We start from the raw sequence: 57,671 nt of genomic DNA, 5'->3' as shown, positions 1-57,671 counted from the left end.
GCAGCTGATCAGTGCGAATCTCGGGTGTGCGCTGCGCAGGAGCCCAGGGTCCTGGTGGCCGGAGCCGTGGTGCGCGACCTTCAGCACGTCCACCCGGGGCAGTGCCGGATGGCTGCGCAGCACCCCCTGTTGTGCCGGGGGTTCGAGGTCGCCGAGGAGCAGCAGGGTGAGACCGCCGGACCGGACGAGGAGCGTGACGCTGGAGTCGTTGGGCTCCTCGGTCATATAGGCCGGTGTTGTTGCCCCCGGCGGGCCCGCGGCGGGCCAGAGCACCTGCCATTCGAGGGGCCCCGTCCGGCGTCGCTCCCCCGGAACGGCCCGGACCATGGGGACATGCGCCGACGCGGCGGTTCTCTTCACGAAGGCCGCCTGGTCCGGCGGTTGGTCGAGACTCGTCGTCTGGATCGTGCCGACCTCGCGGCCGCTCAGCACACCGGGCAGACCACGCACGTGGTCGGCGTGGAAGTGGGTCAGCAGCAGAAGAGGCACACGGGTGATGCCGAGATCGCGCAGGCACCGGTCCACCAGGCGGGGTTCAGGGCCGGTGTCCACGACCACTCCCGTGCCTTCCCCGGCGGCGAGCACCATGGCATCCCCTTGTCCCACGTCGCAGAGCGCGAACGCCCAGCCCGGCGGCGGCCATCCCGTCATGAGCCGGGTGAGCGGCACCGGTCTCAGCACCGCGAGCACCAACAGGAGCGCGGCGGCGGAGCAGACCCAGGGGTGGCGGGCCAGGCGCCGGGCCGACAGCACCAGCAGGGCCGTGAGGACGGCCAGCAGGGCCGCACCGCGCCAGCCGCCCGGCCAGTCGGCCTCCGCCCCGGGAAGCGCGGCCCCGGTGCGGGCCACGGAGGCGATCCACCCCACCGGCCAGCCGGCGGTCTCGGCCAGTACGTGCGCCGCCGGCATGGAGGCGGGTGCCACGGCGAGCGCGGCGAAACCCAGGACCGTGGCGGGTGCCACCGCGAACTCGGCCAGCAGGTTGCAGGGGATCGCCACCAGGCTGACCCGCGACGCCAGGACCACGACCACGGGCGCGCAGACCGCCTGGGCGGCGCCCGCGGCGGCCAGTACCTCGGCAAGCCGTGCCGGGACCCGGCGCTGCTGGAGCGCATCGCTCCATCTCGGCGCGAGGGTGAGAAGCGCCCCGGTGGCGAGCACGGACAGCAGGAACCCATAACTGCGGGCCAGCCACGGGTCGTACAGCACGAGCAGCAGAACGGCGGCGGCCAGTGCGGGAATCAGTGATCTGCGCCGGCCCGTCCCGATGGCGAGCAGGGTGATCAGGCCGCAGGCGGCAGCGCGCAGGACGCTCGGCTCGGGACGGCAGACGATCACGAAGGCGAGCGCCACCGAGCCGCCTGTCAGCGCGGTCATGCGGAGGGAGATGCCCAGCCGGGGCGCCAGACCACGGCGTTCGCTGCGCGACGCCGTTCCGGGCGGGCCGATGAGGAGGAACAGCAGGATCGACAGGTTGGCACCTGAGACGGCGAGCAGGTGGGTGAGGTCGGTGGCTTTGAAGGCGTCGTGCAGGTCGGGCGGTACCCGCGAGGTGTCGCCGACGACCAGCCCCGGCAGGAGGGCCCGCGCATCGGCGTCGAGCCCGTCGGTGGCCTCCCGCAGCCCGGACCGCAGCCGCCCCGCGGCACGTTGGAGGAGGGAGGGCTCCGTCGTGACCCGCGGTGGGTCGTCCGCGTCGGTGCCGAGCACCGCTGCGATGCGCTCCCCCTCGTGACGCGGTGGCGTGAGCCGGCCACTGATGCGGAGCCCTGTCGAGGGCAGCAGCCCCTGCCATCGCGCCGCCGCTTCTCCTGGGGCGACCATGACGAGAATCGGGGTGCGGAGCTCGGTGACCGTGCCGTCGGGGGCGGTCAGCCGGTCGACCTCGGCGTCCAGAAGCAGGGAGACGGGTGTGCTGTGGTCGCCCTGTACCCGCGGCCGGGTCCGCCGGGGATCGGAGGTGACTGTCACCTCCGCCACGACCCGTGCGTACGACTCCGCGAGGCCGGGTACCGGGCCGCTGCGGGAATCCGCGCTGTGGAGCCCGGACGCCGCGGCACCGGCGGCCGCGCAGAGCAGCACGGCGGCCACGGCAATGGTACGTGTCCCCGTACGCCGGGGCGGCCTGGCCGGCTCCGGGGCCCCGGCCTGCGGATCCACCGGGCCTGCCTGCCCCTGCGGACCCGCCTGCGCCGCCGGACCTGCCCGACCCGAACGTCCCGCCGCCCCTCGGCGCCCCGCTCGCGCAACGATTCCGGGTACGGCGATGAGGCAGCCCAGACCCGCGCCCGCGCAGAGAACCGCCCCGGCTGCCACCCACCGGCCCGGCGCCCCCAGGGCCAGGGCGGAGGCCGCCCACGCCGCCAGCGCGGGAGGGACCAGCCGCAGATCGGCCGGAGCCTCCTGCTGCGGGTCGGCAACGCCCGGTCGGCGGCCCGGGTCCGTAGGGGTGTCGGGGACGTTCACGGCGTGACCAGCGGCCGGAGGTCGGCGAACCTGCGGTCCCCGATCCCGTTGACCTCACGGAGCTCGTCGACGGAGCGGTAACCCCCGTGCTCGGTGCGGTAGTCGATGATGTGCTGGGCGAGCACCGGCCCGACACCGGGCAGGGTTTCGAGCTGCTCGGCGGTGGCCGTCCCGAGACTCACCGGCGCCCCCGGCCCCGGCTGTCCCGCCACGGCGCCACCCGCCCCTGTTCCACCCGCAGGTGGCGGCGCGCCGGGCAGGCCCACCGCCACCTGCTCACCGTCCGTCAGGACACGCGCCCGGTTGAGCGCGGTGGTGTCGGCGCCCTCACGGACACCTCCCGCAGCCCGCAGGGCGTCCTCGACGCGGGAGCCTGCCGGCAGGTGCTGGATCCCCGGCCGGCGCACCTTGCCGCTCACATCGACGACGATCTTCCCGCCGGGGGCGGCGCCGGTCGGCGCTCCCCCTTCCGGTCCCGGTGTGAGGCCCGGCAGCCGGGCGTCCGGGGACGCCGGCCCGCCCGCCTGGACCGCGGCTGCCTCCGTGACCCGGTCGGGAGCGCGTACGGGCTCGGGGCGCGCCGACCAGAAGTGTGTCGCCGCGAACACTGCGGCCCCGACGAGGACAACGGCGAGGGCGGCGAGGGCGCGTGGTTCCAGGCCGCATCGGAGCTGCACCCACAGAGGTAACCGGTCCCGCAGAGCGGGTCCGGCCTCTCGCCACCACGGTGTCCGCGCGGCGGCGCCGTCAAGCGTTCCGTGGCGCGGCGGTGCGGGGTCCACAGGCGGCGCTGCCGCGGCACTCGCATCGGGCGCCGGGCCCGGCGGCGCGGCAACCGCCCAGGAAGGTGCCGCGCGGGTGCTCCCCGGCGGCCCGCCGGGCAGCGCCGTAGCCGAGCCCACCGCCGTGGCTGCGGCACGCGCCGGGCCGGTCGCACGAGTCGTCGCCGTCCGGTCGGCGGCCAGGAGCGCGTCCGCGCGGAGCCGCGAGGCCGCCGCGATCTCGGTGTCCGTCCCTCGCGCGGTCCGCCGTCGACGCCCACGACGCGCGCCGGACGCGGTGCCGGGCGAGGTGCCGGCCGCGCCACCGGGTCGGACACCGGGGCTGCTCCGGTCCCGACCGGCCGGGCGGGACCTGTGGGACACGCGACGTGCGGCGCGGTGCGTGCCCCGATGCGTCGGTGCGGGCGTGGGCGGGTCCATGGCTGCGTGCGCGGGCAGATCGGTGGGACTGGCTGGGGACGCGGGCGGACCCGCCGGCCCGGGAGCGTGTGCGGGCGGACCCTCCGGTCCGGCCGCGTGTGCGGGCAGACCCGCAGGCGGGTGCGCGGGCGGGTTCGTGGAGCCGTCGACGGGGCCCAGCGGGTCAGAGGCACGGCCGGCTACGAGGAGCGATCGGAAGGTCATGCCTCAGGACGCTAGACACTTCCGAGGAAATCCGCCGAGCTGCCCCAATTACGGTGGATAACTCGCCAGTTGTGGATAACCGCATCACCCGCAGGAGTGAGCCTCAGCGCGGCGCGACCACCGCGGCCAGCAGCCCCGGCCCGGTGTGCGCCCCGATCACCGCGCCCACCTCGCTCACGTGCAGGTCCACAAGCCCCGGCACTCTCCCCCGCAGCCGCTCCGCCAGCCGCTCGGCCCCGTCCGGAGCGGCCAGGTGGTGGACGGCAATGTCCACGGCGCCCGTACCGGCCCGCTCGGCGACGATCTCCTCCAGCCGCGCGATCGCCTTGGACGCCGTCCGTACCTTCTCCAGCATCTCGATGCGCCCGCCGTCGAGTTGAAGAAGCGGTTTGACGGCCAGGGCCGACCCCAGCAGCGCCTGGGCGGCGCCGATGCGCCCACCCCTGCGCAGGTAGTCCAGCGTGTCGACGTAAAAGAACGCCGAGGTGCCCGCCGCCCGCTTCTCGGCCGCTGCGACCACCTCGTCCAGGCCGCCCCCCGCGTCGGCGGCCTCGGCCGCGGCGAGCGCACTGAATCCCAGGGCCATGGCGACCATGCCGGTGTCGACCACGCGCACCGGCACGGGAGCGTCCTTCGCCGCGATCACCGCGGCGTCGTACGTCCCGGAGAACTCGGCCGACAGATGGAGGGAGACGATGCCGGTGGCCCCCGTCTCGGCGACGGCGCGGTACGCGGCGGCGAAGACTTCCGGGCCGGGGCGGGACGTGGTCACGGAGCGGCGCTTCTGCAGGGCCAGCGCCAGCGACCGGGCCGAGATCTCCGTGCCCTCCTCCAGTGCCTGATCACCCAGGACGACGGTCAGCGGCACCGCGGTGATGCCGTGCCGTTCCATCGTCTGGCGCGGCAGGTAGGCCGTTGAATCGGTGACGATCGCGACATGGCGGGACATGAGCCGGAGGTTACCTTCCGGGGCGGGGGCACGGCAGCCCGGGACCGGTCTGCTGATCATTTCCGGCCCGTCCGGCATCCATCCCTGACTCACCTCGGACCTTTCGGAGCCGTTCAGGACTCGCCCGAACACATCTCCCGGTCACGACGCCCGGGGGCCGCGCCGCCGCGACCGTGCCTGTCAGTTGGTGGTCTCCGGCCTGGCGGACTTCTGCCACGGGTAGCCCGTGCGAAGCCGCGGGTCCGGAGGGGTGAGCGATGGCGGCGTCGCCTCGTCGGCGGACCCGCTCCAGCTGTGCCCCGCCGCCCCGCCCGGGTCCGCCGGCTCCTCGGTCGTCCAGTGCCGCAGCGCCCCGGCCTCCAGGTCGATCTGCGCGTTGAGCGCGGCCAGATCGTCGTCGGCGAACTGCCTGGCCCGGTCACGGGCCGCCCAGCGCAGCGATTCGGCCGAGTGCGTGATGCGCTCCGTGCGCTCCCTCAGCCCCGGCAGAAGTGTGGCCACCGTCGCCCGGTCAGGCTCGCGTTCCAGGCGCTTGAGGTCGTTGTCGAGCTCGCGCCCGTGGGCGCTCAGCCGCTGGAAGAGCCCCAGCGACTCCGAGAGGGAGGCGTCCTCCGCCGCTGCGGCGTTCAGCGCGTCCTGGGTGGCCCGCATCGACGTACGCAGCGTGAGCCGCAGCTGCGCAAGCTCCCCCGGCACTCCCGGCTGGCCGTAGCTCTTGGCCCGCAGGGCGGTGTCCTCGACGGAGCGGCGCGCTTGCGTGATCGTCCGGTCCACACCGCGCTTGGCCGCGCGCACCGTCTTCACGCCGGCGTACACCCCGAGCGCCATGAAGGCCACGAACAGCAGCGTCAGGATCAGGATCACGGCTTCCATGAACGCCCCTCGGGTTGTCGGACCGGCGCCGGAGTGCGGCCGCCCCTTCTACCGTAAACGGAACGGGCAGGCCGAGGGTTCCACCGGAACCCCCAACCTGCCCGTAGGGGAAAGCCCTGGCCGCAGGGAAGGCCCGGGCGTCGTTACGCCGGAACGATGTTGACCAGCTTCGGTGCCCGGACGATCACCTTGCGGATCCCTGCCCCGCCCAGCGCGGCGACGACGTTCTCGTCGGCCAGGGCCAGCACCTCCAGGTCCTCGTCCGAGATCGAGGGGGAGATCTCCAGGCGCGCCTTGACCTTGCCCTTGATCTGCACCACACAGGTCACGGTCTCGTCCACGACGTACGCCGGGTCGGCGACCGGGAAGTCCTGGTGCACGACGGACCCGGTGTGGCCCAGCCGGCGCCACAGCTCCTCCGCCACGTGCGGAGCCAGCGGTGCGATCAGCAGCACCAGCCGCTCGGCGACCGACCGCGACAGCGGCCCGCCCGCCTTCGTCAGGTGGTTGTTCAGCTCCGTGACCTTGGCGATCGCGGTGTTGAACCGCATCCCCGCCATGTCCTGGCCGACACCGTCGATGGCCTTGTGCAGCGCCCTCAGCGTGTCCTCGGCGGGCTCCGTGTCCACGACGGTGACCTCACCGGTCTCCTCGTCGACGACGTTGCGCCACAGCCGCTGCAGCAGCCGGAACTGACCGACCACGGCCCGGGTGTCCCAGGGACGCGAGACGTCCAGCGGGCCCATGGCCATCTCGTACAGCCGCAGGGTGTCCGCCCCGTACTCACCACAGATCTCGTCGGGCGTCACGGCGTTCTTCAGGGACTTGCCCATCTTGCCCAGGACGCGGCTGACCTTCTCGCCGGCGTAGTAGTACGCGCCGTCGCGCTCCTCGACCTCGGCGGCCGGGACCGCGATACCGCGGCTGTCCCGGTAGACGAAGGCCTGGATCATGCCCTGGTTGTACAGCTTGTGGAACGGCTCGGCGGACGAGATGTGTCCCAGGTCGTGCAGCACCTTCGACCAGAAGCGGGCGTACAGCAGGTGCAGCACGGCGTGCTCGGCGCCGCCGACGTACAGGTCGACGCCGCCGGTCGGCTGACCCTCGCGCGGACCCATCCAGTACTGCTCGACCGCCGGGTCGACCAGCCGCTGGTCGTTGTGCGGGTCCAGGTAGCGCAGCTCGTACCAGCAGGAACCCGCCCAGTTCGGCATGGTGTTGGTCTCGCGGCGGTAGTTGCGCGGACCAGCACCGTCACCCAGGTCCAGGGTGACGTTGACCCAGTCGGCGTTCCGGGACAGCGGGGTCTCGGGCTGGGTGTCGGCGTCCTCCGGGTCGAAGGTGCGCGGCGAGTAGTCCTCGACCTCGGGCAGCTCCAGCGGCAGCATCGACTCGGGCAGCGGGTGGGCGATGCCCTCCTCGTCGTACACGATCGGGAAGGGCTCGCCCCAGTAGCGCTGGCGGCTGAACAGCCAGTCACGCAGCCGGAAGTTGACGGTGCCCTCGCCGACGCCGTGCGCCTGCAGCCACTCGGTGATCTTCGCCTTGGCGTCGACGACGCCCAGGCCGTCCAGCGAGATCTCGTCGTTGGCGGAGTTGACCAGCTTCGCCTCGTACGAGCCGAAGGCGTCGTCCCACGTGGAGGGATCGGTCCCGCGGTCGTCCGACGGCTGGACGACACAGCGCATCGGCAGCTCGAAGGCGCGCGCGAAAGCGAAGTCGCGCGCGTCGTGCGCCGGTACGGCCATGATCGCGCCGGTGCCGTACCCCATCAGGACGTAGTCGGCGATGAAGACGGGCACCTTCTCGCCGCTGACCGGGTTGGTCGCGTAGGCGCCGGTGAAGACACCGGTCTTGTCCTTGGCCTCCGCCTGCCTCTCCACGTCGGACTTGGCCGCGGCCTGCTTGCGGTACGCGGTGACGGCCTCGGCCGGGTTCGCGTGGCCGCCGGTCCACACGGGGTGGGTGCCTTCGGGCCAGGCGGCGGGGATGATCCGCTCGACCAGCTCGTGCTCGGGCGCCAGCACCATGTACGTCGCGCCGAACAGGGTGTCCTGACGGGTGGTGAAGACGGTGATGTCACCGGCCCCGTCCACCGGGAAGCCGACGCGCGCACCTTCGGAGCGGCCGATCCAGTTGCGCTGCTGCAGCTTGATGGCCTCGGGCCAGTCCAGGCCGTCCAGGTCGTCCAGCAGCCGGTCCGCGTAGGCGGTGATGCGCATGTTCCACTGACGCAGCTTGGCCTTGAAGACCGGGAAGTTGCCGCGCTCGGAGCGGCCGTCGGCCGTGACCTCCTCGTTGGCCAGCACGGTGCCCAGCCCGGGCGACCAGTTGACCGGCGCGTCCGAGGCGTACGCCAGGCGGTACTGCCCCAGGATGTCGGCGCGCTCGGCGGCGCTCAGCGCGCCCCACTCGCCGCCGCCGGGGACCGGCCGCTCACCGCTCTCGAACTGCGCGACCAGTTCGGCGATCGGGCGGGCCCGGTCGGCCTCGGTGTCGTACCAGGAGTTGAAGATCTGCAGGAAGATCCACTGGGTCCACCTGTAGTAGTCCGCGTCGATCGTCGCGAACGAGCGGCGCTTGTCGTGGCCCAGGCCCAGCCGGCGCAGCTGGACCTTCATGTTCTCCATGTTGGCCTCGGTGGAGGCCCGCGGGTGTGTGCCCGTCTGCACGGCGTACTGCTCGGCGGGCAGGCCGAAGGCGTCGAAGCCCAGGGTGTGCAGGACGTTGTGCCCGGTCATCCGCTGGTGGCGGGCGTAGACGTCGGTGGCGATGTAGCCCAGCGGGTGACCGACGTGCAGACCGGACCCCGAGGGGTACGGGAACATGTCCATGATGAACTTCTTCGGCTTGGCGGCCAGCTCCGGGTCGCCCGCCAGGTCACCGGTCGGGTTCGGCGCCTCGTACGTCCCCTCGGCGTCCCAGAAGTCCTGCCAGCGTGCCTCGATGTCGGCGGCCATCGCTGCCGTATAGCGGTGCGGCGCGGCCACCTCGGCCGCGGTGTTCGTCTCGCTCATGATTCTCAAAGCTCCATCGATCGTCATCTGCCGGCGCCCACGTCTACGGACACACGTCTACGGAAACGAAAAATCCCCTCGCACAGGAGGGGACGCCGCGCCGAGTCCGACCAGGCATTCTCACCGGTCGGGAATGATCAGCGCGGCTCGCTAAGCAGAAGGCGTACGGCACGCATGGCGTCAGGGTACCGCACGGGCCCGGCGCCCGGCCCGGCAGATATGCGGCCGAGGGGTCACCCTGGTCCGGCCACCCCCGCATCCGGAGGGCACGCGACCCGTGCGAATCTTCCACACGACCCACACACTCCGGGGGTTACTCCGCGTACTGCCCCCTATCGGGGCAACAGTCCAAACCTCGTACCGGCCGGTAAACGGCGACCTAGCATGCGGCAACGGGACCGCTTTGCCGAGCCATTCGGAGTCGCCCCCCATGAAGCCTCATCGCAGGATCCGTTCGTCCCCCTCCATGAGCACCGGCCCAGGGATCAGCCGCCCGGTACAGGGCGGACTGACCGTCGCGGCCCTGGTTCTCATCCCGCTGCTCGCCGTCGCCGGGAGCGACGGGATGCGTGCCACGTTCGACTTCACCACCGGCGTCCTGACGCTGGTCTCCCTCACCGCGGCGGTCGCCTGGGGTCTGCTGGCCACCGACCGGGTGTTCCTCTCGACCCGTCAGCGGCTCATCTGTCAGGGCATCCACCGGGCCGCCGCCGTCACCTCACTCGGCTTTCTCCTGCTGCACGGCACCGTGAAGGTCGCCCTCGGGCACGTCGGGCTGCTCGGCGCCCTCATACCGTTCGGCACGGGCATGAGCGGTACGGCCGGGCTCATCGGCTTCGGTTCGCTCGCCGGGCTGCTGATGATCACCGCCGCGGCGACCGGCGCCATGCGCAGCGCCTTCGCCACTCCGGGCAGGATCGCCGGCCGCTGGCGCGCGCTGCACGCGCTCGCCTACCCGGCCTGGTGCTCCGCACTGGTGCACGGCCTGTACGCCGGCCGGCAGCCCGCGACCTGGGTCGTCGTGATGTACATGCTCTGCCTGACGGCGGTGGCGGCAGCCCTGGCCCTGCGCCTGCTCCCGGGTCCGGCCAAACGCCGGCTCACCGATCTGGTCACCCAGCTGATCGGCCCGGGCGCCTCTCCTCCCGCAGCGGATCCGGTCATACGCTCTTCCCCGCCGCCCGGCCCGGAACACGCTCCTCCGCCGGCCGGCCGGGGACTGCCCCCCGACGCGCCCGGCTGGGGCGACGACCGCGGCGCACTCGGCACCCCGGTCCGGCCCAGGACCCTCTCCGCGCCACCGCCGGGAGCGCCCGCCCACGACGACCCGCAGGAGACCCAGCCGTACACCCGGCCGCTGTACGGACAGCAGCAGTACGAACCACCCCCGTACGAGCCGTCCCCGTACGAGCCCCCGCCGCGCAGTTCCGACCGGCTCACCCCGGGCACGGTTCCGGCCCCGGCCCCGGCGGGTCCCCGGCCCGGCATCTCCGCGGCGTACCGGGCCGTCTCCCGGCCTTCAGGCCGACCGCCGGAGCGGACGGACAGCCGCTGGCCCGCCCCGTCCCCCGCGCCTCCCGCGCAGGCGCTCAGGCCCTCGTACGCCCCACCCCCCAGCCCCGTCTCCGACCAGGAGACCGAGCAGCTGCCGGGGCCGCTCTACCCGCCCCCGGCAGGAGAGCCCTGGCACGCACCGGCAGGAGACCGACCGTGAACGTCCCCCTCCCCGATGTGCCCGAGGTGCGCGTCGTCGGACTTCCCCAGCTGACCACCGGCTTCGACCTGGTGGAACGGCTCGACCTCGCCATGCACCTGAAGGTGCACGGCCCGCTCGAACCGATGACCGGGGAGCGGCTCGCCGAACTGGCCGAGTCCGTCTCGCTGCGCGGCCGTGGCGGCGCGGGCTTCCCCTTCGGGAAGAAACTGCGCGCGGTGGCGAAGGCCTCCATACGGCGCGGGGTACGGCCGGTCGTCGTGATCAACGGCAGTGAGGGCGAGCCCGCCTGCCGCAAGGACACCGTGCTGCTCAACCGCACCCCGCACCTCATCCTCGACGGCGCCCTGCTCGCCGCGGAGGCGCTCGGGGCACGCACGCTGGTCGTGGCGGTCACCCGCAACTCCACGGAGATCTCCGTGCGGGCCGCCCTCGCCGAACGCGGTCTGTCCGACCGGCGGGGACAGCATCTCCGCGCCCGGGTGGTGCGTACCCCGGAGCGCATGGTCTCCGGGGAGGCCTCGGCGGTCATCCGGGCCGTGAACGGCGGCCCCGCCCTGCCGCCGGGCCGCCGCGAGCGCGCCGCCGAGTCCGGCGTGGCCGGCGCCCCGACCCTCCTGTCCAACGCGGAGACGTACGCACAGCTCGCCGTCGCCGCACGGCTCGGCTCCCGTCGCTACGGGCACACCGGCCTGCCGGACGAGCCCGGCACGGTCCTGCTCACGGTCTCCGGGGCCGTGGCACGCCCGATGGTGATCGAGGTGCCCACCGGAGTGCCCCTGCGTTACGTCCTGCAGCTGGCCGGCGCCCCGCCGCTGCCCCAGGGCGTGCTCACCGGTGGCTATCACGGCAACTGGATCGACGCGGCCGCCACGCACGACGCCATGGTCTCCAGAGCCTCCCTGGCCGCGGCGGGCGGCGCGCTCGGCGCCGGCGCCATCCTGCCGATCGGGCCGGAGACCTGCCCGATCGGTGAGTCGCTGCGGATCGCGAACTGGCTGGCCGCCGAGACCGCCGGCCAGTGCGGTCCGTGCAAGCTGGGGCTGCCCGCCGCGGCGGGCGGCCTCTCCGACGTACTGAACGGTGGTGGCCCCGCCGCCCTGGAGGCGCTCCGTGAGGTGACCCAGGCGGTGAAGGGCCGCGGGGCGTGCAAACACCCGGACGGGTCCGCCCGCTTCCTGGCATCCACCCTGTCTGCGTTCACGGACGACCTGGCCGCGCACGTGCTGGACGGCGGTTGCGGACGGGAGACGCTCGGGGTGCTGCCGCTGCCCTCCCCCGGTTACGAGGACGTCGAGGAGTCCATCCCGAGCGGCGAGAAGCTGGCGGTGGACTGGACGCTCTGCCAGGGACACGGCCTGTGCGCGGACATCGTCCCCGAGCTGATCAGGCTGGGCCCCGACGGCTATCCGGCGCTCGCGGACGCCGCCGTTCCGATGCACCTGCGGGGCAGGGCCCAGCGTGCCGTACGGCGATGCCCCGCGCTGGCCCTCCGCATCGAACAGGCGCCGGCCGAACGCCCCGCGCTCCCGAGCGCCCAGCGCAGGGCCCTGGGCAGCGGGCGCGGCTGACCCGCGCGCCGCCCGGTTGACGCCCGGGCGGCGGGCAGGGGCGCCGGACAGGTGACGGACACAACAAGAAGCGGGTCATCCGATTCGGATGACCCGCTTCTTTACTGTGGAGCTAAGGAGAATTGAACTCCTGACCTCCTGCATGCCATGCAGGCGCTCTACCAACTGAGCTATAGCCCCGTGCCGTGCTGTTCGCCGCCCGGTTTCCCTGGCGACATCGAGAACATTACACGGTCCCACCGGCCCATCAAAAATCGTTTCCACTCCGGCCGCTCACGGCCGTTGCGCACGGCCCTGACCAGCGGTCGCTCCGGGTATGTGTCAGGCCGTGGCGAAGGAGTAGAACCGCTTGAGGGTGCAGTGCTCCTCGAGGAGACGGCCGTAGATGGGCTCCCCCTCGAGCTCCCTGTACGTCTCGATGGGGTCCCCTTTTATGATCAGCGCCCGCGCGCACTCCTCGCACCAGTACTGGAACTCCGCGTTGACGGGGTCCATGTCCCGGACGATCGGCGTACCGCTGCCGCACCAGTCGCACTTCCGCCTGTGTGCACCCATCCGGTCAGCTCCGGGGGTGGCCGCAGGCCGTGCACGCGAAGGAGCCCTCTTGCGAGGCGTCAGGAGAGCCGGTCGCGGTGGAGCCGTGAGTGGTGGAACGGTGACTGCCGGAGCGGTGGGTCGCGGTGGGGACAAGGGGCAGGCCCGGGGCCCGTACGCGGCTCGCAGGCATCGCGCTCCCTCCCGATCGGTCCGTCGCCCCCTTCGGCGCTCCGATTCTGCCATGGCCCCGCAAGAGGGTCAGCCCGACGACCGCCCCGCTGCGCGCCTTTGTCCTGAAGAAAGGGCACCGGACCGGCCGGTGTACCTGCGAAGAAGACGCCGGAGCGCCGTGCCGGCCCTTGTCCCAGGCGGGCAAGGGCAGTTGAGGCGTGGCCGGCGCAGGCCGACGCACCGGATCCCGACAACCGGCAAAAAAAGATCCCGTCCCCTGCCGGGGACGGGATCTTGACTGTGGAGCTAAGGAGAATTGAACTCCTGACCTCCTGCATGCCATGCAGGCGCTCTACCAACTGAGCTATAGCCCCGCTGTCCGCTGTGTTTCCCTGCGTTTCCGCGCTGCGAACAAGAAGAACTTTAGCCTGCGACCAGCCGGAAAGTGAAATCCGGCCCCCGCCGCCCGGAGAGTGCTTCCGGGCACTCGCTAATCGTCGTCGCCGAGCACGGGTTCGGGGAGCGTCCCGGCGTTGTGCTCGAGCAGGCGCCAGCCGCGCGCGCCCTCACCCAGCACGGACCAGCAGCAGTTGGAAAGCCCGCCGAGCCCCTCCCAGTGGTGGGCCTCGAGACCGAGCAGCCGGCCGATGGTCGTCCTGATGGTGCCGCCGTGGCTCACGACGACGAGCGTGCCCGCGTCGGGCAGCTTGCCGGCGTGCTCCAGGACCACGGGTGCGGCGCGGTCGGCGACCTCGGTCTCCAGCTCACCGCCGCCCCTGCGGACCGGCTCGCCGCGCTTCCACGCGGCGTACTGCTCGCCGTACTGCCCGACGATCTCCTCGTGCGTGAGCCCCTGCCAGGCGCCCGCGTACGTCTCGCGCAGGGCGGAATCGTGTGCGACGTCGAGGCCGGTGACCGAGGCGAGCTCGGCGGCCGTGGCCGCCGCCCGCCGCAGGTCGGACGCCACGATCGCGTCCGGCTGCAGCGAGGCGAGCAGCCTGGCGGCGCGGCGGGCCTGGCCCACCCCGGTCTCGGTCAGCTCGATGTCCGTGGAGCCCTGGAAACGGCGCTCCAGGTTCCACGCCGTCTGGCCGTGCCGCCAGAGGACGATCTTGCGGCCCCTGCCGCTGCTGCTGCCGTTCAGCTCTGGTCACCTTCCGTGCCGCCGTTGAGCTGGGCGTGCTCCTCGGCCTTGCCCCGGGTCTTGAGCGCGTCCTCGGGGAGGGCGATCTCGGGGCAGTCCTTCCACAAGCGCTCGAGCGCGTAGAACACGCGCTCCTCGCTGTGCTGGACGTGGATCACGATGTCGACGTAGTCGAGGAGGATCCAGCGGGCGTCGCGGTCGCCCTCGCGGCGCACCGGCTTGGCGCCGAGCTCCTTCTGCAGCCGCTCCTCGATCTCGTCGACGATCGACTTGACCTGGCGGTCGTTGGGAGCCGAGGCCAGCAGGAAGGCGTCGGTGATCGACAGCACGTCGCTGACGTCGTAGGCGATGATGTCGTGCGCGAGCCGGTCGGCCGCCGCCTGGGCGGCGGCGTTGATGAGCTCGATGGAGCGGTCCGTGGCGGTCACATGCAGGCTTTCGTCGGCGGTCAGATCGACCTCTAGGGTCTCACGGACCGCCGACAGCCCTTACGACGTCTGCTCGGGGATCTTGTAGTCCTGTCCGAGGGCGACGGACACATCGGCGTTCGCGGCGGGCTTGCCCTTCTTCACCGCGCTGTCCGGCAGGCCCAGGGTCTTGGCGACCTCGACCGCCTTCGCCTTGTCCTCCGCGGCTCCGTAGAGCACCTCGGACGACACGAGGGTGTCCGCCTTGCCGCTGTCGACGAAGGCGTAGCCGCCGTTGACGAGCTGAACCCTGGCGTACTCCGTGCCCTTCGTGTTCCCCGTGGCGTTCTTGATGCCCACGCGTACCGCCGCACCCTGGTCCGGGGCCTTCACCTTGCCGCCCAGGACGTCCTTCACGACGTCCTCGGTCGCCTTCTCGGTGAGAGTTCCGTCGCTCTGGACCGGGAGCAGCTCCGTCTTGTAGTCGCCCACCTTGGCGTGCCCGGCGAGCTTCGCCAGCGAGGCGCCCAGGTCCTGCTCCGGCAGGGACGGGTCGAGGATCTGCGCGAGGGTCTCGATGGTGACGGTCGCGGCCTTGGGGTCCTCCGAAAGCTTGCGCAGCACGCTCCGCATGACCTCACCGAAGCGCGTCAGCTGCTTGGCCTCCGGCTCGCCCTCACCCTGGTAGGTGGCGTACGCGACGGCCATCGGGCCGCTCAGCGTCTGCGCCTCCCCCTTGTTCACCAGGGGCGCCGCGCCCTTCTTCGAGTCGGGCACAGCGGTGTCGGTGTCGACCTCGATGTTGCCCACGAGCTCGACGAGGTTCTCGAGGTACGGGGTGTCCAGGCGCCAGGTGCCGCTGATGCTGGTGCCGAGCAGGGTGTCGATCGCCTCACGGGTGCCGGTGGACCCGTCGTCGTCGACGGACTTGCCGAGCGTGGTGGTGGACCCGTCCTCCGCGGCCACGGCCAGCGAGTTGGGGAGCAGGACGGTGGTGCCCTGCCCGGTGGTGACGTTGTCGACGAGCAGCGCCGTCGAGGTGCCGCCCTTCTTGGTGTTGTGCAGGTGGACGACGATGACGTCGCGCTTCTGCGGGCCCGTCGCCGTGGTGCTCTGCTCGTCCTCGCCGGACAGTCCCGGGATCTTTCCGGCGGACCAGAGGTAGCCGGCCCCGCCGACGACCATGAGGGCCACCACGACTATGAGCGCGACCATCCGGTTGCGCCCGCGCCGGCGTGCCTCCTCGCGCCGCTCGCTGCGGCTCTCGGTGAATTTCAGCCAGTCGATGACATCTTCGGAGTCCTCGTCGGGCTCCTCGATGAAGGAGAACTGCTCGGTGCGGTAGTCGCGGTCGGCACGGCGCTGCCCGGGAACGGCGGGGTCCGCCACCGGTTCGGGTTCCCGCCGCTGCTCGGGGAACGGGGGCGGGGCAGCCGGCGCGGCGGGGGCCTGGGGCGCGTTCCACTGCTGGGTGGAGTCGTCCACGGCGGGCTGTTGGCCCGTGTCGTAGCCGTATGCGCCGTAGCCGCCGCCGTCGTCGTAGCCGTAGCCCTGCTGCGTCGGCTGAGCCTGCTGCTGGGTGGGCTGGGCGGCGTACGGGTCGTACTGCTGCTGCGCGCCGGCATACGGGTCGTAGCCGTAGCCCTGCTGCGCCTGCCCGTCCTGCTGGGACTGCTGAGGCTGCTGGGGCTGCTGGGCGTACGGGTCGTACTGCTGCTGCCCCTGCTGCTGATAGACCGGCTGCCCGTACTCGTCGTAGCCGATGATCTGCGGCTGCTGGTACGGGTCGTACGGGTTGTGTCGGTCGTTCACAGGTGCCCCTCTCCGTGGCTCATTCGCCGCGGTACAGCTGGCGCTTGTCGATGTAGCGGACGACGCCGTCCGGCACCAGGTACCAGACCGGCTCCCCCTGCGCGACCCTGTCACGGCAGTCCGTGGACGAGATCGCCAGCGCGGGCACCTCCACCAGCGAGACCCCGCCCTTGGGCAGCCCGTCGTCCGTCAGCAGATGACCCGGCCGGGTCACACCGATGAAGTGGGAGAGCGAGAACAGCTCCTCCGCGTCGCGCCAGGTCAGGATCTGGGACAGGGCGTCGGCGCCGGTGATGAAGAAGAGGTCCGCGTCGCCGTGGACCGCGCGCAGGTCCCGCAGCGTATCGATCGTGTACGTCGGCCCGCCGCGGTCGATGTCACTGCGGCTGACCGAGAACTGCGGGTTGGAAGCCGTCGCGATGACCGTCATCAGATAGCGGTCCTCGGCCGGCGAGACCTGTTTGTGGCTCTTCTGCCAGGGCTGTCCGGTCGGGACGAAGACGACCTCGTCGAGGTGGAAGTGGGCGGCCACTTCGCTGGCCGCCACCAGGTGTCCGTGGTGGATCGGGTCGAATGTTCCGCCCATCACGCCGATTCGGCGCTTGCCGCGGCCGGTAGGCACTTCCTGCTCTCCCATGCGTGCAGACCCTACTGGCACAGCTGTTCGCCTCTGCCTCAGCGGTCTCGGTTGAAGCGGGTGGTGATCCACAGCAGGAGCAGCAGCACGAAGAGCGCGCCGCCACCGGTGAGGTACGGGCTGAGGCTTTCGTGGTTACCACCCTGCTCGCCTTCGGCGGCGAGGGTGACCAGCTGGTGCGCGGTGCTCGAGAGGCTCATCTTCTGCAGGACCTATCCATCGGGAATCAGGAGGGAGACGTCGCGCACATCGTATGCGGGCGCCACGGGCACGCTCACGCCGACTCAGTCGTTGTTGTCGTCGTTGCGGTATCCACGAAGCAGGAACCAGGCGAGCAGGGCGGCTCCGACGAGCGAGACGAGCAGCACGACGCGGAGTGTGTTGCCCGGCCCCTGGTCCTCGGACACGGCGGCGAGCATGAAGGCGGTATGCGGCATTCCGGGCGCTCCTCAAAGTTATCCACAGCCCCCCGCACACCGTAGCGCCAGCGCATACGCTGGCTTTTGCCAGGGGGACGAGCAACGTCTCGTACGAACAGGGGGCCATCCATGACCGACAGCAGTCACGAGAGCGTGCCGAGCAGGCACCGCAAGCGATTCCCGGACATCTCCTCGCGCGCCTACGAGCATCCGGCGGACCGCTCGGCCCTGGTGGCCCTGCGCAAGCTGAGCGGTTTCGACACCGTGTTCAAGGCGCTGAGCGGTCTGCTGCCCGAGCGCAGTCTGCGGCTGCTCTTCCTGTCGGACTCCGTCCGGGTGAGCGACGCCCAGTTCGCGCATCTCAACGACATGCTGCGGGACGCCTGTTACATCCTGGACCTCAAGAAGGTCCCGCCGATGTACGTGAACCAGGACCCGCAGCCGAACGCCATGTGTATCGGCCTCGACGAGCCGATCATCGTGGTGACGACGGGGCTGGTGGAGCTGCTCGACGAGGAGGAGATGCGGGCCGTGGTCGGCCACGAGGTGGGCCATGCCCTCTCCGGTCACGCGGTGTACCGCACGATATTGCTCTTCCTCACCAATCTCGCGCTCAAGGTCGCGTGGATCCCGCTCGGCAACGTCGCGATCATGGCGATCGTGACGGCGCTGCGCGAGTGGTTCCGCAAGTCGGAGCTGTCCGCGGACCGCGCGGGGCTGCTGGTGGGACAGGACCTGCGGGCCTCGATGCGCGGGCTGATGAAGATCGCCGGTGGCAATCATCTCCACGAGATGAATGTGGACGCCTTCCTCGCCCAGGCCGACGAGTACGAGAAGGGCGGCGACCTCCGCGACTCCGTGCTCAAGATCCTCAATGTGCTGCCCCGCACGCATCCGTTCACCACGGTCCGGGCGGCCGAGTTGAAGAAGTGGTCGGAGACGCGGGACTTCCAGCGCATCATGGACGGCCACTACCCCAAGCGGGACGAGGACAAGGACACCTCGGTGACGGACTCCTTCCGTGAGTCCGCGTCGCACTACGCCGACACGGTGCGCACCAGCAAGGACCCCCTGATGAAGCTCGTCGGTGACATCGCGGGCGGCGCGGGCGACCTGGGGGGCAGGCTCCGGGACAAGTTCACGGGCGCGGCCGGCGGGAACGCGGGCGGGGGTGCGGGCAAGGGCGGCGCCCCGGACCCGGACGCTACGGACGGCTCCGAGGGGACCTGGCGGCGTCCGGACCCTGAGGAGGGTCCTGGGGCGGGGAGCTGACGGCCAGCGTGCCGCAGAGCGTCGCGGCGGGCACCCCGGTGGCGTAGGGGTCGGTGCCGGCCGGGCCCCGGGTGTCCGCCCGCTCGCCCGCGAGCAGCGGGCGGAGGGTCCCCGTCGTATCGGCCGAGCACGACTGCGGACCGGCCTGGACGTAGGCGCTGCGGACCTCCAGCCGGTGCAGCCGGATGTCCTCCCGGTCGAGCAGGAAATGCAGGACACGGCGCACGGTGAACAGCGAGGCTCCGTCGGCCCGGTGGGGGCCGGACACGGCGGGCCTCAGCGCATACGTGAAGGTGTGGTCGGACACCACCTCCAGGGTGTCCGCCCCCGCCTCCGTGTAGGAGAGGGTGCCGTGGACCCGGACGTCGGTGTCGGCCAGTTCCACCTCGGCCGGGTCGAAGCGCACCAGCCAGCCGGTCGCGCTGTGCTCGCCGTCGTCCGCCGGTGAGTCCATGCTCCGGTCGAACTGCGCCGTCTGGTCCGGGTCGAGCAGCCGCCCGACCGGCCGGACGACCCCGGCGGTGAGCACGTCGGGATCGAGGGAGGAGCCCACCAGGTAGTCCTTGGCCGTGGTCAGGGCGATGGTCACCTGGCTGTCCGAGAAGTTCTGCGTCCGCCGGACCGGGGGGAGGTTGATGCCGGAGGCGCCCGTGCGGTGCTCAGCGGCCGGGCCGTCGGCGAGGAGCGACTCGGCGGTCCCTCCGGGTACGGGGCTGCGGGGAGCGAGGGGGATCACCGTGGTCCGGAGCGGTTCGGCACGTCTGCCGACGGGCGTCGGGTAGGGGTTGCGGAAGCCCATGTAGACGGCGGTGGCGAAGGCCAGTGCGATCAGCACGACGAGAGCGATGCCCGCCCGGGAGCGGTGCCGGCGGGTGGGACGGCCGGGGAGGGAGCGTACGGCCCGCGCGTGGTCGCCCATGCGCTCCTGGGCAGAGAACTCCTGCAGCCGGGCAGCGCGGACGAACGATTCGTCGAAGACGAGTGAGCGGTACTCGTCCTCCCCTCCCGAGGGGTTCTCGGGCGGCCCTTCCGGCGGTTCTCCACGGCCTGTCATGACTTCTCCCGATCTCCGCGCCACCGGCGGGGGCTGGCGCTGGGATCCGCCTCAGCCGCTGGGCATCGGGCGGACCTGTCCGTCACGGGTTCGACACATGGGCATTTCGACACATGGACAAGTGGCTGGCCCTCTTCCCGGGGACGGGGACGGGAGGAGGGGGCGCAAAGTCATACCTTCAGATTGGGTCGATCCCCATCAAGGTAAACGCCGCGCAGGTGGGAGCGCAGGTGGAGCGCCGCCGGGAGGGCGGCCCACGGGAGGACGGGGGGACGGGAGGGCGGGGGCGGGGAGGGGGAGGGCGGGACGGGAGGGGCCCCCGGAGCGCCCGGAGGTCACGCGGCCCGGCTCAAGGGGTACGGGGAACGGCTGACACCGCGGGGCGGGTGTAGTCGGCCGAGGCGGAGGGAGCCACGCCCGGCTTGTCGACACCGCTGGTCGCCGGAGGCGGCACCTGGTCCTGCCGGCCGGCCGCGGCGCCGCGGTACACGGCGCTGAAGGCCAGCGCGACCATCCCGATCCCCATCAGCAGGGCGAGCAGCCAGGCCACGGGCCGGTGCCAGCGAGCCGTGCCCCGGTAAGGACGCAGGGAGCCGCCGTGACGCCCGTATGGGCCGTCCTCGTCGTCGTAGAGGCCATCCGGGTCATCGGGGTCGTAGGAGTCGCCGAAGGCCCTCTGGCGGCCGTACACGCCGTCCGGGCCGTAACCGTCGTCGTAGAGGTCGTCGTCCAGGGTTCCGCCGCCCGAACGCGCCCTGCTCGCCTCGGCCTCGGCGCGGGCCTGCGCGGCGGCCAGCAGACGCTCCACCGCGGTGGGTTCGTGGATCTCGGCGGACCGGACGAAGTCCTCGTCGAACACCACGGAGGCGAAGTCCTCGTCCGCGCCCCCGCGGTCGTCGTCGGGCTCCCAGCCGTCCGGGAACGGCCTGCCCCCCACGTCGTCCGGCACAGCTTCAGCGTAGCCGCGGCGGGGCGATTTGGGCAGGGAGCCCGCATATTGACCCGCCCCGCCGGGCGCCGCCGGGCTAACGGATGTGGCCGTCGCCGGTGACGATGTACTTCGTCGACGTCAGCTCCGGCAGCCCCATCGGCCCACGGGCGTGCAGCTTCTGCGTGGAGATGCCGATCTCGGCGCCGAATCCGAACTGGCCGCCGTCCGTGAAGCGCGTGGACGCGTTCACGGCGACCGTCGTGGAATCCACCAACTGGGTGAACCGGCGGGCCGCCGCCTGCGAAGTGGTGACGATCGCCTCGGTGTGGCCGGAGGACCAGAGCCGGATGTGCGCCACGGCGGATTCCAGCGACTCCACGACCGCAGCCGCGATGTCGTACGAGAGGTATTCGGTCTCCCAGTCCTCGGGGGTCGCCGCCACGACGGTCGCCTTGGACCCCTCGGCGTATGCGAGCACCCGCTCGTCGCCGTGCACCGTGACCCCGGCCTCCGCGAGAGCGTCCAGGGCGAGGGGCAGGAAGTCCGCGGCGATGTCCTTGTGGACCAGGAGGGTCTCGGCGGCGTTGCAGACGCTCGGCCGCTGCGCCTTGGAGTTGACCAGGATCTCGACGGCCATGGCGAGGTCGGTCTGCGCGTCGACGTACACATGGCAGTTGCCTGTGCCCGTCTCGATGACGGGGACCGTCGACTCCTCCACGACCGTGCGGATCAGGGAGGCCCCGCCGCGCGGGATGAGTACGTCGACGAGGCCGCGGGCCCGCATCAGCTCGCGCACCGAGTCGCGGTTCTCGCCGGGGACGAGCTGCACCGCGTCAGCCGGGAGCCCGGACCCGCCCACCGCGTCACGGAGCACCCGCACGAGAGCGGTGTTCGAGGCGTACGCCGACGAGGAACCACGCAGCAGCACCGCGTTCCCCGACTTCAGGCAGAGCGCGGCGGCGTCGACCGTCACGTTGGGCCGGGCCTCGTAGATGATGCCGACCACCCCGAGGGGCACCCGCACCTGGCGCAGGTCGATGCCGTTGGGGAGGGTGGAGCCCCGGACCACTTCGCCGACCGGGTCGGGCAGTGCCGCCACGTCACGCGCGTCCGCGGCGATGGCGCGGATGCGTTCCGGGGTGAGGGTGAGCCGGTCGACGACCGACTCGCTCGTCCCGGCTTCCCTGGCCTTCGCGACGTCCTCGGCGTTGGCCTCGACGATCTCGCCGGTGCGCACCTCGAGCGCGTCCGCGATCGCCAGCAGGGCGTCGTCCTTCGCCGCGCGCGGGAGTGGCGCGATGTCGTCGGCGGCGGCGCGTGCCCGGTAGGCGGCCTGGGCGACCGGGGACATGTTGTCGTACGGCGAAAGCGTGGTCATGCCCGCAGGGTAATGCGCACGCTGCGGGCATCCGTCACGTATCCCGTGATGCGAGACAGGCGTATCGGTGCCGGTGCACCCGGTCCGGAACGCCCCGTCAGTACGGGTGCACCCCGACGGGGGCGGCCGGCGGCGGTCCGTAGCCCTCGGCGATACGCAGGTGGTACGTCTCCCGGTCGATGACCTCCAGGCCGACGATCTCCCAGGGCGGGAGCCTCGCGCTCGACCGGTGTTCGCCCCACAGCCGCAGCGCGACCGCCGCGGCGTCGTGGAGGTCCCGGGCCTCTTCCCAGTAGCGGATCTCCGCGTGGTCGTTGGCATACCGGCTGGTCAGCAGGAACGGGTGGTCGTGCGCCAGCTGCTCAAGCCCGCGTCTGACCTCCTTCAGCGGTGTCTCGCTGCCGGAGACGCTGAGCGTGATGTGCCACAGCTTGGAGCGGGTCAGTTCCTCGTCCTTCACCACCGGTTCCTGATCGGTGGTCTGGTCGGCGGGCGTGCCGACGAAGTCGGCTCCCGCCCCGACGCTGCTCAGGGCACGGCTGCCCGTTCCGCGGGGCAGCGCCCCCGGGCGCGCTCGTCTCACCGGCGGCCTCCTGTGAATGTGTAGCTGTGCTGACCCCTCTGTGCCCCCGTGACAAAGTTGACCAGCCCGGGGCCGGGTGTGGGGCGGTTTTCGTGAAGGTCTCCGCCCGAAGGCTGGACTTTCAGCCGTTTCAGGGGGCCGGGCGGGGCGTGAGGACGACGAGATCGTCCCTGTGTACGACTTCCCGCTCGTAGGCGGGGCCCAGCTCGCGCGCGAGATCGCGGGTGGACCGGCCGAGCAGCTGGGGGATCTCCTTGGCGTCGAAGTTGACGAGCCCGCGGGCGACGGCGCGGCCCGCGGGGTCGCGCAGTTCGACCGGGTCCCCCGCGGAGAACTCGCCCTCGACCGCGGAGATCCCGGCGGGCAGCAGGGACGTACGGCGCTCGACGACGGCACGCACGGCTCCGTCGTCGAGCGTGAGGGCGCCCTGCGGGGTGGAGGCATGGGCCAGCCAGAGCAGCCGGTCGGCCGAGCGCCGCCCGGTGCGGTGGAAGTACGTGCCGGTGTCGCGCCCCGCGAGGGCGTCGGCGACGTGGCTCGCCGAGGTGAGGACGACCGGGATCCCGGCGGCGGTGGCGATCCGGGCGGCCTCGACCTTGGTCACCATGCCCCCGGTGCCGACACCGGCCTTCCCGGCGCTGCCGATGGTGACGCCTTCGAGGTCGGCGGGTCCGCTGACCTCCGCGATCCGGGAGGTGCCCGGCGTGCTCGGGTCGCCGTCGTAGAGGCCGTCGACGTCGGAGAGGAGCACGAGGAGGTCGGCGTGGACCAGATGGGCGACGAGCGCGGCAAGCCGGTCGTTGTCCCCGAACCGGATCTCGTCCGTGGCCACGGTGTCGTTCTCGTTGACGACGGGGAACGCGCCCATCTCCAGGAGCTGGTCGAGCGTGCTGTAGGCGTTGCGGTAGTGGGCGCGCCTGCTGGTGTCGTCGGAGGTCAGGAGCACCTGTCCGACCCGGACGCCGTAACGGGCGAAGGACGCGGTGTAGCGGGCGACGAGCAGCCCCTGGCCGACGCTGGCCGCGGCCTGCTGGCGGGCCAGGTCCTTGGGCCTGCGGACGAGTCCGAGGGGGGCGAGACCCGCCGCGATGGCTCCGCTGGAGACGAGGACGATCTCGCGCTCCCCGCCGCTCCTGACCTTGGCGAGGACGTCGACGAGCGCGTCGACCCGGTCGGCGTCGAGCCCTCCTGCGGCGGTGGTGAGCGAGGAGGAGCCGACCTTGACGACGATCCTCCGGGCATCGGTCACGCCCGGCCTGCGCTCACCCCCGGAGGGTGTGCGGAGCGCGCCTTCGGGCACCGCGGCGGCCGCTCGTTCGGATTCCCTTGCCCCTGACACGTACGCCCGTCCCCATCACGTCGTCCTGCTCGGTTCTCCTCAATCTACGCGAGGGGGCGGGACCGGCACCGTGCCGTCTCAGCTGCTGTCGCGGCACAGACGTCCCTGCGGAGACAGACCGCTCGGGGTCACGCATCGGCATGCCCCTGAATGGAGCCATTTACGTAATCTCCACCCGCCATTCATAGGGCTACCCTCTATTGCGTGACAGATGAACTCTCCCGCCAGAGGCGCATTCTCCTCAGATCGGGCAAAAGCCCCTTCGATGTAGCTTCGCTCGAACAGTCCCTCGACAGAGATGTCTTCGCGACCAACGCGGGCAACCTGATCTTCAGCGATGCGTCGCACAAGATTCTGACGACTCCACGGGCAGAGGTCTTCTCCAACGGCATCCGCACGGATCCATCGGCGGCCGACCGCATAAACGAGGAGTTCGACGTCTTCGTCGTCCCTCTGGCGAACGCCTTCCGCCCGACGTTCGAGCGGCCCCTGAAGCGGATGACGCAGCTGATCAAGAAGCTGCGCATCCCCGTCGTCGTCCTGGGCGTCGGCGCGCAGGCCGACCTCAAGTACGACGCGACCCGGCTGAAGGCGATGGAGCCGACCGTCAGGGAGTTCGTCACCGAGGTGCTCAACCGCAGCGCCTCCATCGGCGTGCGGGGCGAGTTCACCGAGCAGTACCTCAAGAACATGGGCTTCCGGGACGTCGAGGTCATCGGCTGTCCCTCCATGTTCATGAACGGCGAGACGTTCACGATCGACAAGAAGTCCGAGTCGCTCACCGCGGAATCCCGCATCTCGGTGAACGGATCGCACAGCGCCGTACGCTCGCACGGCCTCGACGCCATCATCCGGCAGGCCCACCAGCGCTATCCGCACCTGCGGTTCGTCGGGCAGAACCTCCTCGAGGCCCAGCTGCTCCACTGGCGGGAGACGTCGAACCCCATCGGCGCGCAGACCTCGATGCCCACCCACCCGTCCCACCCGATGTACCAGGAGGGCAAGGTCCGGCTCTACGTCGACCCGGCCACCTGGATCGACGAGCTACGCGCGTTCGACTTCTCGTTCGGTTCGCGCATCCACGGGAACATCGCGGCGCTGCTGGCCGGCGTCCCGAGCACCGTGCTCTGCAGCGACTCGCGGACCCTGGAGCTCTGTCGCTACTTCGGGATTCCGCACCGCAAGATCTCCGAGACGCCGAAGAACATCGACCCCGCCGAGCTCTACGAGGCGGCGGACTTCAGCGAGCTGGTGAACGGCCACAAGGAACGTTTCCTCCGCTTCACCGGCTTCATGGAGAGGAACGGCCTGGAGAACACCTTCCACCACGGCGACAGCGGGAAGGCGTTCGACGCGCAGCTGTCCAAGCTCGCCCTTCCGCCCGCCGTCCGCCCGTGGACCGACGCCGACCCCGGTGCGCTGAGCAGCCGTTTCAGCTTCATGCAGAGCCGGCTGGACGAGCTGACCGCGCAGAACGCCCTGCTGCTCGGACAGCTGGAGAAGAAGACCGGCCGCTCGGTCAACATCAAGCTCCAGGCCGGCGAAGGCCCCGCCACATGGCCGTCCGCCTACCGGCGTGCCAGGCGTGTGGTGGGGCGCCCGGTCCGCAGGCTGCTGCGCCCGGAGTAGCGGGGAGTACGTCCGCCGCCTTCCGCGCGTGTCCCCAGGCCTGGGCCCGGGGGCACGCGCGGACCCGTCTCCGGGTCAGCGGGCGCGCAGTTCTCCCCGGAAGGAGACGCAGTCCTCGTAACGGGGCAGCAGCCCCTGCTGCTCCGCCTCGGCCAGTGTCGGGGCCTGTTCGTCCTTCGGGGAGAGCAGCGGGGCGATGTCCTCGGGCCAGGCGACCGCGAGGTCGGGGTCGAGCGGGTTGATGCCGTGCTCACGCTCGGGTGCGTAACCCTCGGAGCAGAGGTACACCACGGTGGCGTCGTCGCTCAGGGCGAAGAACGCGTGCCCCAGCCCTTCGGAGAGGTACGCGGCGTGATGGTCCACGTCGTCGAGCCGCACGATCTCCCACTGCTTGTACGTCGGGGAGCCGACACGGATGTCGACGATGACGTCGAGGACCGCGCCCCGGACGCACTTGACGTACTTCGCCTGGCTCGGCGGCACATCCGCGTAGTGGATGCCGCGCAGGGTGCCGCGCTTGGACACCGAGCAGTTGGCCTGGACGAGGCTGAGGTCCTGGCCCGTCGCAGTACGGAAATCGGCGCCGCGGAACCACTCGTGGAAGCTGCCGCGGTCGTCGGGGAACACCTTCGGCTCGTGAACCCAGGCGCCTTCGATGGACAGAGGTCGCATACTTTTCTGCTTCTTTCTCAACTGGCTTGAACACGCTTCCGGGGCACGCCCGCCAGGCGGCCGGAGGCCGGCCCGTGGTCCGGGCGGACGGGCCCTCAGCCGAACAGGCTGCGCTTGAGCCGTCCTGCCACCCGGCTGGGGAAGGAGGTCTTCTTCCTGGGGGCGGCGACGGGCTTCGCGGCGGCGGCCTTCGCGGCGGCGGCGGCCGACGCGGGGCTCGGGGTGCCGGCGGCTCCGGTGGTGACCGTGCCGTCGTCCGCGATCAGGAGGGCGGTGGGAAGCGGGGTCCACCGCGGCTTGCCGCGCTTGGCCGACGGCAGCCCCAGTCCCATGTCCCAGGTGTGGCCCGGGAGCAGACCGGCCGGCAGCTCCGCGGTGAGCACGGCGCCCTTCGCCTGCGCGGTGAGCACGCCCTCGGTACGGACCGCCGCGACACCCGCCGCCTTGAAGCGCAGGGCGACGGTCCCGGTTTCCGCGGCAGGGTCCACGAAGACGGGGAGCGGCAGCTCGACGCGTCCGTCACCGACCACGACGTCCTCCGGGGCGAGCACCCGCACGTCCCGGTCGATGCGGCTGGTGGAGAGGTCCACGTCGAGCGAGAGGTTGCCGTGGGGCTCGGTCCAGTAGGGCAGGACCACCCGGTGCGGAGAACCGCTCAGGGTACCGCGCCGCCCCTCCTCGACCTGGTCGGAGCGCACGGATCCCAGCCGGGCCTCCTTGGTCCAGCCGCAGGAACTGATCCGGACGAGTATGTCCCAGATGCCCTTGCCGAGGGGTGCGCCGTTGGCGGCGGTCTCCGGGTCGATCGTCGCGGTGGCCCGCAGTTCCTGCCGGAACGTGGCGTCGTCCCCGCCCGGAATCCGCTCCCTCGTGAAGTCGACCGGCTGGAAGAACTCCGCGGCGGTGGACCGTTCGCGCACGACCAGGTCGACCTTGGACCTGTCCACGGGCGCCAGGGTGCTGACACCGAGGGCCTCGATCGTGGCCAGCGTCTCCTCCGCGAGCGGCGGGGCGAGCAGGTCCTCGCCGCCCTCCGAGCGGAAGGTCATCGGCAGTCCCGACACCTCGTACTCGGCGGTGAAACCGACCTTCAGCGAACCGCCGTCCCAGCCGAGGCTGTCGAGCCGCCCGACCGGCTTGATGCCGGCCTCCCAGCGCGCCAGTTCCTCGATGTCGGCGAGGCGGTCGTCGGCGACGAGCGCCGCGACTATCTGCTGGGTGGGCTGCATGCCGGCCGCGACGCCCGGTCCGAAGCGCTCGGTGACCACGCCGCGGATCTCGGTGAAGATCTCCTGCCGGTAGTCCTCCGGAAGGCTCAGCAGCCGGTTGCCCCGCAGCCGCTCGACCATCTCGTTGCGCAGCCAGCGGCGGAACATGCTGTCCCGGAGCTTGCCCGGTTCCGTGTACTGCTCCACGATGTCGAGCGCTTCGCGGAGGTTGCCGTAGTAGCCGACGGGGTCGAAGCGCTGGAAGCCGGCGTTCGAGGCGTCCTCGCGCTTGATGTGGTAGTAGCACAGGTAGTCGCTGAGGACCGAGATGTTCGCGGCCCGGAGGTAGGTCTCGACGACGAAGACATGGTCCTCGAGGCGCCTGCGGCCCTCACGGAACCTGATGTTGTTGCTCTCCAGGAACTCCCTGCGGAACATCTTGTGCGGCGTCAGGCTGTCCATCAGCGGCGCGTCGGAGACGCTGGCTCGCGGACGGTTGACGCGGAAGAGCTCGACGGGGACGGGACGGCCCTTGCCCGCCATCTTGCCGATGACGACGTCGGCGCCGTTCTCCACGCCGTAGCGGTACATCCGCTCCAGCGCCTCGTCACCCAGCCAGTCGTCGTTGTCGACGTACATGACGAACTCGCCCCGGGCCGCGGCGGTTCCGACGTTGCGGGGCTTGCCCGACCAGCCTGAGGACTCCTGGTGGATGACCTGGATGTTCGGGTGCGCGGCGGCGATCTCGTCCAGGCGGGCAGGGGTGGCGTCCGTGGAACCGTCGTCGACGAAGATCGCCTCGTACTCGTCCTCCGGCAGGCTCTGTCGCAACAGTGAGGAGATGCAGTCCTCGATGTACTCACCCGGGTTGTAGACGGGAATGACGACGCTGACCTTGACGGACATGCAGAACCTCATTTGATGATCAGGGAAAGTCGGCGCCGTATCCCACCCGGGACGCCCGCCCGCCAGAATATATCGAGAGCGAAGATGCCTTGCGCGACACAGGCGCGGTGATCAGGCACGGACAGTGAGTAACTGAACAGTGGATAATGAAAACCTTGCCGTCGGGCACCGAAACCGCTCAGCGATTATCGCCGCCCGACGGACTCCAGGAATGGGCACCGGTCACCCGGCGCACGATTTCAGCTCGTGGCGCCTTCCTGGCTGTAGCGCTTTTTGAGCACTCGCTTCTTGTTCGTGCCTTCGGCGTTCTTGCCCTTCTCGATGATGACCAGGTTGTGGTAGAAGTGCATGCCCACAATGTTGAGATCGCTGTAGGACGGCTCGTAGTCGGCGTCCACGAACTCCTCGTAGTTCAGGCCGTCGGCAAGCCTTTTCAACATCGACATGCTCGTCTTCGGGTCATCACGGTCCTCGCTGCCCTGCCATTCCGGCCAGTACGAGGTCTGGGTGTCCTCGACGGCGTAGATCCCGCCGTCGCGGAGCAGCGGGAAGAGCGTCTCGAACGTCGTGAGGATGTGCGGGCTGAGGTGGCTGCCGTCATCGATGATGACGTCCAGTGTGCCCACCTTCGCGGCGACACCGACCAGAGATCCGGGGTCCGACTGGTCACCGATGAAGGTCGTGATCCGGTCCTCGTCGACGAACGACTTGTCCTGGATGTCCATTCCGTAGATGCGCGCGTTCGGGAAGAAGTGCTTCCACATACGCAATGAGGCGCCGCCCTGACCCGCCCTGCTGTAACCACCTACACCGATCTCCAGGAGATTGATGGAGTCATCCTTCAGATGCTGAAGGTGCCTCTGGTAGTGCTGCGCATACCGGTGGGTCCCCCATTTGTCCGTCCTGAAATGCTTGGCGAGCTTGCAGAGGTCGTCCGCGATCGCATCGATTCCCACGGGTGCGGCGGGGCGAGGAGCAGGAGTGGGCGCACCCGCGAATTTCCGCCGGTAACGGCGCAGTCGCTTCCACCCCTCCTCACCGACAAGTTTCCTGACCATCCTCTTCGCAGCCGTCTGTGTTGCCATGATACGGATCCCCTTCCGTGTGGAACACTGCGCAGGCGTCACAGCGGAGAGTGTGGCACCCGAGGCCGGGCGGAGCCGTGCTTTCAGGCTTCCGGGGGCGCGGATTCGTTTCGTCCGGCCTCACCGGACCGAGAACGGCCTGCGCACCGAAAGCCCTTTCGTACCGTGTCGACCGGCCTGATTGGCAGTGAACCTACTGTGTCCGGGCGACGCACGGCAATCATCAGATGTTCAAGGCGTTCCGTGCAGGGACGGCAGGGCTTCGGCCAGTGCCTCCCGCCAGTCCCTGATGGGCTCGATACCGGCCCGCGTCCAGCGGTCGTGCCCCAGCACGCTGTACGCCGGACGGGGCGCGGGCCGCGCGAACGCCGCGCTGGTGGTCGGGCGTACACGCTCGGGATCAGCGCCCAGCCCCTCGAAGATGGCCCGGGTGAAACCGAACCAGGTCGTCTCGCCGCCGCTGGTCCCGTGGTAGACGCCGGCCGGTGCCGTTCCGGCCAGCGCCCCCTGTCCCAGGCGTACGAGGCGGTCGGCGAGGTCTGCGGTCCAGGTGGGCTGACCGCGCTGGTCGTCCACGACGTCCAGGGTGTCCTTGACGCCTTCGAGCTTGATCATGGTCCGGACGAAGTTGCCTCCGCCCGCTCCGTAGAGCCAGGCGGTCCTGACGACGTATCCGGTGCCGGGCAGCAGCGAGAGCACCGCCTGCTCGCCGGCGAGTTTGGTACGCCCGTACGCGCTGCGGGGACCGGTGGGGGCGTCCTCCTGGTAAGGCGCCCCGGCCACTCCGTCGAACACGTAGTCGGTGGAGACCTGGAGCAGGACGATCCCGTGCTCGGCACACGCCTCGGCCAGCAGACGCGGACCGTCACCGTTGATGCGCAGCGCCTCGTCCTCCTGGGCCTCGGCGTCGTCCACCGCCGTCCAGGCGGCGCAGTTGACGATCACAGCAGGGCTGTGCTCCTCGACGGCCCTGCGCACGGCGTCCGCGTCCGTGATGTCCAGGGCCTTGCGGTCCAGACCCACGGCGGACTCGCCGTCCCGGGCCAGCCGGGCCAGGACGTCCTGTCCGAGCATCCCGCCCGAGCCGGTGACCAACCAACTGCTGCTCATTACCGAACCCTGCCTTCTCGTTGTGCCTGTTGCCGTGGCCGCGGGCCGCGTGGGCGAGCCGTCCCACGGCCACGGCAGCCGTGCCGGCCGGCTTCCTCGTCGCCCGGCTGCCGGAATTCCCGCCCGACGGGCTCTACAGCGCCGCCCGGTCCTTCAGCGGCTCCCACCAGGCGCGGTTGTCGCGGTACCACTGCACGGTCGCGGCGAGGCCGGTGGCGAAGTCCGTGCGGGGCTCGTAGCCGAGCTCCTCACGGATCTTCGTGCAGTCGACCGAGTAGCGCCGGTCGTGGCCCTTGCGGTCCTCGACGTAGGTGACGCTGGTCTCCCAGTCGGCGCCGCAGGCCTCCAGGAGCAGCCCGGTGAGCTCCTTGTTGGAGAGCTCGGTGCCACCGCCGATGTTGTAGACCTCGCCGGCGCGGCCCTTCGTACGGACGAGTTCGATGCCCTGGACGTGGTCGTCGATGTGCAGCCAGTCGCGCACATTGGCGCCGTCGCCGTACAGCGGGACGGTCTTGCCGTCCAGAAGGTTGGTGACGAAGAGCGGGATGACCTTCTCGGGGAAGTGGTGGTGACCGTAGTTGTTGGAACAACGGGTCACGCGCACGTCGAGGCCGTGCGTGCGGTGGTACGAGAGGGCGATCAGATCGCTGGACGCCTTGGCCGAGGAGTACGGCGAGTTGGGCTCCAGCGGGTGCGTCTCCGGCCAGGAGCCCTCGTCGATCGACCCGTAGACCTCGTCCGTGGAGATGTGCACGAAGGTCTTGATGCCGGCCAGGTGCGCGGCGTGGATCAGGGTGTGCGTGCCCACGACGTTCGTACGGACGAATTCGGCTCCGCCGTCGATGGACCGGTCCACGTGGGACTCCGCGGCGAAGTGCACCACCTGGTCGTGCTCGGACATCAGCTTGCCGACCAGTTCGGCGTCGCAGATGTCGCCCTGCACGAAGGCGAAGCCCGGGTGGTCACGGACCTCGTCGAGGTTGGCCGGGTTGCCGGCGTACGTGAGCTTGTCGAGAACCGTCACGGCGACATCGCTCGGCCCCTGGGGGCCCAGCACGGTACGGACGTAGTGGGAGCCGATGAATCCGGCCCCGCCGGTCACCAGGATGTTGGTCGTCATGAAGAGATCTGCACCTTGCTGTGGTCACCGAGCACGAGCCGATGGGCGGACGGATTGCGGGGCGCGGGCGTCACTTCGACGTCCCGGCCGATGAGCGACGCCTCGACGCGGCGCACACCGGAGATGGACGCGCCACGCAGGACGATGGAGTATTCGATCTCGCTGTCCTCGATCCGGCACCCCTCCGAGACCGAGGTGAAGGGGCCCACGTAGGAGTCGCTGATGACCGCGTCGGCGCCGATGATCACCGGGCCGACGATACGGCTGCTGGTGACCCTGGCACCTGCCTCGATCCGGACCCGTCCGATGATCTCGCTGTGTTCGTCGACCGTCCCCTCGGTGGCGGCCTTCAGCGTCTCCAGGACGGAGCGGTTGACCTCCAGCATGTCGGTGACGTTGCCGGTGTCCTTCCAGTACCCGGAGATGACCGTGGAGCGGACGTCGCGCCGCTGGTCGATCAGCCACTGGATGGCGTGGGTGATCTCCAGCTCGCCGCGCCACGACGGCTCGATCGAACGCACGGCCTCGTGGACGGCCGGGGTGAAGAGGTAGACGCCGACGAGCGCCAGATCGCTCTTCGGCTCCTTCGGCTTCTCCTCGAGGGACGCGACCCGTCCTTCGGCGTCGAGCTCCGCGACACCGAAGGCCGTCGGGTTGGGCACCTTGGTCAGCAGGATCTGGGCCTCGGGCCGCTCAGCGCGGAACTCCTCGACCAGTCCGGCGATGCCGCCGACGATGAAGTTGTCACCGAGGTACATGACGAAGTCGTCGTCCCCCAGGAAGTCACGCGCGATGAGGACCGCGTGCGCGAGGCCACGCGGTTCGTCCTGCGGGATGTACGTGACGTCGATACCGAGGGCGGAGCCGTCGCCGACGGCCTCGCGGATCTCCGGCGCCGTGTCACCCACGATGATGCCGACGTCCGTGATCCCGGCCTCGGCGATGGCTTCCAGCCCGTAGAAGAGGACGGGCTTGTTCGCCACCGGAACCAGCTGCTTGGCAGACGTGTGCGTGATGGGGCGAAGACGTGTGCCCGCCCCACCGGAGAGTACGAGAGCCTTCACGTTGTCCCTGTCCCGATGCTGACATGTAGGTCCCTTGAGGGACCATGAATATTTTGTGAGTTTAACTCTGCGTTGCCCACAGTTCCGCCACCAGGCGCCCAGGTGGACGCGAACGACCCCACGGGTGCGGCGAGTGGACTACGGGGCGGGGCCACGGCGTCAGCCGGTACTCAGGCGCGCGCACCAGCCACGGAGCTCCCTGCGCAGCCGCCGGACGACGCGCCGCGGCACGGACGGCCGCTCCAGCCCCGCCCTCGGGATGCGCTTCGGCCTCGTGACCCGGTCGCTGCCGTGCCAGTCGGGCACGGTGACCTGGTAGTCGGCGTCCCGGAGTCCCGCGTCCTCGTCCCGGAAGTGGGGGTAGGCGAGGAAGAGCTTGTCGCCCTTGTCCGAACTGACCAGCTCCGGGACCTTCTTGGCCTGGACGAACCGCAGTACGTCGGCCAGCAGGTCGAGGCGGCCCCGTGCGACACAGGCGAGCCTCAGCCGCTCGGCCACCTTGATCCGGCGGGCCACACCGTCCGTCCAGTAGCTCCGCATCAGAGGAGCCGCGAGTTCCATCTTGTGCCGCTGTTCGTCCTCCGGCTGCTTCAGGAGGCCGGGGCCGAACTGCTGGAGCATGCCGACCGTGAAGGGCCTGATCATGAGGAGGTCGCGCTTCGGTCCGGCCGGCTCCAGCCGGTGGATGAGCGCCATCATGGCTTCCATCGCGTCGAAGCGCAGGACGTAACTGCCGCGTTTGGTGGCGTGCTTGCCGTCGGTGCGGCCGACGAGGTGGTAGCAGGTGCAGTCGGCGACGACGGAGACTCCCGCACCCCGCAGATACGCCTCCATCGTGAAGAGGGCGTCCTCGCCGGTCTTGAGCCGTTCGTCGAAGCGCAGGCCGATGCGCTCCAGCAGCTCACGCCGGAAGAGCTTCTGCGCACTGAGGGTGTAGATGACCTTGGAGCGGTGGACGTCGACCCGCGCCTCGGTCCGCGACCACATCGACTTGGGCGCCCCCCTGTTGACGCCGACGACCTTCCCGAGCACCACGTCCGTACCGGCCCGGTCGCCCATCGCGACCATCCGCTCCAGGGCTTCCTCGCCGAAGTAGTCGTCCGCGTCGAGGAAGAAGACGTACCGGCCGCGGGCCAGACCGAGCCCGACGTTGCGCGGACCGCTGGGACCGCCGGAGTTCTCCTGGCGGACCACGCGCATCTCGATGGCGGTCCGGGCGGCGAACTCCTCCAGGTACTCCCCCGTACCGTCGGTGGATCCGTCATCGACGGCGACGATCTCCATGCGCCCGGCCGGAAGCGTCTGCGCCTCGACGGACTCCAGGCAGCGGATCAGGTACGGCATCGCCTCGTAGGCGCCGATGACGACGGACACATCTGGTGCAGTGCTGCTCATTTCTCCCCGGTTCACGCATAAACGTATCAATCAGGAGAAACGATGGAACGACGGTATCCGCCCCGTTCCCTGCACGGACACGCCGAACGGCCCGTACGTTCCCCTCCCTGAGGAGGAGACGGACGGGCCGTTGCGTAGGTTGCGTCGCGAACCGGACGACTTTCGAACAACTGAATGACAGCCGGATCACACCTGGTCGTCAGCTGCGCATCCGGCTGCCCGCGTCACGTTCTGCCGGCAGCCGGGCAGTGCGTGGTCAGCGGATCGACGAGGGACCGGCACCGATCCCCGCGTCCTCGTCGTCGGGCGTGTCGGGATCGACTGCCGCCTCGGCCTCGGCGACGATCTCCGCCGTCCCGTCCCCGGCTCCGCTGGACGCGGCCTCGAGGTCGGGCAGCGGCGCGGGCACCTGCTCGCCCAGCCGCTGCGCGACGCCCGCGTTGCGGGCCTCGGCCTTGGCGGCGAGCGCCTGCACGGCGGCGTTGAACTGCTCCATGGAGGTGGGCTCGTCCGGACCCAGCAGGTAGCTCTTCAGCTCATGCCGGGCGTCGGCCAGCGTGTCGGCCGCCGGATCGGCGACGGCACGCAGCAGCTCGTCGATCTCCTTCGCGCTGTTGGAGAGGATGACGGCCGCCCGTACGGCGGTGTTCTGGCGCTTGAACTCCTCCGCGCCGAGCTCCGCCGAATCGGTGACCGCGTACGGCTTGCCGCTCGCGATGAAGTCGGAGACCACGCTGGAGATGTCCGAGACCATGGCATCGGACTGGTTGAAGCAGTCGTACAGCTTCGGCTGCGAACCGGTCACCGTCCTGTGCTCCCACCAGCCGAAGGAACGCCAGTAGGCGTCGTTCCACTCGGCCCGCAGGGTGGCGATCGCGGCCTGGCGGGCCGGGTCGGCCAGCGCCAGCCGGGAGTCCTCCGACTCGTCGCCGCCGACCCTGGCGGGCTTCGCGAGGTCCGCCAGGCGGGCCTCTACGTCGACCAGCTCCGCCTTGGCCGCGCGCTGCCCGTCGGCGGCCGTGGAGGCCTCCTGCACCCAGCGCGGGTCGGCGGCGCGCTCCTGCGTGGCCTTGGCGATCATCGCCTCGATCCTGGCGTTGACGGCCTTGGCCTTGGCGCTGCGGATACCGGTGAAGGGGTGCGGCTTGTAGATGACCCGGACCGGGCTGTCCGCCTTCAGCAGCCGGCGGACGATGTTCTCACCGGCGAGGAGCAGCGACGTGTTGCCCGGGTTGTCGTCCCAGCCCTCCCAGGTGGGGGCGTACAGCACGGTGGGAACGGGGTTGCCCGTGGTGCCGGTCCAGCTCTTGATCGGCGCCAGCTGCGGCCGCCCGACCTCGACGATGTCCTCGTCGCGGATGCCGACATCGGCCAGGGCGTAACGGTCGCGGCCCGCACGGCCCGCCGTCCACACCTCGTCGTACACCTTGGAGTACGGGTTGACGCTGGCCAGCTTGTCGCTGTCGCCGTGGCCGATGAAGACGTGCTTCATCGTCGGGACGCGCAGCATGTGGATGTTCTTGCCGACGTTGGCCGGATACAGGCACACCCGGACGGTGGAGAGGTCCAGGTTCATCAGGTGGGTACCGGCCGGCACGCAGACCACGGGCACGGACGTGTCGGCGAGCTGCGCCACGAGATTCCGCTCGCGCATGACGATCAGCGGGCGCCCCTCGACGGCCGCCATGGTGTCCAGCCACATGTTGCCCTGGTAGGCGGACTCGCTGGAGCCGGAGAAGTAGAGCACGACGGTCGGCTGGTACTCGCCCAGCCAGGTGTCCAGGGCCTTCAGCACGGCGGGGGCCGGGGGCACCTGCCGGTTCCGGCGCAGGTACGGGACGAGCAGCGCGTTGTAGCCGAGGGCCAGCAGCAGCGTCGCGGCGGCACCGGCGTATCCGATGACGTCCTCGCCCGTGCCCGCGGCGATCAGGATGCCCACCACGGCGGGAAGGTCGAGGTGGAGCATCTTCTCGCTGGCCCGGTGCAGCAGCGGGCGCGGCGGGCCGTCCGGGATGCGGACGGCGTGCAGGTCCACGTTCCGGGTGACGATCGGCAGGGTGCGGCGCAGACGGATCAGCGTCGTCAGCGCGCCGTGCGGCGCCTGCAGACCGTAGAAGAGGAGGAAGCACGCGACAGCCGCGTAGAAGAGGGGCTCCTGCGAGAGGTCCAGCCGGGCCAGGAGCAGGATGATCATCAGCTGGCGGAGCAGGAAGCGGATGGACAGCCCCGCCCGCACCTTTCCGAGCCTGTTGACCAGGTAACTGCCGCGCTGGTGCAGGTACCAGTCCGCGATGTACGTGACAGCCGTGGCCGCCGCGAAGAACCAGATATCGGGGAGAAGAGCGGCGATCATGACGCAGGGGTAACCCAGCATCATCAGTATCGCTGCCGCCAGTTCTGACCGACTGCCCACACGGGCCAGGCGGATGGCTGTCGAAATCACGAAGAACCTGCTCCAGGGGGTGCCGGTTGTTTCACGTATTGAGGGAAATGTGAAGGTGCGGCTTCACGCACTCGGGCCTCTGCAATCACCGAACGGTGATTACAGAGGCCCGAAAAGCACTTTTGTCAAGAATTATTACACATCTTCTTGACGGTCCAGAACCGAGGCCAGCGCCTGCTCGAATCCCGAAGCCTCGGTGACATCACGGGTCGGGTCCTGCTGCCGTACGTCGATGACGTGGCCCGTCATCGCGGACAGGAGAACGTCGAGCGAGGTGCGCGCCACGGCCTCGGAGGAGAGCAGCGAGCCCTCCGGCTCCTGGCCGAAGGCCTTGGTCCGCATGGGGGTGGCGGTGCGCTCCGGATTCACACAGTTGACCCGGACGCCCTCGCCCGCCCATTCGTCGGCCAGCGCCTGGGTGAGGTTCACCATCGCGGCCTTGGTGGAGGAGTAGAGGCTGTATTCGGCACGGCCCCGGGTGTAACTGCTGGAGGTGTACAGGAGCAACTGCCCCTGGGTCTCCGCCAGGTACTTGTACGAGGCACGGGCGATCTGCACGGGCGCCAGGTAATTGACGTTCAGCGCTTCCTGGATCGTCGTGTTGTCCGTCTCGGCCAGCTTGCCGATGCGCAGGACGCCCGCGGTGTTGATGACGTAGTCGATGCGGCCGGTCTCGGCGTAGGCCTTCGACAGCGCGTCGTCGATGTGCTCGGGGTTCTCCACGTGCGTACCGGTGGTGGAGCGGCCCAGGGCGTACACGCTGGCGCCGTACTGCTCGGCCAGTGTGGCGATGTCGGCGCCGATGCCGTACGAGCCGCCGAAGACGACCAGGGTCTTGCCCGAGAGCAGGTCCCGGTAGGCGGCCTCGTCGGCCTGGCGGGGGGCCGCGGTGGAGGCCAGCTGGAAGAGCTTGTCGGTGATGAAGACGTCGACCGGCTGGGTCACCTTCATGTTGTACTCGTCGCCCGCGACCACGTAGATCGGCACGTCGGGGAGGTACCGCAGGACGACCGAGCAGTCGTCGGTCGCCTGGAAGTTCGGGTCGCCGGCCGCGACCTCGTACGCCTTGCGGATCGTGGACAGCTTGAAGGCCTGCGGCGTCTGGCCGCGGCGCAGCCGGGACCGGTCCGGGACGTCGGTGATGAACTCGCCGTCCTCGCCGTGGGTCCGGGTCACGATGATCGTGTCGGCGGACGGGATGGCGACGTCGACCGCCTGGTAGCGGTCGAGGGCGTCGACGCAGTCCTTGATGACGCGCTGCGACAGGAGGGGACGGACCGCGTCGTGGAAGAGGACGTTGCGGTCCTCACCCTCCGCGAGCCCTTCGCCGAGGGCCGCGATGGCACGCTCGGTGGTCTCGTTCCGGGTGTTGCCACCCTCGATGACCTTGATGACCTTGGTCAGCCCGGCCTTGGCGACGATCTTCTCGACGTCCGGCACGAAGCCGGGCGCCATCAGCACGATGACATCGTCGATGCCCTCGGCGTTCTCGAAGATGCTCAGCGTGTGCTCGATGACTGCCTTACCGGCGATCTTCAGCAGCTGCTTGGGGATCGACAGGCCTACACGTTGGCCGGTCCCACCGGCGAGCACGACCGCTGTGGTCCGGGGCTTGGCTTCATGCGGCACAGACACAGACGACCTACCTTGCGATGACAGGGGGGAACAGTGTGATGGTCGCACTCTCCGCGACCGTCTCGCAAGGTGGACGTTTACTGCCACTCACCCTTGGGAAACGTGCAGTTCACCCCCCAGCCAGGCAGATTGCCCGTCCGAGGCCCCGGTGTGTGGTGACGGACCCCACAGATGTGTGACGCAATCTGCACATGAGCGGCCGCCGCGGACCTGTCACCTGGCACGTTCCCGGGTGGGACCGGGGCTTTCCGTACGGTCGTGCGGGACTCGCGAGCCCCGCACGACCCGTACGGGAGGGCCTAGAAGGGGTCGAACTCGTCGTACTCGCGCTGCGCGTCGTCACGCTCGGTGTCGCGGTCCCGGCGGCGCTGCGCGGCGGGGCGCGGGGCCTCCAGGCGGTGGTCCTCGCCACGGCGGCCCAGCATCTCCGCGCCGGCGGCCATGGTCGGCTCCCAGTCGAAGACGACCGCGTTGTCCTCGGCACCGATGGCCACGCCGTCGCCGGCCTGGGCACCCGCCTTGCGGAGCGCGTCCTCGACGCCGAGGCGGTTGAGCCGGTCCGCGAGGTAACCGACGGCCTCGTCGTTGTTGAAGTCGGTCTGACGGATCCAGCGCTCGGGCTTCTCGCCCCGCACGCGGTAGATGCCGTCGTCCTCCACGGTCACCGTGAAACCGGCGTCGTCGACGGCCTTGGGCCGGATGACGATCCGGGTCGACTCCTCCTTGGGCTTGGTGGCCCGCGCCTCGGCGATGATCCCGGCGAGGGCGTACGAGAGCTCGTTGAGGCCCTTGTGCGCGATGGCCGAGACCTCGAAGACGCGGTAGCCGCGTGCCTCCAGGTCGGGGCGGATCATGTCGGCGAGGTCCTGGCCGTCCGGGATGTCGACCTTGTTGAGGGCGACGATGCGCGGGCGGTTCTCGAGGCCGCCGTACAGCCGCAGCTCCTCCTCGATCATGTCGAGGTCGGAGACCGGGTCGCGGTCCGACTCCAGCGTCGCGGTGTCCAGGACGTGCACCAGGACGGAGCAGCGCTCGACGTGGCGCAGGAACTCCAGGCCGAGGCCCTTGCCCTGGCTGGCACCCGGGATGAGCCCCGGGACGTCGGCGATGGTGTAGACGGTCGAGCCCGCGGTGACGACGCCCAGGTTGGGGACGAGGGTCGTGAACGGGTAGTCCGCGATCTTCGGCTTGGCCGCGGAGAGCACCGAGATCAGCGAGGACTTGCCCGCGCTCGGGTAGCCCACGAGCGCGACGTCGGCGACGGTCTTGAGCTCCAGGACGATGTCCCGGCTCTCCCCCGGCTCGCCGAGCAGCGCGAAGCCGGGCGCCTTGCGGCGGGCGGAGGCCAGCGCGGCGTTGCCGAGGCCGCCGCGGCCGCCCTGGCCCGCGACGAAGGTGGTGCCCTGGCCGACCAGGTCGGCGAGGACGTTGCCCGCCTTGTCGAGGACGACGGTGCCGTCGGGGACGGGCAGCACGAGGTCCTGGCCGTCCTTGCCGGAGCGGTTGTCACCGGCACCGGGCTGGCCGTTCGTGGCCTTGCGGTGGGGGTGGTGGTGGTAGTCGAGCAGCGTGGTGACGGCCTGCTCGACGACGAGGATCACATCGCCGCCGCGTCCGCCGTTGCCCCCGTCGGGGCCGCCCAGCGGCTTGAACTTCTCACGGTGTACGGAGGCCACGCCGTGGCCTCCGTTACCCGCGGCGGCATGCAGCTCGACGCGGTCCACGAAGGTGGTCATGGTGGGTGCCTCCAGGTACTGCGGAAAAATACGGGAATGTCTCTTGACGTAACGCGCCGAGGGCGGACCCGCTTCCCCGGTTACCGGGAAAGCTGAGATCCGCCCTCGGAAGGTGCTGTGTCGTTCGGTCGTCGCCTGACTCAGGCAGCGACGGGAACGATGTTCACGACCTTGCGGCCACGGTGCGTACCGAACTCCACCGCACCGGCGGTCAGCGCGAACAGCGTGTCGTCGCCGCCACGGCCGACGCCCGTGCCCGGGTGGAAGTGGGTGCCGCGCTGGCGGACCAGGATCTCACCGGCGTTGACGGCCTGACCGCCGAAGCGCTTCACGCCGAGCCGCTGAGCATTGGAATCGCGCCCGTTCCGAGTGGACGATGCGCCCTTCTTGTGTGCCATGTCTCCTCAGTCCCTTACTTCGCAGCCGCGGGGATACCGGTGACCTTGATCGCCGTGTACTGCTGGCGGTGACCCTGGCGACGGCGGTAACCCGTCTTGTTCTTGTAGCGAAGGATGTCGATCTTCGCGCCCTTGTGGTGGTCCACGATCTCGGCCTGGACCTTGATGCCGTCCAGAACCCAGGGGTCGCTGGTCACGGCGTCGCCGTCGACAACGAGCAGGGTCGAGAGCTCGACCGTGTCGCCAACCTTGGCGGTGGGAATCTTGTCAACCTCAACGATGTCGCCGACAGCAACCTTGTGCTGGCGACCACCGCTGCGCACGATGGCGTACACGCGGATCTCTCTCTCACTCGGAACGGATCCCCTGATGCCAGCCGCCCGCGCGGGCCGGGGCCCACGACAGTCCGGAAGGATGAGCGGCCTCCCCCGGGGACGGATCACCGGGAGGGATGTGCTCAGGGGGTAGGCGCACAGAAACACGCCGAGGGTCAAGATTACGGGGCGGGGACCGGGGGGTCAAACCGGGTGCCGGGCGCCGACTCCGCCCGGGCGGGACCCCTGTGGCGACCGTACGCTTTGTCCTGATCCGCTCCGCAAAGGGTTCCGCCCGGCGAAGGGTTCCGCCCCGCAAAGGGTCCGCCCGGCGAAGGGTTCCGCCCCGCAAAGGGTCCGCCCGGCGAAGGGTTCCGCCCCGCAAACGGTCCGCCCGGCGAAGGGTTCCGCCCCGCGAAAGGTGCTGCACGTGAACTACAGGGTCCAGCCCACCGCCCAGGTCGACGGGAGCGCCGAGATCGGGGACGGCAGCAGCGTCTGGGACCTCGCCCAGATCCGCGAGGGGGCCAGGCTCGGCGAGGGCTGCGTGGTCGGGCGCGGGGCGTACGTGGGTGCGGGGGTGCGGATCGGCGACAACGTCAAGCTGCAGAACTACGCCCTGGTGTACGAGCCGGCCGAGCTCGGTGACGGTGTCTTCGTCGGCCCCGCCGTGGTCCTCACCAACGACCGCAACCCGCGCTCCGTCGGCCCCGAGGGCCGGCAGAAGCGGGGCGGCGACTGGGAGGCCGTGGGTGTGACGGTGGCCGAGGGCGCCTCGCTCGGCGCACGGTCCGTGTGTGTCGCGCCCGTGCGGATCGGCCGTTGGGCCATGGTGGCGGCGGGTGCCGTCGTGACCGAGGACGTCCCGGACTTCGGTCTGGTCGTGGGTGTGCCGGCCCGCAGGATCGGCTGGGTGGGGCGCAGTGGTGTCAGGCTCGTCGAGCGGGCGGACGAACCGGGCGTCTGGGAGTGCCCGCGGACCGGCGCACTGCATGACGAGGCCGGTGGTGCGCTCACGGAGCGCGCCGCCCCGGCGCTCTGACGCGGGAGGCCCGGGGCAGGCCCCCGGGGGAGGTCAGCCGCCGATGACCACCCGCCGTACGCCCTTCCAGCGGTCCGGGTCCGTCGTACGGCGGCCGTCGACGAGGACGCGGACGTCCGGCAGGGTGTCCGCGGACAGCTCGCGGTACTCGGGGTGGTCGGTCTGGAGGATCGCGGCCGTCACGGCCTGGTCCTCGTGCGGGACGAGGCCCTGGGCCCTCAGCTCCTCGGGTTCGTACAGGGGGTCCGACACGAAGGGCACCGCGCCGCGCTCCCGGAGCGCCTCGACCACGCCGAAGACTCCGGAGAAGGCGGTCTCCTTGACGCCGCCGCGGTAGGCGGCGCCCAGCACGAGGACCCCGGCGCCCTCCAGGTCGCCGTAGGCGGCGGCCAGCAGGTCGACGGCGTAGCGGGGCATCGCGGCGTTGGCGTCGCGGGCCGCCTGCACGACGGTCGCCTGCGGGTCGTTCCACAGGTACATCCGCGGGTAGACCGGGATGCAGTGACCGCCGACGGCGATGCCGGGCCGGTGGATATGGCTGTAGGGCTGGCTGTTGCAGGCGTCGATGACCTGCTCGACGTCGATGCCGTGCAGGTCGGCGAAGCGGGCGAACTGGTTGGCCAGACCGATGTTGACGTCCCGGTAGGTGGTCTCGGCGAGCTTCGCCAGCTCCGAGGCCTCCGCCGTACCGAGGTTCCAGACGCCGTTGCGGCGGGGCAGGTCGTCGCGCTCGTCGAAGTCGAGCACGGTTTCGTAGAACTCGACGCCCCGCAGCGTCGACGCCTCGTCGATGCCGCCGACGAGCTTGGGGTATCGCCGCAGGTCGGCGAAGACCCGGCCGGTCAGGACCCGTTCGGGGGAGAAGACGAGGGGGAAGTCGCGCCCCGGGGTGAGCCCGGACCCCTCCGCGAGCATCGGCGCCCAGCGCTTACGGGTGGTGCCGACCGGCAGGGTGGTCTCGTAGCTGACGAGGGTGCCGGGCCGCAGTCCCGCGGCGACGGCCTTCGTCGCGGCGTCCATCCAGCCGAAGTCCGGGGTTCCCTCGGCGTCCACGAACAGCGGGACGACGACCACGACGGCGTCGGACGCCGCGACCGCGGCCGTGGTGTCCGACGTCGCGGAGAGCAGGCCCGCGCCCACCGTCTCCTCCAGCTTGACGGCCAGCTCGTGCTCGCCGGGGAACGGCTCGGCAGCCGCGTTCACCAGACCGACGACTCGCTCGTCGACGTCCGCCCCGATGACCGTGTGGCCCTTGGCGGCGAACTGCACGGCGAGCGGGAGCCCGATCTTGCCGAGGGCGACCACACAGATGTTCATCGGCTTCACTTCCTCTTCGGTCTCAACAGCCTCCACAGCCTGGTACCCGGTCCGAGCCGGGGCTCCACCAGTGGAGCTGTCGTGATCACGAGCCTGCCCTTGGTGTTCGGCCTCGCCGCGACGCGGTGGGGCACGTCGTCGCCCCACCGGCGGGCCAGCGGCATGGGCCGCCCCTCGGTGCGCACCGGGATCTCGTAGGTCGACCCCGCGACATCGACGTAGACACGGACCCCCTTGGTGGCCCGGACCGCGGGGACCGGGACGCGGGCGACGACCTGTGTGCCGAGCCCGTCCGCGGTCGCCACCGCGGTGAAGTCGCCGGGGGCCGGAGGACGCCCGTCCCTGCCGGGCAGCCTGCGGGCGCCCGCCCGGTCCGCGCTCTGCGGCATGGCGCCCTGCACCAGGGCGACCACCACCGAGGTCACGTCCCCGACGACCCCGAGCCTGAGCCGCACGGCGAGCCGGAGGTCCGTCCCCGTCTGCTCCCAGTCGGCCGACTCGAACACCGTGCCCGCCGCGAGCCTGCCCGCCACCGTTTCGCCGAGGACCTCGTAGTACCGGTCGTCCAGCCCCACGCCGGGGTCCCTGAATCCCGGGTAGGCGGCGAAGGCGCGGCCGTCCTCCAGCCGGAAGGGCGGGGCTCCGGATGCGGCCTCGTCGGTGATGGCCCTGCTCAGGGCCTCCACGGCCCCGCGCCCGGCCAGCCCGAAGCGGACCCGGCGCCTCACGCCCGTACCGTCGCGCAGCGCGTCCGTGTAGTACGCGTCCAGCAGCACCGACAGCCCTTCGCACAGATGCCGCCTGGTATCGGTGGCGAGTGCGGGGAAGTCCGTCAGCATGAGCTTGGAGAGCTCCCAGGCGAAGTGCCGCGCGAGGAGCGCGTCCCGCTGCGGGCCGGCCGGGACGAGGCCCGCCGCGTGGTCCATGATGCGGGCGGTGCACCGCAGCCGGGACAGGTGGTCCGCCCGGTAGGTGATGTTGCTCGCGTCGCCGCGCTTGACGGCGTAGTAGCAGGTGTAGTCGGCGAGCACCGAGATCCTGCGGGCCCGGACGCAGGCCTCGATGGTGAACGGCTGGTCGCTGCCGACCGGCAGGTCCTCCTGGAAGCGCAGGCGGTGCTTCTCCACCAGCTCGCGCCTGAACAGCTTGGTGTTCGCCAGCGTGAACGGCAGGGGCGAGTCGTACAGACTGATGTCGGGGGCGTTCTCGGCGTACAGCTTCTGGTGCACGTACCGTCCGTCGACTCCGACCATCCGGCCTGCGACGACGTCCGATCCGTACGTGTCCGCGCAGGCCACCAGCCGCTCCAGGGCCTCTTCGCCCAGGTGGTCGTCGGCGCCCACGAAGTGGACGTAGCGTCCGGTGGCCCTTTCCAGGGCGCGGTTGCTCGGGGCGGCGGGTCCGCCCGAGTTGGGCTGGCGCAGCACCGTCACGACACCCGGGTAGCGCTCGGCGAACCGGTCGAGTTCGCCCGCACTGTCGTCCGTGGAGCCGTCGTCGACCGCGATCACTTCGAGGCGTTCCAGCCCGATGCTCTGCCCCACCAGGGAGTTCAGGCACTCCGTCAGGTAGGGCATCGTGTTGTACACGGCCACGATCACAGTGACGTCGGGGCACCCCGTCATGAGGTCACCGGCGCTGTCCGTTCACCCACCGGGGCGCGCGCCCCCTCGACGAGCCGGGAGTACACGCCGTCGAGGACCGCCGCCTGGGCCTCCCAGGTCCATTCCGTGAGCATGCCCGGCCGGTGGTAGGCGTCCCGGTAGCGCCGCGGGTCGGCGAGGACCGCGGTCACCGCCCGTACGTAGTCCGGGACGTCCTCCGCGGTGAAGACCTCTCCCTGCCCGGTGGTGGTGACCATCGCGCCCATCGTGCGTACGTCGCTGACGACGAGGGGCAGCCGTGCGTGGGAGTACTCGAAGAACTTGGTGATCAGGGCGATCTCGTGGTTCGGCCAGTGGTGGATCGGTATGACGCCGACGTCCGCCGCGGCCAGGTGGGGGACCACCTGGTCGTGCGGCACGTACGGCAGGATGTGCACCCGGTCCTGCACGGCGAGTGCCACCGCCCGCTTCTTCAGTGTCTGCATGTAGAGCGAGTTACCCCGTGGGACGATGAACGCCACGTGTATGCCCGGGAGTTGTGGCAGAGCCTCGACCATGATGTCGAGCCCCCGCTGTGGTGCGGCGGTGCCGCTGTAGACCGCCAGTGGCACCTGCGGGCCGATTCCGCACAGCGCCCGCAGTCCGGGAACCGGCTCGGCGGCCGCGTCCGCGGGAGCCGTGGCGTCGGGGGCGTTGAGCACCACCTCGGGGAGTTCGCTCAGCCCGTGGTGGTCGGCCAGCATCTGCGCGAGGGTGGCCGACACGGTCGTGACGGCGTCGGCGTACTTGGCGTGTTCCCGCTCGTGGGCACACTGGGCGACGTGCCAGCGGGGGTGCGGGTTCCAGGGCTTGATGCCGGGCAGGAACTCGTGTGCGTCCCATACGAGCCGTACGGTGCGTCCCCTGGCCTCGGCGCGGAGCTTGGCGCGCGCGCCGACCCCGAGCATCCGGAAGTCGTTGGCGTGGATCAGGTCGGGTTCGAGGGAGTCGACGACCTTGCCGTAGGCGAGCTCCAGATCCCACAGACCGGGGTCGAGCCGGCGCCAGGCCCGCTCCCCCATCGCCCGGACCCAGAACGCCGTGGTGAACCGGTCGAGCGGGGTGTCCATGTCCTTGCGGCGGCGCTCCAGCGCGGCGGTGTGCCGGGCGCGCAGCCTGACCCACCGGTGCATGCCCCGGGAGAGCAGCCGCCTCGGCAGCAGCCGCGTCCGGGCGACGGCGGAGCCGGTCCGTCCGGTCTCGATGACCTGGAGGTTGAGCTCGGCGCGCCACGCCTTCATCCGCTGCTTGCGGTATTCGGCCAGGGGGCCCGGCGGGTAGGCGAGCGGTGCGCGCAGTACGGCCCGGCGGTATTCGTGGCGGCGTCGGTGCAGGGGCGTCGGGACCGGTATCAGGCGCACCCGGGCCTCGCCCAGCCGCCAGCTCCTCGCCTTCCTGTCGGGTGACTTGCCCAGGAGCACCACGTCCCAGCCGGCCGCCGCCGCGGACAGGGCTTCCTTCTGCACCCGGGAGTCGCCCTTCACGCCGTTCTCGACCAGCATGACGATCTTCCCGCGCCGGGGCGCGTCGGCCGGACGGTCATGTTCCATGGCGCACCGCCTCCTCCGCTTCGAAGACCACCGTGCGACCGCTCCTGGCCGAGTCGAGCAGGGATGCGGCCACCTCCACGGTGCGCAGCCCCTGCCGCAGTGTGCAGATGTCGCAGGAGAGGCCCTGCACCGCGTCCCGGAAGAGTTCGTGTTCGACGAGCAGGGGCTCACGCTTGGGGATGGCGTAGCGGATCATGTCGCCCTCGGAGACCCCGCGGAAGGCGCTCAGGGCCTCCCACTCGGTGGTGACCGAGGCGTTCGAGTAGAACGTCAGGTCGGCGGTCAGGGTGTCGGCGATGAGGCAGCCCCGCTCGCCGGTGACCGAGGTGAACCGCTCCTTGAGGGGGCTCAGCCAGTTGACCAGGTGGTTGACCATGGTCCCGTCGGAGAGCCGGCCCACCGCGCTGACCATGTCCTCGTACGGCCGGCCTGACTTGGACACGGTGTGGGCGGCGATCGACACATAGCTCCGGCCGGTCATCCAGGCCGTCAGATCGATGTCGTGGGTCGCCAGGTCCTTGATCACGCCCACGTCGGCTATGCGGTGCGGGTAGGGGCCCTGGCGTCGGGTCACCACCTGGTAGACATCCCCGAGTTCGCCGGTCTCCAGGCGGCTGCGGAGCGAGCGCAGGGCGGGGTTGCACCGTTCGATGTGGCCGACGCCTGCCGTGAGGTTCCGCGACTCGAAGGCGTCCACGAGGCGCAGGGCGCCTTCGACGGAGTCCGCGAGCGGTTTCTCGACGAGCACGCGGACCCCGGCCTCGGCGAGCCTCAGACCGACCTCCTCGTGCAGGCCGGTCGGGCAGGCGACGACGGCGTAGTCGATGCCCATGGCCAGGAGGTCCTCGACGTCCGTCAGGACGGGAACCCCTTGCGCCCAGCCGTTCTTGTCGCCCAGCGGTTCGACGACGCCGACCAGGGTGACACCCTCCAGGGCGGCGAGCACGCGGGCGTGGTTGCGGCCCATGGAGCCGAGGCCGATCAGACCGGCCCGCAGTCCGGCGTTCACAGCACCACCTCCAGAGCGTTGACCGCGGCGGCCACCCGCTTCAGGTCCTCCGGTGTGAGGGACGGGTGCACGGGCAGGGAGACGACCTCGGCGGCGGCCCGCTCGGTCTCGGGGAGGTCCCAGACGCGGCCCGCCTTCCGGTCCGGCTCCCAGTAGGGCTTCAGACGGTGGATCGGCGTCGGGTAGTAGACCGAATGGCCGACGCCCGCCCGGGCGAGCTCCGCCATCGCGGCGTCCCGGACACCGGGGATGCGCACGGTGTACTGGTGGTAGACGTGGCGGGCGCCCTCGGCGACCGGTGGCGTGGTGACCCCGGGGACGGTGATGTTCGCGTCGAGGTAGGAGGCGTTGGCCCTGCGCTGCCCGGTCCAGTCCTGGATCCTGCCGAGCTGTACGCGGCCGACGGCGGCGGACACGTCGGTCATCCGCATGTTGGCGCCGATGACCTCGTTGGCGTAGCGCTGTTCCATGCCCTGGTTGCGCAGCAGGCGCAGGGTGCGGGCCAGTTCCGCGTCGCCCGTGCTGACCATGCCGCCCTCCAGGGCGTGCATGTTCTTCGTCGGGTAGAAGCTGAAGGCGCCGCCCGTGCCGAACGCGCCGACCGGGGTGCCGTTCAGTGCGGCGGCGTGCGCCTGGCAGGCGTCCTCGACCACGGCGATGCGGTGCTTGTCGGCCACGGGTATCAGCCGGTCCATCGCCGCCGGATGACCGTAGAGGTGCACCGGCATGACCGCGGCGGTGCGTGGGGTGATCGCGGCCTCCACCGCTGCCGGGTCGAGGCCGAAGCTCCCCGGCTCGATGTCGGCGAACACGACCTCGGCGCCGGTCAGACGCACCGCGTTCGCGGACGCCGCGAAGGAGAACGAGGGGACGATCACCTCGTCACCCCGGCCGATGCCCAGGGCGAGGAGGAGCAGGTGGAGGGCCGAGGTGCCGGAGTTGACCGCGACGCAGTGCCGCCCGCCCACCAGCCCGGAGAACTCCTCCTCGAAGGCGGCGACCTCGGGGCCCTGTACGACACGGCCGCTGCGCATCACACGGACCACGGCCGCGATCTCGGCCTCCCCGATGACGGGACTGGCTGCTGGAACCGGCTGCTCATCGGTGCTCGTCATCGACGACCTCCTTGACGAGTGCGCGGTTCGCGCGCTCCTCGCCCTGCCACACCAGGGTTGCATCAGATAATGACACATTAGACAGATAAGGGCAGAAGGGGTGATTCGCGACCATTGGTGCAGGGGAGGCCGGTGCAACGCATGTGTCCCGCCCCGAAGCTCTCGGGGCGGGACACATGCGGACGGACGAGCGTTACGCGGTCGTCAGGAGCTCGGCTACTCGCTCTCACCCGTACGCGCGGAAGCGGCAGCCGAAGGCGACGACTGCTCGGCGGCGACGGTCTTCTTCGCCGCTGCCTTCTTGGTCGTCGTCTTCTTGGCGGTGGTCTTCTTCGCGACCGTCTTGGCTGCCGTCTTCTTGGTGACAGCCTTCTTCGCCGTGGCCTTCTTCGCGGTCTTCCGCGCCGCGGTCTTCTTGACCGGGGCCTCCGACTCCTCGGTGCCGGGGGCATCGGTCGTGTCGGACTCGGTACCCGTGACCACCACGACCGCTGCCTCGTCGGCGCCGGCCGGGGATCCCGCCGGAGCGGTGGCCTTGCGGGTCGCACGGCGACGGGCACGCGGCGGGGCGGCGGGAGCGGACTCCGCGTCAGCCGCCGGAGCCTCGGGCGCCGTCACCTCCGGGGAAGCGGGTGCCTCCTCCGGGGAAGCGGGCGCCGGGGCCTCGACGACCGGGTCCTCGACCGCGACGGGCTCCGCCGCGGGCTCGGCCGGACGGACCGGCGGCGTCACATCGGCCTGCTTGGGCGAGCCCGCCGGGGCGGTCGCCTTCCGGGTCGCCCTGCGACGCGTACGGGCCGGAGGTGCGGCCTCGGTCTCGGGGGCGGCGGGAGCCTCCACCGGGGCCTCGGCCACCGGCTCGGGCTGCTGCTCCTCGACCTGCTGCTTCTCCTCGACGGCCGGGGCCGCCGGGGCGGACTCGGCCACCGGTGCGGGTGCACCGGCCGGAGCCGTGACCTTACGGGTCGCACGCCTGCGGCCACGGCCGCGCGACGCCGCCGCCTCGGCCTCGGCCGGGCTGCTGTACAGCTCCTCGTCCGCGACGAACTCCGGCTCGGGCAGCGCCACCGGGGCGGCGACCTCGGCGGCCACCTCCGCCTCGGTCTCGGCCTCGGCGTGCTGCTCGGCGTGCTCGTGGTCCTGGGCGTGCTCGTGCTCGTGCCCGGCGCCACCGCGGCCGCGCTTCTTGGACCGCTTGCCACCGCCGCCACCGGCCGCCGTGGGCTGCTCCATGTGGACGATCACACCGCGCCCGTTGCAGTGGACGCAGGTCTCGGAGAAGGACTCCAGCAGGCCCTGGCCCACCCGCTTACGGGTCATCTGCACCAGGCCCAGCGAGGTGACCTCGGCGACCTGGTGCTTCGTACGGTCACGGCCCAGGCACTCCAGCAGTCGCCGCAGCACCAGGTCCCGGTTGGACTCCAGCACCATGTCGATGAAGTCGACGACGACGATGCCACCGAGGTCGCGCAGCCGCAGCTGACGCACGATCTCCTCGGCCGCCTCCAGGTTGTTCTTGGTGACGGTCTCCTCGAGGTTTCCGCCCTGGCCGGTGAACTTGCCGGTGTTGACGTCGACGACGACCATCGCCTCGGTCTTGTCGATCACCAGCGAGCCGCCGCTCGGCAGATAGACCTTGCGGTCCAGCGCCTTCATCAACTGCTCGTCGATGCGGTACGTCGCGAAGACGTCGACCTCGGAGGCCCAGCGCGACAGGCGGTCGCTGAGGTCCGGCGCCACGTGCGAGACGTAGCCGTGGATGGTCTCCCAGGCGTCGTCACCGCTGACGATGACCTTCGAGAAGTCCTCGTTGAAGATGTCGCGGACGACCCGGACGGTCATGTCCGGCTCGCCGTAGAGCAGCGTCGGCGCGTTGGAGCTGCTGGTGTTCTTCGACTTCTTCTGGATCTCTTCCCACTGGCCCTGCAGCCGCTCGACGTCGCGGCGGAGCTCGTCCTCGCTCGCGCCCTCGGCGGCGGTGCGCACGATGACGCCCGCGTCCTCGGGGACGATCTTCTTGAGGATGGTCTTCAGCCGGGCGCGCTCGGTGTCGGGCAGCTTGCGGCTGATGCCGGTCATCGAGCCCTCGGGCACGTAGACCAGGTAGCGGCCGGGCAGCGAGACCTGGCTGGTCAGGCGGGCGCCCTTGTGGCCGATCGGGTCCTTCGTCACCTGGACGAGGACGGACTGGCCGGACTTGAGCGCGGTCTCGATGCGGCGCGGCCCGTGGGCCATGCCGAGCGCCTCGAAGTTGACCTCGCCGGCGTACAGGACGGCGTTGCGGCCCTTGCCGATGTCGACGAAGGCGGCCTCCATGGACGGCAGGACGTTCTGCACCTTGCCCAGGTAGACGTTGCCGACGTAGCTGGTCGCCTGCTCCTTGTTGACGTAGTGCTCGACGAGCACGTTGTCCTCGAGGACGCCGATCTGGGTGCGCTCGCCGCTCTGGCGGACGACCATGACGCGCTCGACGGCCTCGCGGCGGGCCAGGAACTCGGCCTCGGTGATGATCGGGACGCGACGGCGGCCCTGCTCACGACCCTCGCGGCGGCGCTGCTTCTTGGCCTCCATACGGGTCGAGCCCTTGATGGACTGGACCTCGTCGAAGCCGGTGCCGGGCTCGCGCTCGGCCTCCTTCTTACGCGGCTCGCGGACCTTGACGACCGTGCGCTCCGGGTCGTCGGCGCCCGTGCTCGTCTCCTCGCCGGAGGCGTCCCCGCTACGGCGGCGACGACGGCGGCGGCGACGGCTGCTGCTGGAGCCGGAGGAGGACTCGTGCTCGCTCTCGTGCTCGTCCTCGTCGTCGTCCTGCGCCTGCTGCTCGTCCTCGGAACGGTCCACGGCGGCGTCGTCCTGCTGCTCCGCGTCGTCCGTGTCGTTGGCCTCACCGCGACGGCGGCGACGGCCACCACGACGGCGACGGCGGGAGGGCCGGTCCCCGTACTCGTCCGTCTCGTCGCCCTCGTGCTCGGCGTCCGTCTCCGTCTCTGCCTCGTGCTCGTCCTCGACGGGCGCGGCGGCCGCGGCGGGCTGCTCGGCCGGAAGCGTGACCGGAGTCGCGGCGGGCTCGGTCTCGACGGCTTCACCGCGACGGCGGCGGCGACGGCGCGAGCCACCCTGAGGCGCGGATTCTGCTGCCTCGGCGGGGACCGCGGCCTCGGCGGCCTGCCTGGCCTCGGCCTTGCGCGGCGCACGGTCCGTACGGTCCGCGGGCTTCTGCTCCTCGAAGTCGTCGCTCTCGTCGTGGGCCGGGGTGGAACCCACGGCGGCAGCGGCGGCAGCCGCGGTCTCCGGGGTCTGGAACATCGGCTCGGCGAAGACCGGGGCCTGGAACACGGCCACGGCGGGGCGCGTCGCACGACGGCCCTTGCGGGTGGGCTCCTCGGTCTTCCCGGTGAACTCGGGACGGCCCGCGGCGGCGGTGGCCCGGCGGCGCTGGCGGCCTCGCGGCGCGGCTTCCTCGACCTGCTCGGACTCGGAGGCGAGTTCCTCGGCCACTGCGGCGGGGAGGTCCTCGCCCTTCTCGGCGGCCGCCTCGGCGACCTCCTCGACGGGCTGCGGGGAGCCGGCCGGGGCCGACGCCTTACGGGAGGCGCGGCGGCGCGTGCGCGCCGGGGCGGCTGCCTCGGCGGCGGGCGCCTCGACGGTCTCCTCGGCGCGGGTGGACTCGGCTGCGGCCTCGGCGGCCGGTTCGGCCACGATCTCGGCCGGGGTCCCGGCGGTCTGGGTGCCCTGCGGCGTACCGGCCGGAGCCGACGCACGGCGACGGGCACGGCCTCGCGGCGCGGCGGCGGGCTCGGCCGGGCTCTCGGCGGCCTCGACGGCGGGCTCGGGGGCCTTCACCGGCTCGGCGGCGACGGGCTCCTGCGCGACGGCCTCGACCGGCTGGGGGGCGCCCGCCGGAGCGGTGGCCTTACGGGTGGCACGGCGGCGAGGGCGCGACGGAGCGGCTTCCGCGACGGGCGCCTCGACGGTCTCCTCGGCCTCTTCGGCCTCCTCGTCGACCGGGGCGGTCTCGACGACGGGCTCCACGACCTCGGCGGCCTCCTGCGGCGCACCGGCCGGAGCGGTCGCCTTACGGACCGCACGGCGACGGGCACGCGCCGGCGGCGCGGCCTCGGCGACGGGCTCGGCCGGGGTCTCGACGGGAGCGGCGGCCGTCTCGGCGACGGGCTCCACGACCTCGGCGGCACCCTGCGGCGCACCCGCCGGAGCGGTCGCCTTACGGACCGCACGGCGACGGGCACGCGCCGGCGGCGCGGCCTCGGCAGCGGGCTCGGCGGGGCTCTCGTCGGCAGTGGCCGGTATGGCCGGCGTGACGTCCTCGGCGGCGGCAGCACCCGGCGCGCCGGACGGCGGGCCGGCGGGGCGGGACGCCGCGCGGCGCCTGCGGCGCGGCGGCAGCTTGTCCCCAGGAGCGTTGTTGTCCTCGGTGTTTGCGGGGGTTCCGGTCGTACCGGATTCGTTCGGCTCGTGCATGCGGGCGGTTCTCCCGTCGCGCTCCCGGGCGCCACGCCTGATTCCGGTCCGACGCGATTCGCGCGATGTGCGCGATACCGCCGTCCGGGGCGCGGGCGCCGCACGGGAGCTGATGTCTGGCTCGCCGGTTCCGTACGCATGACGCACGGCCTGGCGAAAGTCTTATGGGGCGGTGCGCGGCCCGACCCAGGTGGCTCCCGAGTCCAAGGGCTGCGCTACAACGACCGCCTTACGCGGAACCTGCACCTTCCGGCGCCGTCGCGGCGGCGGCCGGATCGGCCGTGGATACGGCCGGGGCTGCCTCGCGGTCGGGCGCGAGCGGGTCGGTCACCGTGCCGGACTCCTCGTCGAAGAGCCCCTGCGCCAGCCTGGTCACCGCTGCGGGGACCGGCGGCGTTAGGTCGGCCACAGCTCGGAGACCGGACAGGACGTCGTCGGGTCGCACGGCAGGTGTCACGTGCCGCACTACCAGGCGCAGTATCGCACAGGGCGTGTCCCCGGACCTATCAGGCTGTGGATCAAGGGCCTGCAGGCCGGCGACGGCCGCACGGGCGTCGAAGCTCCGCATGCCGTTCTTCGCACGGCGCTGGACCTCGACGGTCTCGGCTGCCAGGAAGGCGGCCACGGCCTTCTCCGCGTCCTGGACGGTGACCCCGTCCAGCCGCATCTCCCACACGGAGGCGGTCAGCCGGTCGGCGAGGCCGGAGGTGCGGGCCTCCACCGCGTCGATGATGTCGAGGCCCGTGGGCATCGACGCGTCGAGCAGTCCGCGCAGCGTGTCCGGATCCCGCGCCTCGGTGAGGGCGATCTCCAGGAACTCGGCCTCACTGCCCGTGCCCGTGGGGGCGGCGTTGGCGTACGACACCTTCGGGTGGGGGGTGAAGCCCGCCGAGTAGGCCATGGGCACCTCGGAGCGGCGCAGCGCCCGCTCGAAGGCACGCTGGAAGTCTCTGTGACTGGTGAACCGGAGGCGGCCCCGCTTGGTGTAGCGCAGTCGGATGCGCTGCACCGCCGGTGCGGGCGGCGGGCCTTCGGGCTGTCGCTTGCCCAGTGGTTCTTCTCCTCGGTGCGGGGCGGCCGCGGTGGCGTGCCGCCCACGAAGTACGGGGTGCCCCGGGGTGCCGCTCCGGCTCACCCCCGCTCGACGGTTTTGTCGGCAAGCAGGGAGATCTCGGGCGCGGGCGCCGCGCTGGGGACAGTCGTTGTCCTACCCAGGGTACGCGCAGCGGACCCTTCGAGTTCCCGCGCGTTCTTGGCCTGCGGTGTTCCCACCAGCGCACGCCAGGCGTCCCTGCGCGCCGTCCGAAGGGTCTGACGGGCCGAGGCCAGGGCTCCGCGGGCCGCGCGTCCCGCCTCCACCGCGACGCGCTTGACCGGCGCCCCGACCGTGTCGCGCAGGAAGTGCCCCACCGGTGTGCACACCGTGCGGTAGGTCCAGGCAACCGGTGCGCCGACCAGGTGCCACGCCAGCCAGGCCAGGACGCGGCCGACGGCGCGCGAGATGTAGCCGGCGACCCGCCAGGCGACGCCCACGGCTGCCACGATCTCGCGGCCCACCGGGGCCAGCACACGCCGGTGGAGCCATACGAGGGGCGAGACGAGCAGCGCCATGACCAGCCATGCCGCGCCGGCCCACACCCCGAGCACGGCGGCGGCCAGCCCGCGCCCCAGCATCGTCAGCACCCACGCCGCACCGTGCCCCACCGGGGTCAGCACATACCGGTGGACCCAGAGGAGCGGCGCCACGACCAGGTGGACGACGAGCCAGTACGCCGCGATGCCGATCGGCTTCAGTGCGTACCGCCAGGCGCCGATGGCCGGCCACACCAGGAGCAGGGTGACGAGTCCGGTCACCGCCGGGACGAGGAGCCTGTCGTACACCCACCGCAGCCCGTGTCCGGCGGGGGTGAGCACGGCCGAGTGGAGCCACCTCAGCGGAACGAGCACGCCGTACCGGACGACGGGGACGACGACGTACCGCCACAGACCGACCCAGGGCCACACCAAGAGGGCCACGGCCAACCGTCCGAGGGCCCGGCCGACCGGGGTGAGCACCTGGTCGTACACCCACTCCAGCGCCCTGCCCAGGGGGCGCAGCAGCACCCGCTCCGCGAGGCGGCCGCCCGCGACGAGCAGGTCCCAGACCATGCGTACGGGCAGGACGAGGACCAGCACGACGATCCTGACCGGGATTCTGACGAGGGTCGTCAGGCAGCCTTCCCCGCCTTCGTACGGCGCGGGCGTGCGGTGCTTCTCGAGGTCCATGCCCTGAGAGACGCGAACGCCCGGCCCGGAGTTTCCCGGGCCGGGCGTTCGTCACCGGGCTGTCACCCTGAGGGGCTACTTCACGACGGTGAGCGGCAGGAGCTTCTTGCCGGTGGGGCCGATCTGGATGTCCAGGTCGAGCTGGGGCAGATAGACACACGGCTAAATCCATAGCTACTCTCCGAGCCATGAAGACGTACGACATCGAAGCCGAGTGGACCGCTCCGGACCTGGCTCTGCTCAAGGAGCTGAAGAAGGCGGAGGCTCTGCTTCCTGCGGACGCCCCGCGCGCTCTGCTCTCCATCCGCCTGTCCGTACTTACGGAGGACACCACCTCGCCGGTGCGGCAGGAACTCGACCTTCGCCTACTGGCCAGGGACAAGGGGTACCGCGTCGTCGGCGTCGCTTCCGATCTCAACGTCTCGGCGACGAAGGTTCCACCGTGGAAGCGCAAGGAGCTCGGCGAGTGGCTGAACAACCGATCACCCGAGTTCGATGCTCTGCTCTTCTGGAAGCTCGACAGATTCATCCGCCGCATGTCGGATCTCTCCACCATGATCGAGTGGTGCCAGCGGTACGGAAAGAACCTGGCCTCGAAGAACGACTCGATCGACCTTGAATCCACTGTCGGTCGGATGATGGTCACGCTCATCGGGGGTATTGCCGAGATCGAGGCGGCGAACACGTCGACCCGCGTCGCTTCGCTCTGGGACTACACGAGGACTCAGGACGCGTGGCTCGTGGGCAAGCCCGCGTACGGCTTCGTCACAACGAAGGTGAAGGGAAGATCAGCCCTTGCCATCGACCCTGTCGCACAGAAGGCGTTGCAGTGGGCGCGCCGCATGGCGCTGCGGGGAGTGTCAGCCCGGCGCATGTCTGTATGTCTCGTACGCGCCGGCCTCATGTCCGAGGGGCTCACTACGACGACTCTCCTCCGTCGCCTCCGCAACCCAGCACTCATGGGTTATCGAGTGGAGGAGAACAAGAACAAGGGTGTGCGCCGCTCCAAGCTGATCCTCGGACACGACGGCAAGCCGGTCAGGGTGGCGGAACCGATCTTCACCGAGGGCGAATACAACGAACTCCAAGAGGCCATCGACCGGCGCGGCAAGAACCAGCCCCAGCGTCAGACGCACGGCGCGACGCAGTTCCTCGGCGTACTGGTCTGCGCCGACTGCACGTCCAACATGACAGTGCACGTCACGTCCAACAAGTTCGGCCAGTACCGATACCTCCGGTGCCAGAAGTGCAAGAGCGGGGGGCTCGGCGCACCGGACCCACAGGGCGTGTACGACGTCCTGGTGGGCGATGTGCTGCGGGTGCTCGGCGACTTCCCCGTGCAAGTCCGCGAGTACGCCCAGGGCGCTGAGGCTCGGGCCGAGGTGAAGCGGCTCGAAGAGGCCATCGCCTACTACATGAAGGAACTTGAGCCGGGAGGCCGCTACACGAAGACGCGGTTCGCTCAGGAGCAGGCAGAAAAGACGTTCGACAAGTTCTCAGAGGAACTGAGCGCGATCGATCCCGAGACCACGCAGGACCGATGGACCCTGATCCACAACGGCAAGACGTTCCGTGAAGCATGGGAGTCCGGAGGCATGGAGGTCATGGCCGAGGATCTCCGCCGCGTCGGCATTACCTGCGAAGTCACGCGCACCAAGGTCAAGGGCGTGCGTGCACCCGCCGTCCATCTGCGTCTCAAGATTCCCCGTGACGTACGCGAACGGCTCGTCATCAAGAGCGACGACTTCGCAGCGAAGCTCTGACAACAAGGACGGGGAGAGGCTCGGCTTGACAGTCGAGCAACCCGCCACGTAGGAATACTTCCCCGCTCTTTGACGGAGCGGGGACCGTAGCTCCCATCGTTCAGCGGTGGTAGAGCTGGCCACTCCGCGAGAGGCCGCGATCCCGAGGGGCTCGCAGGGACGTCGAGGGACTCCCGAAGCGCAGGACGGAACTGCGCGACTTCCACCCGGCGAGACGCGGCTACGTGCTGCGCTCCATCGACAGGAGTCGCGAACCTTTGAACATCACGAGCGAAATCGTCTGGACCTGTGAGGCGTGTGCGTCACCCCTCATCGATGGACACGCCCACACCTGCGGCCCCAACGACGGCAGCCGCGACCAGTGACTATCAACTTCGGTCATGACCGCCCGTGGGGCGGGGTCTCTCAGCACGAGTACCGACGCATGGCGCAGGACCATGGGCACCCGCTCGCGTACCGAGTCCACTTCGCCGCCATCGGATGGGCCGACCGCCACGGACACGCAGCGTTCGAGCCTGGCCGACTGGCCGCACTGCTCGGCAAGGACGGCAAGCGACTGTCCGACCAGAGCGCCCGCAACGCGGTGGCACGCGCCAAGGATCTCCACCTCATCTCACCCCGTTCCGGTGCGGCCTGCCTGGTGCTTCCGCCTCATCTATTCCAGAAGGCCAAGGGTGCGCCCGTGCCCTGCCGTCTCCACCAGGACAGGTGACCGCACACCGTGCGTGCAGTGAGAGCATGTCTCGCGTGTGCCGACATGGCATCTGACCTGCGCGAACGTTCACGCCCTCTCTTATCTATTTGGCCCCAGTGCAGGCCCCTTCGGGGCCGACAGAGGAATCCTCTTGACCCAGCGGCGAAGGGAAGCAGGGCGCGGTAGCGCCCACCAGGAGTAGGGCAACGGCGAAGGAGTAGGCGATAGGGGGCGGCTCCGCCGCCACAGTCCGAAGCTGCTTCACCAGTGCGGCCCCTAAGGGCCGATAGATCGAAGGCCCAGGCCCTCTCTATCAGCCTTGGGTGAGACATCCCGTCTTGTCGGGTTAGCCTGAGAGGGCACGGTAGGAGAAGCACCCCTTATGACCAGCATCGAACC

General features: G+C 70.7%; 44 protein-coding genes and 2 tRNA genes (1 of these 46 running past the window's edge). 7 read left to right on the top strand and 39 right to left on the bottom strand.

What is annotated here, in order from left to right:
• The 5 genes from ACIRD8_RS00230 to leuS form a co-directional block, all read right to left on the bottom strand.
• Positions 1 to 2,466, bottom strand: the 5' portion of a protein-coding gene (locus tag ACIRD8_RS00230) for a ComEC/Rec2 family competence protein (protein WP_403984387.1). The gene continues 147 nt to the left of window position 1, outside the view; 2,466 of the gene's 2,613 nt are visible here — the first part of the coding sequence; the start codon lies at positions 2,464 to 2,466; its stop codon lies beyond the left edge, outside the window.
• Positions 2,463 to 3,149: a helix-hairpin-helix domain-containing protein gene (locus ACIRD8_RS00225; protein WP_403985592.1), complete on the bottom strand. Its 687-nt coding sequence runs from the start codon at positions 3,147 to 3,149 to the stop codon at positions 2,463 to 2,465. The genes ACIRD8_RS00230 and ACIRD8_RS00225 overlap by 4 nt, the downstream gene beginning before the upstream one ends.
• An 826-nt stretch (positions 3,150 to 3,975) precedes the next feature.
• The gene (locus tag ACIRD8_RS00220; protein ID WP_403984385.1) at positions 3,976 to 4,821 is read right to left on the bottom strand and encodes a DegV family protein; all 846 of its coding nucleotides are present in this window, start codon (positions 4,819 to 4,821) and stop codon (positions 3,976 to 3,978) included.
• 180 nt (positions 4,822 to 5,001) lie between these two features.
• On the bottom strand, positions 5,002 to 5,694 hold the full coding sequence (locus ACIRD8_RS00215; protein WP_403984384.1) for a hypothetical protein: 693 nt from the start codon (positions 5,692 to 5,694) through the stop codon (positions 5,002 to 5,004).
• A gap of 143 nt (positions 5,695 to 5,837) precedes the next feature.
• Positions 5,838 to 8,711 (bottom strand): leucine--tRNA ligase, encoded by a 2,874-nt coding sequence (leuS, locus tag ACIRD8_RS00210; protein WP_403984382.1) that lies wholly within the window; start codon positions 8,709 to 8,711, stop codon positions 5,838 to 5,840.
• Between the two features lie 466 nt (positions 8,712 to 9,177).
• Here leuS and ACIRD8_RS00205 point away from each other — a divergent pair, with 466 nt between their 5' ends.
• On the top strand, positions 9,178 to 10,425 hold the full coding sequence (locus ACIRD8_RS00205) for a hypothetical protein (RefSeq protein WP_403984380.1): 1,248 nt from the start codon (positions 9,178 to 9,180) through the stop codon (positions 10,423 to 10,425).
• On the top strand, positions 10,422 to 11,996 hold the full coding sequence (locus ACIRD8_RS00200; protein WP_403984378.1) for an NADH-ubiquinone oxidoreductase-F iron-sulfur binding region domain-containing protein: 1,575 nt from the start codon (positions 10,422 to 10,424) through the stop codon (positions 11,994 to 11,996). Before ACIRD8_RS00205 ends, ACIRD8_RS00200 begins: the two co-directional genes overlap by 4 nt.
• 107 nt (positions 11,997 to 12,103) lie before the next feature.
• Here the strand turns inward: ACIRD8_RS00200 and ACIRD8_RS00195 are convergent.
• The 9 genes from ACIRD8_RS00195 to ACIRD8_RS00155 form a co-directional block, all read right to left on the bottom strand.
• A tRNA-Ala gene (locus ACIRD8_RS00195) sits at positions 12,104 to 12,176 on the bottom strand.
• Positions 12,177 to 12,317: 141 nt separating this feature from the next.
• On the bottom strand, positions 12,318 to 12,551 hold the full coding sequence (locus ACIRD8_RS00190; protein WP_033305681.1) for a hypothetical protein: 234 nt from the start codon (positions 12,549 to 12,551) through the stop codon (positions 12,318 to 12,320).
• A gap of 454 nt (positions 12,552 to 13,005) precedes the next feature.
• Positions 13,006 to 13,078, bottom strand: a tRNA-Ala gene (locus ACIRD8_RS00185).
• Positions 13,079 to 13,194: 116 nt separating this feature from the next.
• The gene (locus tag ACIRD8_RS00180; RefSeq protein WP_362935924.1) at positions 13,195 to 13,848 is read right to left on the bottom strand and encodes a histidine phosphatase family protein; all 654 of its coding nucleotides are present in this window, start codon (positions 13,846 to 13,848) and stop codon (positions 13,195 to 13,197) included.
• Positions 13,845 to 14,276 (bottom strand): ribosome silencing factor, encoded by a 432-nt coding sequence (gene rsfS / locus ACIRD8_RS00175; RefSeq protein WP_099172529.1) that lies wholly within the window; start codon positions 14,274 to 14,276, stop codon positions 13,845 to 13,847. Before rsfS ends, ACIRD8_RS00180 begins: the two co-directional genes overlap by 4 nt.
• 60 nt (positions 14,277 to 14,336) lie before the next feature.
• The gene (locus ACIRD8_RS00170; protein ID WP_403984376.1) at positions 14,337 to 16,067 is read right to left on the bottom strand and encodes an LCP family protein; all 1,731 of its coding nucleotides are present in this window, start codon (positions 16,065 to 16,067) and stop codon (positions 14,337 to 14,339) included.
• Positions 16,068 to 16,086: 19 nt separating this feature from the next.
• Positions 16,087 to 16,704: a nicotinate-nucleotide adenylyltransferase gene (nadD, locus tag ACIRD8_RS00165; RefSeq protein ID WP_403984374.1), complete on the bottom strand. Its 618-nt coding sequence runs from the start codon at positions 16,702 to 16,704 to the stop codon at positions 16,087 to 16,089.
• A 38-nt stretch (positions 16,705 to 16,742) separates the two neighbouring features.
• Entirely contained in the window at positions 16,743 to 16,904 is a 162-nt protein-coding gene (locus tag ACIRD8_RS00160; RefSeq protein ID WP_403984372.1) for a hypothetical protein, read from the bottom strand.
• Positions 16,905 to 16,988: 84 nt separating this feature from the next.
• On the bottom strand, positions 16,989 to 17,141 hold the full coding sequence (locus ACIRD8_RS00155; RefSeq protein ID WP_403984370.1) for a hypothetical protein: 153 nt from the start codon (positions 17,139 to 17,141) through the stop codon (positions 16,989 to 16,991).
• Between the two features lie 111 nt (positions 17,142 to 17,252).
• On the opposite strand from ACIRD8_RS00155, the gene ACIRD8_RS00150 reads away from it, so the two are divergent.
• Positions 17,253 to 18,395, top strand: coding sequence for a M48 family metallopeptidase (locus tag ACIRD8_RS00150; protein WP_403984368.1), 1,143 nt, complete (start codon positions 17,253 to 17,255; stop codon positions 18,393 to 18,395).
• Here the strand turns inward: ACIRD8_RS00150 and ACIRD8_RS00145 are convergent.
• The 5 genes from ACIRD8_RS00145 to proB form a co-directional block, all read right to left on the bottom strand.
• Positions 18,328 to 19,449: a hypothetical protein gene (locus ACIRD8_RS00145; RefSeq protein ID WP_403984366.1), complete on the bottom strand. Its 1,122-nt coding sequence runs from the start codon at positions 19,447 to 19,449 to the stop codon at positions 18,328 to 18,330. The genes ACIRD8_RS00150 and ACIRD8_RS00145 overlap by 68 nt on opposite strands.
• 349 nt (positions 19,450 to 19,798) lie before the next feature.
• On the bottom strand, positions 19,799 to 20,398 hold the full coding sequence (locus tag ACIRD8_RS00140; protein WP_403984364.1) for a hypothetical protein: 600 nt from the start codon (positions 20,396 to 20,398) through the stop codon (positions 19,799 to 19,801).
• 76 nt (positions 20,399 to 20,474) lie between these two features.
• Positions 20,475 to 21,758, bottom strand: coding sequence for a glutamate-5-semialdehyde dehydrogenase (locus ACIRD8_RS00135; protein WP_403984362.1), 1,284 nt, complete (start codon positions 21,756 to 21,758; stop codon positions 20,475 to 20,477).
• A gap of 97 nt (positions 21,759 to 21,855) precedes the next feature.
• Positions 21,856 to 22,341: a hypothetical protein gene (locus ACIRD8_RS00130; RefSeq protein WP_403984360.1), complete on the bottom strand. Its 486-nt coding sequence runs from the start codon at positions 22,339 to 22,341 to the stop codon at positions 21,856 to 21,858.
• A 130-nt stretch (positions 22,342 to 22,471) separates the two neighbouring features.
• Complete coding sequence (gene proB, locus ACIRD8_RS00125) at positions 22,472 to 23,590, bottom strand: glutamate 5-kinase (protein WP_403984358.1); 1,119 nt, start codon at positions 23,588 to 23,590, stop codon at positions 22,472 to 22,474.
• A 294-nt stretch (positions 23,591 to 23,884) separates the two neighbouring features.
• Between proB and ACIRD8_RS00120 the strand changes: the two genes are divergently transcribed.
• Positions 23,885 to 25,309, top strand: a complete 1,425-nt coding sequence (locus ACIRD8_RS00120) for a polysaccharide pyruvyl transferase family protein (protein WP_403984356.1) — start codon at positions 23,885 to 23,887, stop codon at positions 25,307 to 25,309.
• Between the two features lie 75 nt (positions 25,310 to 25,384).
• On the opposite strand, the gene rfbC is transcribed toward ACIRD8_RS00120, so the two are convergent.
• The 12 genes from rfbC to rplU form a co-directional block, all read right to left on the bottom strand.
• On the bottom strand, positions 25,385 to 25,981 hold the full coding sequence (gene rfbC / locus ACIRD8_RS00115) for a dTDP-4-dehydrorhamnose 3,5-epimerase (protein WP_403984355.1): 597 nt from the start codon (positions 25,979 to 25,981) through the stop codon (positions 25,385 to 25,387).
• 95 nt (positions 25,982 to 26,076) lie between these two features.
• The gene (locus tag ACIRD8_RS00110; RefSeq protein WP_403984353.1) at positions 26,077 to 28,095 is read right to left on the bottom strand and encodes a glycosyltransferase family 2 protein; all 2,019 of its coding nucleotides are present in this window, start codon (positions 28,093 to 28,095) and stop codon (positions 26,077 to 26,079) included.
• Positions 28,096 to 28,334: 239 nt separating this feature from the next.
• Positions 28,335 to 29,180: a hypothetical protein gene (locus tag ACIRD8_RS00105; protein ID WP_403984351.1), complete on the bottom strand. Its 846-nt coding sequence runs from the start codon at positions 29,178 to 29,180 to the stop codon at positions 28,335 to 28,337.
• Between the two features lie 231 nt (positions 29,181 to 29,411).
• A complete protein-coding gene (rfbD, locus tag ACIRD8_RS00100; RefSeq protein ID WP_403984349.1) occupies positions 29,412 to 30,290 on the bottom strand; it encodes a dTDP-4-dehydrorhamnose reductase in 879 nt (292 codons plus the stop codon).
• A 133-nt stretch (positions 30,291 to 30,423) separates the two neighbouring features.
• Complete coding sequence (gene rfbB / locus ACIRD8_RS00095; RefSeq protein ID WP_403984347.1) at positions 30,424 to 31,410, bottom strand: dTDP-glucose 4,6-dehydratase; 987 nt, start codon at positions 31,408 to 31,410, stop codon at positions 30,424 to 30,426.
• Entirely contained in the window at positions 31,407 to 32,474 is a 1,068-nt protein-coding gene (locus ACIRD8_RS00090) for a glucose-1-phosphate thymidylyltransferase (protein WP_403984346.1), read from the bottom strand. The genes rfbB and ACIRD8_RS00090 overlap by 4 nt, the downstream gene beginning before the upstream one ends.
• A gap of 159 nt (positions 32,475 to 32,633) precedes the next feature.
• Entirely contained in the window at positions 32,634 to 33,869 is a 1,236-nt protein-coding gene (locus tag ACIRD8_RS00085; protein ID WP_403984345.1) for a glycosyltransferase family 2 protein, read from the bottom strand.
• Between the two features lie 256 nt (positions 33,870 to 34,125).
• A complete protein-coding gene (locus ACIRD8_RS00080; protein ID WP_403984343.1) occupies positions 34,126 to 36,222 on the bottom strand; it encodes a hypothetical protein in 2,097 nt (698 codons plus the stop codon).
• 225 nt (positions 36,223 to 36,447) lie between these two features.
• On the bottom strand, positions 36,448 to 37,947 hold the full coding sequence (locus ACIRD8_RS00075) for a D-ribitol-5-phosphate cytidylyltransferase (protein WP_403984341.1): 1,500 nt from the start codon (positions 37,945 to 37,947) through the stop codon (positions 36,448 to 36,450).
• Positions 37,948 to 38,246: 299 nt separating this feature from the next.
• Positions 38,247 to 39,683: a GTPase ObgE gene (gene obgE / locus ACIRD8_RS00070; RefSeq protein ID WP_403984339.1), complete on the bottom strand. Its 1,437-nt coding sequence runs from the start codon at positions 39,681 to 39,683 to the stop codon at positions 38,247 to 38,249.
• A gap of 140 nt (positions 39,684 to 39,823) precedes the next feature.
• Complete coding sequence (rpmA, locus tag ACIRD8_RS00065) at positions 39,824 to 40,081, bottom strand: 50S ribosomal protein L27 (protein ID WP_014045902.1); 258 nt, start codon at positions 40,079 to 40,081, stop codon at positions 39,824 to 39,826.
• Positions 40,082 to 40,095: 14 nt separating this feature from the next.
• On the bottom strand, positions 40,096 to 40,416 hold the full coding sequence (gene rplU, locus ACIRD8_RS00060) for a 50S ribosomal protein L21 (protein ID WP_018551604.1): 321 nt from the start codon (positions 40,414 to 40,416) through the stop codon (positions 40,096 to 40,098).
• A gap of 409 nt (positions 40,417 to 40,825) precedes the next feature.
• Here rplU and ACIRD8_RS00055 point away from each other — a divergent pair, with 409 nt between their 5' ends.
• Positions 40,826 to 41,437, top strand: a complete 612-nt coding sequence (locus ACIRD8_RS00055) for an acyltransferase (protein WP_403984337.1) — start codon at positions 40,826 to 40,828, stop codon at positions 41,435 to 41,437.
• 33 nt (positions 41,438 to 41,470) lie between these two features.
• Here the strand turns inward: ACIRD8_RS00055 and ACIRD8_RS00050 are convergent, their stop codons facing one another.
• The 8 genes from ACIRD8_RS00050 to ACIRD8_RS00015 form a co-directional block, all read right to left on the bottom strand.
• Positions 41,471 to 42,754, bottom strand: a complete 1,284-nt coding sequence (locus ACIRD8_RS00050) for a nucleotide sugar dehydrogenase (protein WP_403984335.1) — start codon at positions 42,752 to 42,754, stop codon at positions 41,471 to 41,473.
• Between the two features lie 5 nt (positions 42,755 to 42,759).
• Positions 42,760 to 44,379 (bottom strand): glycosyltransferase family 2 protein, encoded by a 1,620-nt coding sequence (locus ACIRD8_RS00045; RefSeq protein WP_403984333.1) that lies wholly within the window; start codon positions 44,377 to 44,379, stop codon positions 42,760 to 42,762.
• Positions 44,376 to 45,947, bottom strand: a complete 1,572-nt coding sequence (locus ACIRD8_RS00040) for a glycosyltransferase (protein ID WP_403984331.1) — start codon at positions 45,945 to 45,947, stop codon at positions 44,376 to 44,378. The genes ACIRD8_RS00045 and ACIRD8_RS00040 overlap by 4 nt, the downstream gene beginning before the upstream one ends.
• Positions 45,937 to 46,956 (bottom strand): Gfo/Idh/MocA family protein, encoded by a 1,020-nt coding sequence (locus tag ACIRD8_RS00035; RefSeq protein ID WP_403984329.1) that lies wholly within the window; start codon positions 46,954 to 46,956, stop codon positions 45,937 to 45,939. The genes ACIRD8_RS00040 and ACIRD8_RS00035 overlap by 11 nt, the downstream gene beginning before the upstream one ends.
• Positions 46,953 to 48,071, bottom strand: coding sequence for a DegT/DnrJ/EryC1/StrS family aminotransferase (locus ACIRD8_RS00030; protein ID WP_403984327.1), 1,119 nt, complete (start codon positions 48,069 to 48,071; stop codon positions 46,953 to 46,955). The genes ACIRD8_RS00035 and ACIRD8_RS00030 overlap by 4 nt, the downstream gene beginning before the upstream one ends.
• Before the next feature lie 216 nt (positions 48,072 to 48,287).
• Positions 48,288 to 52,550: an Rne/Rng family ribonuclease gene (locus tag ACIRD8_RS00025; RefSeq protein ID WP_403984325.1), complete on the bottom strand. Its 4,263-nt coding sequence runs from the start codon at positions 52,548 to 52,550 to the stop codon at positions 48,288 to 48,290.
• Positions 52,551 to 52,779: 229 nt separating this feature from the next.
• Complete coding sequence (locus tag ACIRD8_RS00020) at positions 52,780 to 53,559, bottom strand: TIGR03936 family radical SAM-associated protein (RefSeq protein ID WP_403984323.1); 780 nt, start codon at positions 53,557 to 53,559, stop codon at positions 52,780 to 52,782.
• A gap of 122 nt (positions 53,560 to 53,681) precedes the next feature.
• Positions 53,682 to 54,815 carry a hypothetical protein gene (locus tag ACIRD8_RS00015; protein ID WP_403984321.1) on the bottom strand — a complete coding sequence of 378 codons (1,134 nt, stop codon included), beginning with the start codon at positions 54,813 to 54,815 and terminating at the stop codon, positions 53,682 to 53,684.
• Positions 54,816 to 55,003: 188 nt separating this feature from the next.
• Between ACIRD8_RS00015 and ACIRD8_RS00010 the strand changes: the two genes are divergently transcribed.
• Positions 55,004 to 56,578, top strand: a complete 1,575-nt coding sequence (locus ACIRD8_RS00010) for a recombinase family protein (protein WP_403984319.1) — start codon at positions 55,004 to 55,006, stop codon at positions 56,576 to 56,578.
• Between the two features lie 424 nt (positions 56,579 to 57,002).
• Positions 57,003 to 57,290 (top strand): hypothetical protein, encoded by a 288-nt coding sequence (locus ACIRD8_RS00005; RefSeq protein WP_401158158.1) that lies wholly within the window; start codon positions 57,003 to 57,005, stop codon positions 57,288 to 57,290.
• Positions 57,291 to 57,671 lie beyond the last annotated feature (381 nt).

It is taken from the genome of Streptomyces sp. NPDC102451 (assembly GCF_044765485.1).
GTDB lineage: Bacteria > Actinomycetota > Actinomycetes > Streptomycetales > Streptomycetaceae > Streptomyces.
The sequence above is the reverse complement of the archived record's forward strand: the minus strand, read 5'-3'. Positions and strand labels throughout refer to the sequence as shown.

What these genes read in the sequence shown, in the direction of transcription:
- ACIRD8_RS00220 (WP_403984385.1), bottom strand. Translation starts at nt 4,821, where the DNA reads ATGTCCCGCCATGTCGCGATCGTCACCGATTCAACGGCCTACCTGCCG.
- ACIRD8_RS00215 (WP_403984384.1), bottom strand. Translation starts at nt 5,694, where the DNA reads ATGGAAGCCGTGATCCTGATCCTGACGCTGCTGTTCGTGGCCTTCATG.
- leuS (WP_403984382.1), bottom strand. Translation starts at nt 8,711, where the DNA reads ATGAGCGAGACGAACACCGCGGCCGAGGTGGCCGCGCCGCACCGCTAT.
- ACIRD8_RS00205 (WP_403984380.1), top strand. Translation starts at nt 9,178, where the DNA reads ATGAGCACCGGCCCAGGGATCAGCCGCCCGGTACAGGGCGGACTGACC.
- ACIRD8_RS00190 (WP_033305681.1), bottom strand. Translation starts at nt 12,551, where the DNA reads ATGGGTGCACACAGGCGGAAGTGCGACTGGTGCGGCAGCGGTACGCCG.
- nadD (WP_403984374.1), bottom strand. Translation starts at nt 16,704, where the DNA reads ATGGGAGAGCAGGAAGTGCCTACCGGCCGCGGCAAGCGCCGAATCGGC.
- ACIRD8_RS00160 (WP_403984372.1), bottom strand. Translation starts at nt 16,904, where the DNA reads ATGAGCCTCTCGAGCACCGCGCACCAGCTGGTCACCCTCGCCGCCGAA.
- ACIRD8_RS00155 (WP_403984370.1), bottom strand. Translation starts at nt 17,141, where the DNA reads ATGCCGCATACCGCCTTCATGCTCGCCGCCGTGTCCGAGGACCAGGGG.
- ACIRD8_RS00150 (WP_403984368.1), top strand. Translation starts at nt 17,253, where the DNA reads ATGACCGACAGCAGTCACGAGAGCGTGCCGAGCAGGCACCGCAAGCGA.
- ACIRD8_RS00145 (WP_403984366.1), bottom strand. Translation starts at nt 19,449, where the DNA reads ATGACAGGCCGTGGAGAACCGCCGGAAGGGCCGCCCGAGAACCCCTCG.
- ACIRD8_RS00135 (WP_403984362.1), bottom strand. Translation starts at nt 21,758, where the DNA reads ATGACCACGCTTTCGCCGTACGACAACATGTCCCCGGTCGCCCAGGCC.
- rfbC (WP_403984355.1), bottom strand. Translation starts at nt 25,981, where the DNA reads ATGCGACCTCTGTCCATCGAAGGCGCCTGGGTTCACGAGCCGAAGGTG.
- ACIRD8_RS00110 (WP_403984353.1), bottom strand. Translation starts at nt 28,095, where the DNA reads ATGTCCGTCAAGGTCAGCGTCGTCATTCCCGTCTACAACCCGGGTGAG.
- ACIRD8_RS00105 (WP_403984351.1), bottom strand. Translation starts at nt 29,180, where the DNA reads ATGGCAACACAGACGGCTGCGAAGAGGATGGTCAGGAAACTTGTCGGT.
- rfbD (WP_403984349.1), bottom strand. Translation starts at nt 30,290, where the DNA reads ATGAGCAGCAGTTGGTTGGTCACCGGCTCGGGCGGGATGCTCGGACAG.
- rfbB (WP_403984347.1), bottom strand. Translation starts at nt 31,410, where the DNA reads ATGACGACCAACATCCTGGTGACCGGCGGGGCCGGATTCATCGGCTCC.
- ACIRD8_RS00085 (WP_403984345.1), bottom strand. Translation starts at nt 33,869, where the DNA reads ATGAGCAGCACTGCACCAGATGTGTCCGTCGTCATCGGCGCCTACGAG.
- ACIRD8_RS00080 (WP_403984343.1), bottom strand. Translation starts at nt 36,222, where the DNA reads ATGATCGCCGCTCTTCTCCCCGATATCTGGTTCTTCGCGGCGGCCACG.
- obgE (WP_403984339.1), bottom strand. Translation starts at nt 39,683, where the DNA reads ATGACCACCTTCGTGGACCGCGTCGAGCTGCATGCCGCCGCGGGTAAC.
- rpmA (WP_014045902.1), bottom strand. Translation starts at nt 40,081, where the DNA reads ATGGCACACAAGAAGGGCGCATCGTCCACTCGGAACGGGCGCGATTCC.
- ACIRD8_RS00050 (WP_403984335.1), bottom strand. Translation starts at nt 42,754, where the DNA reads ATGAACATCTGTGTGGTCGCCCTCGGCAAGATCGGGCTCCCGCTCGCC.
- ACIRD8_RS00045 (WP_403984333.1), bottom strand. Translation starts at nt 44,379, where the DNA reads ATGACGGGGTGCCCCGACGTCACTGTGATCGTGGCCGTGTACAACACG.
- ACIRD8_RS00040 (WP_403984331.1), bottom strand. Translation starts at nt 45,947, where the DNA reads ATGGAACATGACCGTCCGGCCGACGCGCCCCGGCGCGGGAAGATCGTC.
- ACIRD8_RS00030 (WP_403984327.1), bottom strand. Translation starts at nt 48,071, where the DNA reads ATGACGAGCACCGATGAGCAGCCGGTTCCAGCAGCCAGTCCCGTCATC.
- ACIRD8_RS00025 (WP_403984325.1), bottom strand. Translation starts at nt 52,550, where the DNA reads ATGCACGAGCCGAACGAATCCGGTACGACCGGAACCCCCGCAAACACC.
- ACIRD8_RS00015 (WP_403984321.1), bottom strand. Translation starts at nt 54,815, where the DNA reads ATGGACCTCGAGAAGCACCGCACGCCCGCGCCGTACGAAGGCGGGGAA.
- ACIRD8_RS00010 (WP_403984319.1), top strand. Translation starts at nt 55,004, where the DNA reads ATGAAGACGTACGACATCGAAGCCGAGTGGACCGCTCCGGACCTGGCT.
- ACIRD8_RS00005 (WP_401158158.1), top strand. Translation starts at nt 57,003, where the DNA reads ATGGCGCAGGACCATGGGCACCCGCTCGCGTACCGAGTCCACTTCGCC.